The organism is Martinezella sp. CNPSo 3964, assembly GCF_057784375.1.
On record NZ_JBXSOW010000006.1, the window covers coordinates 56,723 to 113,035 of the forward strand.

Below are 56,313 nucleotides of genomic sequence, written 5' to 3' on the forward strand. Positions count from 1 at the left end.
CCAACGGCGTATTTGTCAGCCATCAGGTTCCGGCCCGTAAAATCATCTGTGCAGAGGATTTCATCGCATGCCATCAAAGCCCCCGTCATTCGTTCGCATGATTGCCCTCGGCGGTTCGATCGCCATCGCGCTTGGCGCGCAGATAGCGGCGGCGCAGGAGATGTCTGCTGCCTCTCAGTGGCCAGACACGCCGACCTCGCGTCTGGAAGCGCTGGCAATCCTGCAGACCCTGAATGCCGATCTCCTCAGCAATGCCAGCGCCACGTTGACGCTCGACCGCTGGTGTGCTGCGCATAAGCTTGCGCCCGAAGGTTCGAAAATCGTTGCGCAGCGCGTGCGCGGTCAGGACAAGCCGGCCGACGCTGCAATCCGCAAGCTGCTCGCCGTCGGACCTGACGAGCCCATCGCCTATCGCCGAGTTCGGCTGGCCTGTGGCGATCGCATCCTATCCGAGGCGGATAATTGGTACGTGCCGGCAAAGCTCACAGCCGAGATGAACAAGGCGCTCGATACGAGCGACGTCGCCTTCGGTCGCGCCGTTCAGGCCCTCAATTTCACCCGCACGAACCTGTCAGCAAAGCTGCTTTGGTCGCCTCTTCCGCAAGGATGGGAAACGGGCGCCGATCTGCCGCCATCAGGTGCCGGGTCTCTTGCCCTGCCACCCTTTCTTCTCGAACATCATGCCGTGTTGAAACTGACGGATGGAACACCGTTCAGCGCACTGATCGAAAGCTATACCAGTCGCGTGTTGGACTTTCCCGCCCCACATCTGTCTTCGCAATAGCTGGCTGACCAGCTCACCGACGTATGATCCAGGCGCGAAAGAGCCATACGGCTTTGAGCTCATAAATTCGTCCCGGGAGCCTCGTAGACAGATTGTAGATTTCGGCAGGGAGCAATTTCATGGCACGACGTCATACGGGAGGATGCCGTTGCGGCGCGATTAAGTTCGAGGCCTCGTCCGAGCCCTTCTATACCAGCTACTGCCATTGCAGCGATTGCCGCAGAGCGACGGGCGCGCCGGTTGCAGCGTTCGTGGGCTTCCTGACGAAGGACGTGACTTTTCACGGCAACGAGGGAGCGACCTATGGTCAATATCCCATCAAACGAAGCTTCTGCCCGACTTGCGGAGCGCCCATTGCCTACAGCGACGCACGCATCGACCACCAGATATTTCTGATGCTGGGCGCCATGGATCATCCGGAATTCTACGCTCCGGCCGTCCACAGCTATGTGAGCGAGCAACTCCCCTTCTTTCATCTGGAGGATGGCTTGCCTCGATCACAGAAGCATACAGCGCTACGACCTGATGACGTAACCTAGCTGCCACGGCTTTCTTAGCGTCCTGATCGCCTGAAGTCTGCCATATTTGCGCCGTGATCGCTGAAGAATGCTGGCGCAAAATGGATGAAGCCAATCAATGACAGGCGAGCAATTTTCCTTGTCAGCCAGGATTCCTGCATCTGTTAGGGTCTCGTTCAGCAAAGCAGCGCACAACTATGATTTCTGGATCCGGGCGCATGACAGCCGAGCTTGTGGGGCAGGCAGACTGTCAAAATTGCTGTTACCGGCGGCGGCGCATGCGGACCCAGGATATTTGATAGGAGAACTAATTCCGTGCGGTTGAGATATGCCCTTCGAAGCGTCACCCAGATGCTCAGCCTTTGCTCCCTCGCCCTCGTCATTCCCGCAACATCGCAATCCTTGGCAGCGGCCCGGCAGTCGGACATTCCGGCCTGGCTCGGAGCTTATGTCGGTACCGGTGAAGGGCAGATTGCCCAACCGGTCCTGCAAAGAGCTCGCGCGCTCTACATGCGAAAAGTGAGCGAAGGCACGGTTAGAAATCCCTGCTATTTCGCCATGGATGCAACCCGCCCGAATACTCCGAATGATGGCAAGTCCGCGGGTCGGTTCTATATCGTTTGCGAGGCGACACAGACCTTCCGTGTCGTTTCATCGGGCCACGGCAGCGGGCGCGATCTCAAAGGTGTTGCCGACTTCGGCAATGGACGCATGTGCGCGAAGAACTTCGGCAACGCGATGGACTCGAACCTGACGACGGGCGGCTCTTATGTCACGGAGGAGACGAAGACGACCTTCAAGGGTTACTACAAGCTCTCCCAGACGAAGGAGAGCGCCTATCTCCGCACGTTCCTCCAGTTCGACGGTGAGGGCGAGACCGCCAATGCGCGACAGCGGGCGATCGGCGGACATGCGGCCGCCAAGGTCGCGGGCGTTTGCATGAAGAAGGATCCGCAGAGCCCTTATGCCAATAAGGACGGATATGTTCCCCTCGGGAAGCTGGTGGAATATGCCGGCGGCCGTAGTGACGGCTGCACGAGCTGGGCGGCATCGGATGCCAATCAGATCATCTCCATGGTGAAGGACAATCCGACGACGCTCTACATCTATCCGGAGTCTTCAGACATCAAGGCGATCGCCAAGGCCGTTGCGGCGGGCCGCTCTCCGACCCAATCCGGATTGTATTGGAACGACTCCTGCCTGAAGGATATCGGCACGCCAAAATTCTGGCCCAAGGAAACGCTCGAGCCAATCATCGTCCAGTACAAGAAGGATCATCCGGCACCGCCCGCCAAGCCGATCCCGATCTGCGATCAGCAATGACAATGGCCGAGAGCTAAGTCAGGAAATTTGACAGGCGACGGACGGGATCATTGCCTCGCCTGTTCAAGCTAGCTGGGGATATTTCTGTCACCATCGGCATAGCATCCAATATGCTCACCTGTGGATACCGTAGCGCTAGATCGAGAACCCAGATGCGAAAATATATGGACATTTGCCGGTAAAAACGGCATAAAAACTTGGTATCGGCGGACGATAAGAGCGTCTCCTACGGCTTGTTCGGTCAATTAGGCTGAATTTTACACCGTCTCTAGCCGATTGATTTCATTGGAGTAAATCCTCAATCAGAAGCTATTCTGCTCTTTGCTGCCATTAGCACTGCGCGAGGGTCGCGCACCATCTTTCGCATCAACAAAACTGTCGTTGATGCGTCTCAGCAGACTTGATTAGGTCTGCATTAGATCAGTGCCACGAATTTGGGGCCTAGGCAGAACCGGATATCTATCCTTTCACATTGAAATTGGAACCAACTAGGCCACCTTTCGGGCAGTCATAGTCGTATTTGACCGCAGAAGGCTCATAAGCATGGGGCCGATCGCAAACTCTCCTTTCTCCGTTCGCCGTGTCAGATCGCGAAGATAACCGCCGGCAGAATTGATGTGTGGAGCGCGTTGAAGGATGCAGGCGATCACAGTGGCCGCATTCTCTGTCCCCATGGTTCTGCAGGCCTCCTGATAGGCTCCAGGGCTGATATCGAGTGTCGATTTGACGATGATCGAGGCTGCAAGCAAGTCACGCCAGTTGTTGATAGTGCCTGCTGGTCCGTAAGCTGTGATGTCCGGGCAAGCGCGGAGAATGAGATCGAGCGGGAAAGATTTCAGTTCCGCTAGAACCTCCTTGCGAGTTCCAGTGCCAGAACTGTGTGATGCTGCAGGTGTTAGCCCGATCTTCTCCAAGGAAGCTATGGTTTCCGGGATTATTGAAGTTGTCCGCGGAAATTCTGTATCGTCCAGCGGTATTTCTCGCCGTTTGGCTTTGGTTTCAGATTCAATGAAGGATTCGGAGTCTGAATTCTGTATGTGCCGCTCATTTTGATAGGGATTGCCGCTTAAATTTTTGGCTTTTATGTGCGTTTCCAACTGGTTGATGATTTGGTCGTGCAGGCGGCTGAGCTTATCCAGAAGTGCCTCCAGCTCCATTGTCGTCGGAGAACGCGAAAGCCCATCGATCAACGCACGGAAAGCCACATAGACGGTCTCCCAGGGGCCTTCTGCAGCTTCGGCACGCGCGGTTTCGATCAGCTTGGCAATATCGCGTCTGTGGAGGCTGATGCGCTCGCGCAGGCTCTGGATATGAAGTCGTTCGGCCGCAACCTGGGCGGCGAGATGTTCGATCTCTTCCGCTCGCGCGAGAAGAGGCGCCAATGAGAAGCCATAAGCCTCATTAAGGTCCCCTGCCCTGCTGCGACGAGCATAGCGCTTGCCGTTGGGGCTATCTCTGCGCACAAGAAGCCCGGCAGCGATCAGCACAGCCAGATGGCGGCGAATGGTCTGCTCGGCCATCCCATGGGCGCGCAAGGACAACTGCGCGTTCGAAGGAAACACGACCAGGTTGGCATCATCCGACAGTTCGTTCTTCGGATAAAAGCTCAAGAGCGCATTGAGAACCGCAAGCGCACGATCCGTCACCCCGAGAAGGGGCTTGGCTTCACAGAGTGCGCGATAAATCTTCCATTTGTCGATGGACCTGATGGGCTTCCCATGCTCGGCTCGTCTTTGAGCTATCAACATGACAAGCGTCATCGGCCGCCGCCCAAAGGGCGTCGTCACATATTCGGTTTCCATTTTCTTTCACCTACGTTGTGGCAAAAGAAGACAGCTCACCAAAACGGCGTCAAAGACTCTTGACTGTGATTCGGGGAAATGCGATTCTCGATTTGCTTAAGATCAGAGAAGGGCTTCCACGACGACGTCGTTTGGGGGCCTTTTTCTTTTGCGGGTTACGTTTCCTTTCCTTGCTGAAACTCGTTGAAGAGAGATTGCAATCTCTCCTGCACGAACTGGTCGAAACCGGGCGCAGCCTTGCTATCGAAAACAAAAGTGGCGCGCGCCGGCGTTCGCTTAAAAGTCACCGGAACCCCGGCTACGGATGAAGGAGCAGCAGCGCTCTTGGTAGAAGCAGGCTTTCCCGTTGCTAGAATGAGTGCGCGCTGAAAACGTTCATCGCTCGACATCTTCCGATAGTTGTCCGCGGACAACTCGGCGATGATCGGCTCAGCAGCAACACTCTCAAGGCGCTCTCCCAATTCCAACCATCGCCTGCGACCGATTTCGGGAGCAGGCCCGATAGCGCTGATGAGTGGCAGAGGCACCTGTCTCGTGACGATCAGCATCTTGGAGAGTGCTGCCTTGTCCACGCCGAGTGCGGCCATGATGACATCGCGGCCGAAGTCGCGTTGCTCCAGGCGCAATGCAAACAATGCTCGCTCGACATAGGAGAGATTGGTGCGCGCGCTATTTTCCTGGCCCTGGCTGACCACCAGCTGGTCATCCGTGAGCTGCCGCACGACCGCGCGCACTTTGATGCCGAGTTCCTTTGTGGCCGCCAGGCGGCGATGGCCGTAGGCAACCTGAAAGCGTCCCTTGGACTCTGGATGCGGGCGAACGAGGATCGGCACTTGCTGGCCGTGTTCGCGTATCTGCTCGACAAGCTGGCCGAGTTCAACTGGATCTATCTCGAGACGATCGGTAACGAAGGATCCGTCGATGACATCGGGATCGATGTCGACGACCGTCTGTCCTTCGGACAGTTGCCGCTCGAGATCGCTGGCGCGCTCCATCTTTTCGGTGATGTTTCCGAGCGTCCTCGTAATGCCGCCGACAGGTCCAGAACCCCTCGCCTGCGGCAGGAAACCTGCGATCGGTCGATTATCCTTTGCAGCGGGCGTGTCCGTGCGCGCCGTGTTTGGCGCCGAGATTTCAAGAAGGTTTTTGCGCGCCATCTATTTATTTCCTTCCCCAGGTCAGGCGGAGATGCGTCTCGATCTCGTTGTTGACGAGATTGAGCGAATCCAGAGCGCGGTCGTAGGTGCCCCTGGTGAACTGGGCACGATCGACCTCATAAAGCGTTTGCTTGGTGACGCCGGCGTCGGCAACGGCTGTCGATTTGACCATGGCATTCTGCAGCATGCGATTGCCGAAGATGGCGCGCATAAAGCCGGTCATCTGGCTTTGCGGTCCGTCGTTCGGCTCGAAACGGGTGACGAGATAGCGCATCCAGTCGTAGCTGGTGCGACCTCCTGCATTCTCGACCACGGACATGAGCTCGCTCGTCATGGTGAGAAATTGTGACATCGACATGACGTCGAGCATCTGCGGATGAACGGTGATGAGGATGGATGTCGCAGCGCAGAGCGCTGACATCGTCAGGAAACCCAACTGCGGCGGGCAATCGATGACAACGACATCGTAGAAACTCTCGATCTCGGTCAGAACCTCACCAATGCGAGCAAAGAACATGGTCTCGGCACGACCTGCCGCCATTGCGCGCGGCGTTTCGTGCTCGAACTCCATGAGTTCGAGATTGCCGGGGATCAGATGAAGGTTCGGCGTATAGGTCGAACGGACGATATCGGCGATCGGACGCGGCTCTTCATAGCGTATGGCGCCGTAGAGCGTTTCATTTTCGCCGACATCAAGTTCCGGTTGATGGCCGAAGAGAGCGGACAAGGACGCCTGCGGATCGAGATCGATGGCCAGCACGCGATAGCCCCTCAGCGCCAAATACTGCGCGAGGTGAGCCGCGGTGGTGGTTTTGCCTGAACCGCCCTTGAAATTCATGACCGAGATGATCTGGAGCTTTTCCGACCCTCTGCGCCAGGGAACATATTTGGGTGTGCCGTTGCGCTCATCCAGCACCTTGCGGATGCGGTCCATGTCCTCGGCGGCATAAAGCCGGCGCCCATTGGAAAGCGGGTCAGGCCCATGGCCTTCGGCGGCGATCTGGCGGAGATAGCCCTCACCTATACCAATGAAGGCAGCAGCTTCGGCCGGCGAAAACATCCGCATAGTTTTCTGTGACTGAGGCGGGAAGATCTTTGCCTGATGTTGCTGGAGCTGATAAGACAATTCCTGCGCATCTGTCGCCAGAAGCGTTGGAAGGTGCTCTTGATCTTCTTGGAGCGCGAGACTCGGCTGCATCGTTGTTTTCCCAATTAACTGCGCAATTGTGACGGAATGCTACTGAATTACGCAGTTACAATATGCTCCGATTCGTGTCCGTTTTACAAATGCTTAGATAAAAGGCAGTTTTTGATGCGTTTTTGCGCATCAACAGCGTGTTGCGACATTCGATCTGCTGCCGCTTTACTATGCTGACGTTTTGAGCGAGGCCGTTGGTTGTAGTGATTCGTTTCGCCCTATGTTCCAGCATGAGCGGTGTAGTCCGCGGACCACTCATGCTGAAGGCCGGGCAGGATACTGGAACGAACGCGTCCAAGGGCGCCATTTCGTGGATGGAGCTCAATTGACCGGTAGTCCGCGGACTACCGCGGATGCGACCTGAGTTGCCGCCCACAGTGTCGACGCGCCACCACACCAAAGGCAGCGCTTACACTCGGGCTGTTACAATAAAGGGGAGGAGACTATGAGGCGATGCGCTCAGGCGCGTCAGCGGGCGGAGCGCCGGCCGAGGAGGGAGGCTCGAATGAGTTCTGCTTTGCTCAAGACTGGCGGCGGTGGCGGCTCTTCGCGTTGAGCCGTTGCCTTGGCCTGCGTTTGCCGCAGCGTGATCAGGCGCTGCTGCGCGGCAAGCCTATCCTCGGCCGAAAGCGGCTCGACGGGATTGCCGGCGAGATCGTGCCGCATGGAATCCGGCTGGGCGCAGGCATGGTAATATCGCTTGGAATGCAGAAACGCACTGGTGGAGCGACGCAGAGACATGACCGGTACGTCGGGTTTCAAGAGCGGGCGGATTTCATTCCAGAGGCCAAGCGCAAAAGGACGGATAGGATCGCCAGCTTTGACGGGCAGGATGCCGATGGGGTGAAGCAAGAGCGTATTGATCGCGGTCGCCTTCTTGACATCGAGCTCGGTCGCCACGATCGGCTCGCGATTGGTCGTCCAGGGTTCTTCCATCAAATCGTTCCTCTGCGCGCAATTCCATTACGGATTGATTGTGAAGTGATTTTGACGGGATGGCAAAGAAATCCGTCCCCGCTTGTTCGCCCTCACGCCAAGCCGACGTTCATATATGAGGTGGTGCAGTCTGCAGCAAGTTTTGGTTAACGAGATTTTTATAGTTGGACGGCTAGTTTTCGCAAAGCCGCGATAGGTAGCGCGTACGCGGCGCATCTTCCCTCAATCCCGAATTCGTAACAAGCTGCCTGCGAAAATGTCGCAGGGCTCCGGTTTGTGCGGGCTGCCGTGTCTTAAAGGGGGGGAGGGCGCTTTAACCCCCGGCGGCCGCAAGCTAAATGCTGGCGAAACGAGTTGCGGCCAATCGGTCGCGGTCGATGATTGGCGATGGTCCTCGTTGTGTTTGCGGTTGTTCAAAAGACCTGGTGAAGTCGTATCTTTGAATGGTCCGCGCGCCGGGTAGTGCAGCAGAGCATTACTCGGATTTGGACTTTGCTTCCTTATGCCAGCGACTGGCTTTGCTTGTCCGAGGCGCGTCTCAATCCGGCGTTTCATGGCATCTCTCATCGGCAGAATAGGGAAGGACTATTCTCATTCGAGAGATGCCGCAGACGGAGAAGGGATTTGCAAGAATAAAGCCATGGAGGGTAGGGGCCGGCTGTTGGGCGGGAAGGCGTGATCCATCCTCTTGCTTCGTCAAGCCACGCGCCGTCCTTCAGCGCGCTGAAGAGGGAGATCTTGTGTCGAGGCGTGGCATTGCATGGGTTGAAATACATTCCGTGGCCACTGCCAAGTAATCTGTGAGCCAGATGAAAAATCTGGAGATAGTTGCGTTGGGCGGCTTGGCTGCCGATGGTCGTAGCGATAGATACAGCAGCACGGTCGACTCGATCTAAGTTCGAATGGCTCATCAGTCATTGGGAGAAATATTCTTGAACATAGCAGCATCCCTTTCACTGGGCGCCATTGTTTCGCTCACGCTCGGTTCGAGCGCGCTGGCTTTCGACAAGTCTTCCTTCTTCGATGCGGCCCTTTGCAAGCCGCCCTATTCGACCGCCAGTGCGACAAAGATGTATGACGAGGCTGAGAAGCTTGCGAAGGCGGATACGTCGCTCATGACGGCGGCCGTCTACAAAATGTCCGCGGACTTCGGTCGTCAAGGCTTCAAGACGAAAGAAATCGTCTTCGCTGGAACGAGCTTCGGTATCCTGGTCGATGGCGCGCGAGCGGACGATTTGGCCAAGACCTATCACCTGACATCGGATGGGCTTGGCAATCTCCTAGGCACCGCAACGAAGTCATATGGGCGCGCTTTGCCCAAGGCTGAGCAACCCGCGGCCGAGATGGGAGTGGTGTCCGTAGTCGCCCGCGAATCTGCGGCCTTCCCAGGCAAGACCCTGCTGGCTTGTGAATTCGTCTCGCATGAAGACCTCAAAGCCATGAAGAGCATGCAATCGCTGCCGAAGTAATGCGCGAGCGGGTCTCGCGCCGCCGCTTTCTCCTGAGCTTGGAAGGCAAGGAGTGTGTGGCTTTCCGTGGAAGACGAGCTTGAGAGCTATGATTTACTGCTCCGAAGCGGCTCCTGGTTCAATATCTCCGTATCCGATCTCTCGGCATTGGCTAAATCCGATTGCAAGGGTGAGCGCGTGTGGCGGAAACGAAGCCTTAAATAGCTTCAGCTAAGCGAAGTATTAACCATAATCTCAAGCTATTGCGAAACCTGCCGTTTGATTCCGACGGGCGGTTTCACATAATTCGTGGGACGGAGCCTCCCCGCGCATTTGCGGGCCTCTTCGCGTTTAGCAAGCCTACCTGTTAGGCGAAGCGAACTATCCACACGATGAGGAGCATGTCGATTAGCAACGCAATCACCAGAAGCAGGCTTATGAGCTTTCGTCGCTCCGCCGTCTCCTTGGGTTCAATTTTGAAAGCCGCTTTGTAAGCGTTTTCGGTGTCTCGTTCACTTACTGGTCGAATGGAGTTTCGAGGGCGTGTCATATTGACGAGACCGCGTGTGACGAAGATGAAAAATAATAGCAGGTAAGGGGCCATCTCAAATGCAGCCTTTTGCTGTCCAGCCACTTGCAATTTCTCATCTTGGATAAACAGATTTCGCTGTCCATTGCACTTGAAAGCCGCTTGTGCATGCCAGGAAGCCTTCCGCACGATCGCCATCGCAAGAATCCTGGCATCCACCGAGATGTTCTAATTGAGATTGCAGCCGGAAGGTGGTCTTGTTCCGGCTGCCGAGTCCTCGCCCTCCCATCCATTTAGAGTTCGAGCACCCATGTCAATTTCAGATGCGATCTACCGCCCCTTCGAAAGTCTGATCCAGCCGCTGGACATTCCCTACCGGCCGCTGCCGTCGAAGGGGCCAGTGGCCGTTCTTCTTCACTTCGTTATGATGTTTCGCGGCGTCCTGATCACACTCGCCCTCTGCACCATGGCGATCGAGGCCATGAGCCTGACGATGGTCTGGGGCCTGTCCGTTATCGTCGATGGCGTCACGCAGCAGGGTGCTGCCGCTTTCCTGCATAACGACCGGATGCTGCTGATCTTCCTCGGCCTGATGCTTTTCCCCGTCATCCCGATTGGTTCTTTTCTCGTCAATACGCTCAACTCGCACACGCTCGGCATCGGCATGCCGGCCGCCATTCAATGGCAGGGCCACAGAGCGGTGGAGCGGCAGGACCTCGCCTTCTTCCACGATCTCTATGCCGGCCAGGTCGCTTCGCGCCTGCAACAGGTGGCATCAGCCGTGCAGCAGCAGGTCATCTCGGCCTTCCAGTCCATCCCGCGCTTCATCATGCAGATGGTCGGCTCCGTTGTCCTTCTGAGTGCGCTCTCCTGGCAGCTTGCCCTGCCGACCGTCGTTTGGATCACGCTCAACGTGCTGCTCGCAGTCAGGTTGGCGCCCGTCTTCACCGAGCGCTCACGCCGCTCCGCCAAGCGTCGCAGCCTGATTTCCGGCGCGATCACCGATCTCTACGCCAATATGCAGATGGTCAAGCAATTCGCCGCGGAAGACAGCGAGGCCGGTGCCATCAGAGGCATAATCGGTAAGGCGATCAAGGCGCAGCAGAGCGAGCAGCGCATCTACCGTACTGCTGAGGTCATCGTCGTCGTCCTCAACATGATCCATTGGCTGGCAATCCTGTCGATCGGCTTTACCGGCCTTGTGGATGGCTTTGTCACGATCGGCGAATTCACGGCGGCCGTTTATGTTCTCAACCGCTTCTCCGGTCACACATTTACATTCCTGCAGATGGGCCAGCAGATCTTCCAGGCGATCGGCACGATCAAGGACGCCATGCCGGTCATGACGACGCCGCCCACCATCACCGACCGGTCGGGTGCGCAGGACCTTGCCGTGCCCAGCGGCGAAATCCGTTTCGACAATATCAGCTTTGCGTATAAGACCGGCAAACCCGTCATCGACAATCTCTCGCTGACGATCCACCCCGGTGAGAAGGTCGGCCTGATCGGCCTCTCCGGCGCCGGCAAGACGACGCTCGCCAACCTTCTCCTGCGCTTCTACGACATCAAGGACGGCGCGATCCTGATCGATGGCCAGGATATCCGCGCAGTCACGCAATCCAGCCTGCGCCGCGCCATCGGCGTCATCGCCCAGGATGTCGCGTTGCTGCACCGCTCTGTCGGCGACAATATCCGCTACGGCCGGCCGGACGCGAGCAGTGACGAAATCGAGGCCGTCGCCAAGATGGCGAGTGCGGATACCTTCATTGCAGATCTTGCCGACAGCGAAGATCGCAAGGGTTATGACGCCTTCGTCGGTGACCGCGGCGTTAAGCTGTCCGGCGGCCAGCGCCAGCGCGTCGCCATCGCCCGCGTATTGTTGAAGAATGCGCCAATCCTGGTGCTTGATGAGGCGACCTCCGCCCTCGACAGTGAGTCTGAGGCTGCGATCCAAGACAAGCTAAATCTCGTCATGGAGGGAAAGACGGTAATCGCCATCGCACATCGCCTCTCCACGATTGCCAGGATGGACCGGATAGTTGTGCTCGATCAAGGACGTATCGTGGAGGAAGGCGGACCGGACGAACTGATTGGACAGGACGGTCTGTTTGCTCGTCTGTGGCAACACCAAACCGGTGGCTTTATTCCCGACGAGATTAGCTGACCTAGCCTTTGTCGCAAAATTTCTAATTTATCGCTGGGTGGCCCCGTGAAAGACCACGAAGAGCGAGCCGCACCAAGCCGAGATCCCCGGCCTCACCTGTGCACCCTCAATGGGCCTAGCTATGCACACTTTTATGCTCGTTCGCTGAAATGCTGCCATCGATTTTGCCCCAGGTACCGGATGGAGGGGCAAAAGGGCTGATTTGGAGGCAACGTAACCTCTTTGTGCAGTTCGGTCCTGTCGAGGTTCAGTCCCATTTGGCAGAAAGATGTAAGACCCGGACTTTAGGAAGAGCGTTTTCGACCACTTGCTTCACGCTGCAAGCGATCAGCACCGGCAAATAATTTCTCATCCTTCTTGTCGGGATCACCTTTTGTTGGCCGTCCTTGGGGCATCAACCGCTTCAACCTGGAGGAACATCGTGGAAAACGCTCAATCACTTTGGCAGACTGCCGCCATTCTCATCGCTCGCCTGATTTTCTCCGCCGTCTTCGTGATGGCGGTCTCGTTCAAGTTCATGGATATGGGCGCGACCGCTGGCTATATCGCCGCCGCGGGCTTCCCGTTCCCATTATTCCTGGCTTGGTGTGCCGCCATCCTTGAAGTGCTGCTTGTCGTTGCTTTCCTGACCGGTGCCTTGTTCGTCCCGGCGGCGCTTGCTGCGGCCGTTTACGTCATCTTTCTCGCATTCTCATTCCATGGTCCGGCGCGATGGACCGGCAACCAAGCTGAATGCGGCTTTTTCGTTGATCACTTCACGTTCGTAGCGGGACTGCTCTTCGCCGCTGTACATGGGCCGGGCAGTGTGCTTGCCGCAAAGTGGGCGCCTTGGTCGCACAGGACATGATACAGCCTTGTCATGATCTGGGACTTGCCACACCATTCTCCTTTTAACAGCAGATGGCGAATGTGCCGGCTCGTCGGCGGGCTTGTCGAAGAGCTGCGCGCGTGGAAGGCCGAGGTGCAGAGTTATTGATGCCTCAATTGGACCCACGGCGCTTGCCGTTCGCCCTCCAAATTCAAGTCACGCCATCCAATCTGCCTCACTTACGCAACATCGGATGCGAAGCAGATCGGGGTGGTGTGCGATTCCGCTCGTCCTGAAGCACCTGCGTCATAACAGACGAGATCCATACAGTGTCGGGCATCCATTTGAATGATGCGGTCAGGCCTTCAGGAGCCTTGCGATTGTTCACCCGCAACGGGAGCATGGCTCGTGATGACATAGCGGCCGTTCTTGTCCAGCTCATCGGGATCCACCAGGACGACCGAGGACTCCCCGGTGCTGGAAATCAAAATGAAAGAATAGGGATCCGTTGTCTCGTCATTGGCCACCAGGAGTGATCTCCGCAGTAGCCGTGCTAGTTGGCTGGCCGCTTCAAGAATGGGCGGCGGGTGCAGGTCGCCGGAGTGGTAGATGCTGACGATCTGCGAATAGTCAGCGAAAGATTCCGACGCCACGAGGCATGTTATCGGCATATCCGCAATTTGCATTATGTCGTGGATTACGTCCACGCTGTCAGTATCGATATTGAGTACGGTGGCAATGGAATGCCGCAGAAGATCATCGTCAGCTTGCTTTTCGAGAGAGGCGTCAAACCAGATCATTGCCCGCGGTTCCGGTTTTGAGGATTGTCTCGCGAAGCAACCTCGATAGCTGACGCTCTTCGGTAGATGAGTGCCGCTTTGATGTTCGAAAGCCAATCAGATTGGTGGTCGCCGACAACTAAGAGCTCACCCACTCCATCAACGCATTCTGTGCGTGAAGCAAAAATGCCTTGGCCACCCGACTTTGGCAGGTTGGATGCAGCATGGCATCCGCCGTCAGTTCTCGACTCCTTGTAACCGGTGGGCATGGTAAAAAGATAGTGCCTTGCTTTCCTTTGTTGAGAAGCGAAGCCGACACCCGATACTCAGCCAATTCGCCTTCCTCTGCGTCTGCTGGCCATGAATCGGTAATGATGACGTCCGCATCGAGCAGATGGCGAATGTCCGTGCTGCTTTCAAAATTCGGGTTCAGAAGGTCCGGGTCGGTGACGTGCCAGCGCTCCGGATAGGCCTGAACGACGCGTATCGGCAGCGATCGCGATGCCTCGACCCATGATCTGAGTATATTGGCATCTGGCGCAATTCCGACAACCTTGAGGCCATCAAGGGTTCCCCTTGCGCTCTTGATATAGGCGAGATCACCAAGCGTTTCGCAAGGGTGATTGGTTCTTGTTCGGGCATTGATGACGGGTGTTTCCGCGGCAGAAGCAAGTTCACGCAGCGTATCAAGCTCTTTCGTCCTGACGACAAGAAGATCAAACCAATTATCGAGGTAGCCCGCCAGATCTGCGATGGGTTCGCGAGTGCTGAAGCTAATGGGAGGTTGAGCAGATATGCCGCCCATCGCCTTCGCGCCGAGATCGAAAGCGGTCGTGTTTCGCCATCCCGTGTCGTCGACGATGATGCCGATGCGCTTGCCGAGCAGGGCTTGCGGCATGGTGCGCTCGCGCCAATGCTCTGCAAACTGGCCCGCTCGATCAATAAGCCCAAGGATAACGCCTGGCGGCAAAGCGTGAAACTCGAGAAAATCTCTGGTCGACGTAAAATTCATGACGCTTCCAAGGTTAAGTTCGACAGACCCATTGCAACGATGGCGAGGCCTTCACCCTATGCGGTTTTCGATCCGGGGCAATGGAAACGCGAGCCACAACCTAGCTGCGATGAGGGTAATTCCGACAATTCGACTTCGGGAGGACCCGCCAGAGCGAAGCCGAGCTGCTCTGCGCAGTCTAGCCCACGTGCGCCACCAACACCTAGTAGGGTAGGGTGGCCATCGGCAATGTACTTCTTGTCTACGAGAGTTCTTTCCGCACGGTGTCAGTCGTCACCGTCGCGACCTTAATGCCGGTCCCGGCCTTGGCTGGTTGATTTCGGAGGTGGATCAACGAAGGCTCCGAGCCAATGCGGTGGGCTGCTCTCGGCGAAGACTTATCAGAGATATTGCATTGGCAAGATCTTTAGCAGGCCGGTTGGCAAAATCTTTAGATCGCCCGGAGTATCGAGGCCGCGATGCTTTCTGGTTGCTTTGGTAGTTTTCGATGATGAATGAATTAGATATGCCGACGGTGCTCTTTCTTCAAAAGACGTCCTATATCGCTGGTGCGGTGACTTTGGGTTATTTGAAATACAGCGCGAATGAGAGCCGCGGCGTTGGTCTGCTTGCCTCAAGTTTCGTAATTCTCGCGGCGGCTTCAACATTGGCCGGATATGCCGAAACCTATCCGGCATTCTATGCGCCTCTCAGCCTTATCAATCTCGTTTGCGCCGTGCTTGGATATTCGTTGCTCGGCTCATCTTTCGTGGTGATCAGCGATCCCGACAGAAAGGTGATGTCGGCTCTTGTATTGCTGCCCGGACTGCTAATCTTACTCGTCGGAGCTTTCACCGCATTTCATTTGAACAATACATATCGGGCAGCGACATTCAATTTCCTTGCCTGTGTGATGCTTGCCGGCGCGGCGATCGTCATCTTCAGGGACTCCTTTCGCGAACCGTTGCCGATCAGAAAATTCGTTGCCGCAATATTATCGGCCTGCAGCCTGCTATCGCTGATAATGGCCTTCGAGTTTTCGTTCCATTCTTTCGTCCTTTTTGATGTGGCGAGCGGCTTCCTGCTGATGATCCTTTCCAAGTTTGTGCTGGCGCTGTCGATCGTTATTTTCATAAGCGAGCGCCAACAGGTAAAACTCAGACAAACAGCCGAACGAGATGGCCTGACTGGCCTCTATAATCGTCGCTTCTTCAACGAGAACGTCTCCGGGCGACTTCGGGATGGAGATGCTCTTCTTTATCTCGATATCGACCACTTCAAGCATTTTAACGACCGTTGGGGCCATGCGGCGGGAGATGAAGTTCTCGTTGTCGTCTCGCGAACGATAGAGGCGGTTCTGCCGGCTTCCGCCATTTTCGCGCGGCAGGGAGGAGAAGAGTTCATAGTCTTTCTTCCCTTGAAAGCAGGAAACCCCCTTGTTCAGGCCGAACGCATTCGGGAAGCAGTTCAGCGAACACGATTTCCGGATCTCGGTGCCGATGTGGTGGTGACGACGAGCATTGGCATTTCGAAGGTAAGCCAGAAATCCAGGTCGCTTTCAGAGCTTTGTCGCGAAGCGGATCGGGCTCTCTATCTGGCAAAGGCGGCTGGACGAAACCGGGTCTGTGACGAGAGCAGCAACTTCGTTGCCGAAGGTTACGTTCGCTCGGCGTAATCCCTCGATCAACTCGTTGGAGCATTGCAGCCTGATGGCGTCTTCGAAAGAAGACCTGGAACCGGGGAGGGGCGTTCGAGGGCGGCCGACCTGTCATGTTGCTCGCAGACCGCTACAGAACATGGCGCCCGCATCGAGATTGCCGGATAGGAACGAGGCAAACCTCGATTTTGGCAAAGGCCTGGAATGCCGGGAAGCGGCGTTGATTTAGCTGGCATGGCCCTTTATTTCTCACCTTGAAAGAAGAGGTCAGTTAGCCATGGATAGTGAAGCAAGCCTCCGGAACGAGCGCAAACGCGGGTCCGGCGTGAAGGTGGTCTATGACATCTTGCGGGACGAGATTCTGGATCTGGAGCTGCCGCCGGGCAGCCCTATCGACGAGGTGCAGCTTTCCGAGCGTTTCGGCATGTCGCGCACGCCGATCCGTGAAGCGCTCGTGCGGCTGGCAGGCGAGGGGCTGATTGATACGCTGCCCAACCGCTCGACCATGGTCTCGCAGATCGACTTTCTTAACATGCACAGCTATTTCGATGCGCTGGTCCTGATGTATCGGGTGACAACGCAGCTTGCCGCTAGATATCACCGTCCGGAAGATCTCGAAGGTGTGCGCGCTCTTCAGGCTGATTTCGCCGACGCTGTCGAAGCGCAGGATGCGCTTGCCATGATCTCCACCAACGCGGCTCTGCACCTTGCAATCGCCGAAGCTGGCCGCAATCCATATTTTACCGGCCTTTTCTCGCGGCTGTTGAACGAAGGCAGGCGTCTCCTGCGTCTCTACTATCAATCCTACAACGATCGTCTGCCGCGCCGCTTCGTCGAGGAGCATGATGAAATCATTGCCGCCATCGAGACGCGGGATACGGAACTTGCCGAGCGCCTCGCGCGCGAACATGCCGAGCAGATCGTCGCCCAGATCCAGAAATTGCTGATGCGTGGGGATCGCCTCGACGTCAGCCTGTAGCTTGCATAATTCTTGTCGACAAAATATATACAAGAGTATATCAATGCTGCAAAGACGGTGAGGCGCGGTGGCGGATGTTGCTGGGCTGATTGCCGATCTACCCCGGCCCAAGAGGATAGACAGATGACTGCAAGCATTTTCTCCGGCGTGATCCCCGCCTTGATGACCCCGTGCAAAGCCGACCGGAGCCCCGATTTCGATGCGCTTGTCCGCAAGGGCAAGCAGTTGATCGCCGATGGTATGTCGGCTGTGGTCTATTGCGGCTCGATGGGTGATTGGCCGTTGCTCACCGATGCGCAGCGCATGGAAGGCGTCGAGCGGCTGGCCAAGGCGGGAGTGCCCATCATCGTCGGCACCGGCGCCGTCAACACGGCATCGGCCGTTGCTCATGCGGCCCATGCGCAGAAGGTTGGCGCCAAGGGTCTGATGGTCATCCCCCGTGTGCTTTCGCGCGGCTCGGTGATTGCCGCCCAGAAGGCACATTTCAAGGCGATCCTTGCGGCAGCGCCTGATCTTCCGGCCGTCATCTACAACAGCCCCTATTATGGTTTTGCCACCCGCGCCGACCTCTTCTTCGCGCTGCGTGCCGAACACGCCAATCTCGTTGGTTTCAAGGAATTCGGCGGCCCGGCCGACATGCGCTATGCCGCCGAAAACATCACCAGCCGCGATGATGACGTGACGCTGATGATCGGCGTCGACACGGCCGTGTTCCACGGCTTCGTCAATTGCGGCGCGACCGGCGCCATCACCGGCATCGGCAACGTCCTGCCAAAGGAAGTCATCCATCTCTGCAACCTCGCGCAGGCTGCGGCCAAGGGCGACGTCGATGCACGCCAGCGCGCGCTCGAACTCGAGCAGGCACTCGCCGTCCTCTCCTCTTTCGACGAAGGCCCGGATCTGGTTCTCTTCTTCAAGCATATGATGGTGCTGAAGGGGGATAAGGAATATGAACTGCACTTCAATGAAAGCGACGTCCTGAACGACAGCCAGCGCGGTTATGTCGAAGCTCAGTTCAAGCTGTTCAATAGCTGGTATGCCGAGTGGAGCAAGCTTCCCGGCGCCGTAGAAAAATACAAGGCCTAAGCTCTTACGATCGCTTATGCTCAAGATGCGAGAGGCCCTGCGGGGCCTCTCTTCTATTACATTACGTTAGTATTTACTTACGTTTTGGATCGTTCAGACCACGGCATCGAGGCCAAGTTCCTGCAGGCGGTCGAGCTGGCGGATTTCCTCTGTGGTCAGCGGGATACCATCCTTTTCCGCACGAGCGCGAGCGGCGAAGCGACGCTGCGAGGGCAGGCGCGCGCCTTGGCCGACAATCGCTTCGAACAACACTTCGGCGCGAGCGAGCGGATTTCCGGCTCGACCAGCCGCGAAGGCCTCCGGCGAGAAGGCGACGATGAGTTCACCATGCCGTGGCGCGAAGGCGGTGGAGCCGAGATAATCGAGCGCCTCGCGGCTGGTGAAGTCGCCGATCATGATGCCGGCCAGAAGCTCGATCATTGTGCCGATGGCCGAACCCTTATGTCCCCCGAACGGCAGCATCGCACCGGCCAATGCGGCTTCCGGGTCCGTGGTCGGCTGGCCATCGGCATCGATCGCCCAGCCCTCTGGAAGAGGCTTGCCGGCGCGTCGATGCAGTTCGATCTCGCCGCGCGCAGCAACCGACGTCGCGAAGTCGAAAACATAGGGCGGGCTGTCAAGACGCGGCCAACCGAAAGCAAAGGGGTTCGTTCCCAGGAGAGGCGCCGAGCCGCCGGCCGGCGCTACGGTGGAATAGCTCGGGCACATGGCGAAGGCGGCGAGGCCTCGATCCGTCAAAGCTTCCACTTCCGGCCAGAGTGCAGCGAAATGCGTGCAGTCGTTGATGGCAAGTGCGGCGATGCCGAAGCGGCGAGCCCGTTCGGCAAGCGCGGGCACGCCGAGCTCGAAAGCAGCATTGGAAAAACCGCTCCTGGCATCAACGCGGACGATGGCGGAGCCATCGCTTTGTTCAAGAACCGGCACTGCATCCGGCCGTACCTTGCCGGCCTTGACCGCGCGCAACACGCCTTCGATGCGGTAGATGCCGTGGGATTTGCAGGCGTCACGTTCGCCGGCGACGATGACCCGCGCGATTGCTCCGGCCTGCTGCGCATTGATGCCGGCTTTCGAAAGGATCGCTTCGACGCGGCCTCGCAGCGCATCCGGTGTCAGGGTGGTCACGTCGGTCAATTGTGGTTCTCCCATATTATGCTCGCTTGCATCATAGACTTGAAAATTATAAATACAAAAAGAATACAAAAAATCGACATATGAGCCTGTCGCACAGACGACCATGCCGGTGCTTTAGCTGAGGAGGGCCAGTGGATTTATCATCACCCGCAGATATCCGGCCGCCGCAGGCCGAAGAAATGATGGCAAAACAGATCCATGCCGACCTTGCCGAGATGTTTTCGATCCATCCGACAAGAGTGCTTGCCATGTCGCCGGAACATATGTTGTTTGACGAAGCGATATCTGCGCTTGATCTCATGCCGGGAGGAGGGATGACCATGATCTGCCTAGCGCCTAGAACAGTGTTTGTCCGCGATGTCTCGGATCGCATCGCCTATTTCGATCAGGGCGTCATGAGCGAGATCGGCAAACCGGAGCATCCGGAAACACAGAAATCTCTCTCGAGCGTGCATTGATGGCAAGACCTGACGTTATGGTCATTGGGGCCGGTGTCGTTGGCCTTTCCGCAGCGATTGCGGCGCAGTCGCGCGGCTTGAGCGTGGTGGTCGTGGATCGCGAAGGGCCGGCCGCTGGCGCTTCGGCCGGCAATGCCGGCGCTTTCGCCTTCACGGATATCCTGCCGCTGGCGTCTCCCGGCATTTTGAAGAAGGCGCCGAAATGGCTTCTCGATCCGCTTGGACCGCTGTCGGTGCCGCCTGCCTATGCGCTGCAGATCGCGCCATGGATGTTCCGTTTCTGGCGGGCTTGCCAGCCCTCGCGCGTTGCCCGCTCCACGTCGGCGCAGACAAGCCTGATGGATCTGTCCAAGGCGGAGCTGGAGCCCTTTCTCGCCGCCACGGATACGTTCTCCATGCTACGCAAGGAAGGCAATCTCCAGGTCTATGAAAGCGAGGAGGAATTCCAGGCTTCGCTGCCCGGTTGGGAGGTGCGCCGCAATCACGGCATCGAATTCCAGCATCTGAAAGCCGACGAGATGGCGGCGATCCAGCCTGGGCTGGCGTCGCGCTTCACACTCGGCACGTTCACGCCCGGCTGGTATTCCATCGCCGATCCAAAGCTTTACACGCTCGCATTGGCCAACAATTTTCGCAGCCGTGGCGGCGTCATCGAGACGGCGGAAATTTCGGCGCTTCGTGCGATCCCTACTGGGGTCGAGGTGGTGGCTGCGGATGGAAAGCTGCGTCAGGCCGGCAAGGTCGTCCTGGCCGCCGGCGCCTTTTCGCACCGGATTGCCAAAACGCTCGGCGAGCATATCCCGCTCGAAACCGAGCGCGGCTACAACACGACCCTTCCGGCGGATGCTTTCGATCTGCGCACGCAGATAACCTTCGGCGGCCATGGCTTCGTCGTCAGCAAGCTTTCAACCGGTATCCGCGTCGGCGGGGCGGTGGAACTGGGCGGACTGGCCTTAGCCCCCAATTTTCGCCGCTCCGAAGCGATGCTGCTAAAGGCGCGCACTTTCCTGACCGGCCTGAGGCCGGAGGGCGGTGTGCAGTGGATGGGTTTCCGACCATCGTTGCCCGATAGCCTGCCTGCGATCGGCAGCGCCAAGGCGACGCCGGACGTGATCTATGCCTTCGGCCATGGCCATCTCGGCTTGACCCAATCGGCCGGCACGGCGCGTATCGTTGCCGACCTCCTGACAGGACGGAAGCCAGCGATCGATCTGACGGCATTCTCGCCACAACGCTTCTGAAGGAAGCCGCAGGATCACGCTCGCCGATCTATTGTGGCGGACGGCGAAGCGATCCCTCATCTGCCGCCCGCTGTGCGGGCGTATTGCAAGGGCGGCTAATACTGCCGCGACTCAGCTCGACACGCGAGCGTCATGCCCTTCTCTTGCAAGCAGTCTTAACCACGGCCCGCAGTGAAAGAGGCTCATGAGCAGATACATGGGCACCATCCCGCTGAGCATCGGACTGTCCTGCGCCGAGCAGATGATATCGCCGCCCGCGCCATAGGCCGATAGCGCGGTCATGAGGGCGAAGCTTGGCGCCGCTGCCAATGCCAGCCAACGGCTGGCGATGACGGGCAGCGCAGGGCCGGCGGCATGCCCGCCGGCCCTTTCATTGCTTTCGGCTGAGCGAAACATCAGTTTGCTCCATACCGATCGTGATGCCTCCACCACACCCCGGTCTCATTGCGGCCGAGCGGGGCGCGATCGAGCCATTGGTACATGCCCCAGAGGCCGTCGAGCCCACGGGCATAGGACGAGTAGGTATGATAGATGTCACCATCCTGCATGGCGAACGCGCTGACGCCGGGCCGGTCGCGCGTGTAGGTCGCGACATCCGTCCCCGTCATTGACGCCATCAGGTCGACCGGGCCTGCGCTGTCGAGCAGCTCCCATTGCTGCATCGTCTTGCCGGCTTGAGCGTCGGGCATTGGCGGCTCGCGGCGATAGTTGTATTCGATGCTGCCGTCGCGCTGTTCCTCCGGCGTGAACCAGACATTGAAGTCATGGTTGAAATCGCTGTTGGCCGAGGAAGCCCAGTCGAAGGTCCAGCCCATGCGCCGCCTGAATTCCTGCAGCTTCGCGAGCGGCGCGCGGGAAATGGCCGAGAAGGCAACATCGTGATTTTCAAGATGCACCGCGATGCCGTTGAAGCCGTCCGCGATCGACGAGCAGGATGGGCAGCCGGCCGTGTAATCCGGCCCGAACATGAAGTGATAGATGAGAAGTTGCGAGCGGCCCTTGAAGAGGGCCGAGAGCGGAACGACACCCTTCTCGGTTTCGAGCCGATAGTCCTTCTCCACCTTCACCCAGGGCAACTCCTGACGGTGGGCGGCAATCTCGTCGCTGCGCCGCGTCAGTTCCTTTTCCTGTTCCAGCAGGGAAAGCCGTGCCGAAAGCCACTCCTTGCGCGTTCCTGTCTTATGCATCGTCATGGTTCATCTCCTCTTGTCTGTTAGGTCCATCCTTGTCGGCGCTGCATCTTGCCAGCCGATATGCGATAACTTACCGCTGGAGGATGAAGGGGTGGGAGTTACAAGTGTGACGGGATTTCGATGGACTCGCTGATCGTCGCCGCAGCTCAGGCGCTTGCATCAGGCGATGTGCTGGGTGCGCTGAAGCGCGTGGCGCTACGCGACGATGGACCGGCGCTGGCACTGCGCGGCATAGCCATGGCGCAGCTCGGTGATCTCGTTCGCGCCAAGGCGTTATTGAAGAGTGCCGCGCGCGCCTTTAGTCCGCGCGAAGCCGTTGCCCGTGCCCGTTGCATCGTCGCCGAGGCGGAGATTGCTCTCGTCTCGCGAGATCTCGGCTGGCCGGAAAAGGCACTGGAGACGGCGCGGGCCGCTCTTGAAAAACACGGCGACCGCATCAACGCCGCCCACGCCCGCAATCTGCAGATACGCCGCCTGCTGCTCATCGGTCATCTGGACGAAGCCGAGCGGTTGCTCGCGAAACTCGATCCGTCGCCCTTGCCGCCTGCGGCAAGAGCAAGCCATGAACTGGCCGTTGCCGGCATCGCCGTTCGCCGCCTGCGTATCGAGCCGGCGCGTGCTGCCCTGACACGTGCCGCGGAAGCGGCTCGCAAGGCAGCGATCCCCGCTCTTGTCGTCGAGGTGGAGGATGCGGCGCGCATTCTCGATGAGCCGGCCGCTCGCCTGATCGCCAAAGGGAACGAAAGGCTGCTGTCGCTCGATGAGGTCGAGGCGCTTTTGGCATCCGATACCTTGGTCGTCGATGCCTGCCGCAACGTCGTCCGCAGCGGCGCAGACATTATATCGCTTGCGAGCCGGCCCGTGCTTTTCGCGCTCGCGCGCGTGTTGGCCGAGGCGGCCCCGGCCGGTGCGCCGCGGGCGCTGCTACTTTCCCGTGCGTTCCGCGCCCGCCACGCCGACGAATCCCATAGAGCCCGGCTCCGGGTGGAAGTCGGCAGGCTTCGCGCCGCTTTGGAACCGCTCGCCGAGATCAGCGCGACGATGGAAGGTTTCGTGCTGACGCCGCGGCAAGCGCAAGATGTCGTGGTGCTGGCACCGTCGGTCGAAGTCGAGAATGCCCCGTTACTTGCACTGCTCTCGGATGGCGAATCCTGGTCGAGTTCGGCATTGTCGATTGCGCTGTCGGCGAGTCCACGTACGGTGCAGCGTGCGCTCGACGCGCTTGCGGCTATTGGGATGGTACAACGCGTGGGCAACGGACGGGCCTGCCGCTGGATGATGCCCCCGGTCGTCGGCTTCCCGACAACATTGTTACTCCCCGGGCCACTGCCGAGCGACTAAGCTTTCACATTATCGACACTCAACCGATCCCGACCGGAGGATGGAAGCATGAAAAAGTCGCAAGCGGAAATCACTCGCGAATACGGCCCCTTCGACAACGCGCCACGCGTCAACGGCGTCACCTTCGACGGCCAGCACGTCTGGTTCGCCTCCGGCGAAAAGCTGCATGCTCTGAATCCGGAAAGCGGCGCACAGGTCCGCACGATCGACATTGCTTCGCACGCCGGCACCGCTTTCGATGGTCGTTACCTCTATCAGATCGCCGAGGACAAGATTCATAAGGTTGATCCTCAGACGGGCACGATCGTCGCGACGATTCCGGCGCCGGGCAATGGCGGTGATTCCGGCCTTGCCTGGAGCGACGGCAGCCTGTGGGTAGGGCAGCATCGCGGCCGCAAGATCTATGAAATCGACCCCGAGACCGGCGCCATCCGGCGTGCCATCGAATCCAACCGTATCGTCACCGGTGTGACATGGGTTGATGGCGAGCTTTGGCACGGCACCTGGGAGGGCGAGGAGAGCGACGTCCGTCGTATCGATCCGGCGACTGGCGAAGTTTTGGAGCGGCTCGAAATGCCGGAGGGGACCGGCGTTTCCGGTCTGGAATCCGATGGCAAGGACCGCTTCTTCGCCGGTGGTGGCGGCAGCGGAAAGGTGCGGGCCATCCGCCGTCCGCGCTGAACAGCTCGCTGCAGGATGTTCGGCGTGTTGGATGGCCGATCCGTCTCCGCGCGAAGTTTTTCGCCTATTGGTAAAAGGGGACCGTTTTGCCGAAGCGGGCAACCGATTATAGGAAAACGGTGTTACACGATAGGCGATAGGTTCCATGAAATCCCTTCCCGAAAAAGCCTGGAATGCCTGGCATCCGGCCGATCTGATGAAGCGACTTGGCACGGACATTCATTGGTATGTCGTCGGCGGATGGGCGCTGGACCTCTGGCATGGCCGGCAGACCCGTGAACATGAAGATCTTGAATTTGCCGTGCTGCGTGAGGATATCGCCAATGCCCGTTCGTTGTTGGCGGAGCTGGCGTTCTTCTCGGTTGTCGATGGTCAAATCGACTATCTTCCTTCATCGGTGCCGCCCGCAGTGCATGTAGCCCAACTTTGGGGAGCCGATCCGAAGCAAGGTTGCTGGCGCGTTGATATGATGCCGGAACGCGGCACGCCCGCGACGTGGATCTACAAGCGCGACCCGTCGCTCGCCATGCCTCGCGGCGATATGATCCGTAAGACCGCTTATGGTCTTCCCTTCCTCGCGCCTGCCGCAATCTTGCTTTTCAAGGCAAAACACCAGCGTAACAAGGATGAGAAGGATTTCGATCTCGCTTTGCCCAGGCTTGCCGCTTCGGAAAGAGCTGACTTACGTCTCTGGCTCGAAAGACTGCATCCGGATCACGACTGGATAGCGCGACTTTGAAATTCGCCAAGCATGGACGCGACTTCGAGCTGGATCCTGCAAGCGCCGACATCGCTATATCGAGCATTGAGAACCAGCCGCAATGCCATGCGTTTCCAGCATGGAAGCCATGCCTTGCCGGTCCCGGCTTTCATTGCCATATTTCACTTACCAACCGCATTTCAATCATTTCCAAGTTGCGAGCCGCGCCGATCCCGACGGATGTCGTGATCGGCCGGGCACGCTAGGGAGAAGTCATGAATGAGATCACGAAAAGTCTTGGTGAAATGAATTTGCAGGAGCGCGCCGATCTTATGTCGGCCGTCGCGGACGTACTGCAAGCCACGGCAGAAGAAGCCGAGGAGGATGGCGATGCGCTTGCCGTCACCAATTCGCTGTTCCTGGCATGTAATCTTCGCGGCTGTTCGTCCGATCTCGGCCCGAATGATCTGAAGGCGGCAGAACTCCTGCTGGAGCAGGGGATCACCTTCATTCATCTGCTGAACGAGCGCAAGAAAAGCCGTACGCTCGTGCATTGACGGCTGACCACCGATAAGGCCCCCCTTTTGGAAACTGGCAATATCGAGGTCTGCAGCAAGACCGGAGCGGGGACATCATCGATGCCCCCGCCATGGGTGTTCAGCCGAGTGAAATAACCTTTCCGCCTGGCCGGCTATCTCAATCTTCCTGGATGGCGCTGTTCCTGGCCGTATCGCGCATGAAGAGATAGACGACGAGCGAGATGCCGATCATTGCCGTCACATACCAGTAGAAGCCCTGTTCCCAGCCGCTGCTCTTGAACTTCAGCGCTACGAATTCGGCCGTGCCGCCGAATAGTGTATTGGCGAGGGCATAGGGCAAAGCAACGCCGAGAGCACGGATATGAGCGGGAAACAGCTCGGCCTTCACCACTGCATTGATCGATGTATAGCCGGTGACGATGATCAGCGCGCCCATGACTAGCAGTCCCGCGATGAATGGATCTTTCGTGGTCTCGAGCGCAGAGAAGATCGGATAGGTAAACAGCACGCCGCAGAGACCGAAGCCGATCATCAGGGGCTTGCGGCCGATCTTGTCGGAAAGTCCGCCTGCAATCGGTTGCAGCAGCATGAAGATGAACAGCGTGATCGCGTTTATCTCGCTCGACGTTTCCCGGCTGAACCCAGAGGTGTTGACCAGGAATTTCTGCATGTAGATCGAATAGGCGTAAAAGGCGAGCGTGCCGCCAGCCGTCAGCAGCATGACCAGCGCGGTTTCCCTGGGATGCCGAGTGATCAGCATCCAGAAGCCGGATTTCTGCGTATCGCTTGCGCGCACATTCTTGAAGCTTTCGGTTTCAGCAAGGCCGCGCCGCAGCCAGAAGACCACGACCGCAAGTGCTGCTCCCATGAAGAAGGGAATGCGCCATCCCCAGGCGTTCAGAGCTTCGGTCGTCATGACCGCCTGTAAGAAGATTAGCAGCGCTATGGCAAGCAGCTGGCCCGAGATCAGCGTGACATATTGAAAGGACGAGAAGAAGCCACGACGTTCGCGGCCCGCCATTTCAGAGAGGTAGGTCGCCGAGGCGCCGTATTCGCCGCCGACGGACAGACCTTGCATCAGACGGGCGAGAACCAGAAGCGCCGGTGCCACCACGCCGATGGTTTCATATCCCGGCGTCAGCGCGATAATCAGCGAGCCGGCGCACATCAGCGTCACCGAAAGAGCGAGACCGGCCTTGCGGCCCTTGCGGTCGGCATAGAGCCCCATGATCCAGGCGCCGATCGGCCGCATGACGAAACCGACGGCAAAGACCGCCGCGGAATTCAACAGCTGTGCCGTCTGGTCGCCGGCCGGGAAGAAATGCGGTGCGAAATAGAGCGCGAATGCAGCATAGACATACCAGTCAAACCATTCGACCAGATTGCCGGTGGAACCACCGATGATCGATTTCAGACGTTTGCGGCGTTCGGTTGCTTCCGCCCTTGCTGTCGTTACGATGGGATCTTCTAATGTCTTCAGCATTGTGCCTCTCCTCCCGTACTTGCTTCGGATCGTCGTAGGTAAGCGGTGAACCGCTGCGAACGACGGGTTCGCCGGGAGGGGTCATATTGCCTGCGGGTGGCCGCCCGCCAGTCTCGTCGAGACGGCACCGGCAACGCCAATTGCCCGGCCACAGCCGGCTTTTCTACGTATTGAGGACCACTCTCCCAGTGTCCGCATTGATACGTGTGGAAGAGACGAGGCACGAGGCTTCAAGGATATATAAAAATATCTTATTGATATAACTTGTTTTTCTCCTGATCGTTTATCGACGTTTAGGGTATCGCGCGCAAGATTCTGCATAGATATTTTGGAATTTGTGCAATATTCTGCACGGATGAGTGGATCGGGCCTCAGGCGAATTGTGTTTCTGGCGGTGGCCGGCTTGGCCGTCGCCGTCGCTATCTGGTGCGCGGCGCTCTCGCTTTCGCGTCAGGATGCGCTTGGGCGGCTGGCCGCGGAGGCGGGCGGGCTTGCGGCACAGCATAGTCGCTTGCTCGACAGCGAGCTGGCGCGTTTCCGGCTTCTTCCGATCGTGCTTGGCGAATATCGCGATCTTGGCGAGGCGCTTGCAAGCCCTACGGCGGATGCGGCCCGCCGGCTTGACGAAAAACTCGGCTTCCTGGCCCGCGAAACCGGCGCCTACATCATTTATCTTGTTGACCACAAAGGACTTGTGATTTCCGCGTCGAATGCAGGGACCGAAGACAGTTTCGTTGGCAAGAACTTCAGCTTCCGGCCCTATTTTTCCGAGGCGCTCAAAGATGGCACGGCGGAATATTATGGCGCCGGAGCGATCAGCGGCCGGCCGGGCCTGTTTCTGGCCCGCAGGGTTGGTGATGCCGCCGCTCCGGCGGGAGTCGTGGTCGTCAAATTCGAGTTCGATGCGGTGTCGCGGATCTGGGCGAATGATCCGGGCGTAACGCTTGTGGTCGACGAACACCAGATCATCCTTGCTGCGTCCGATCCGACACAGGTACTGACCGCGCTTGCATCCCTGTCGCCGGAAGATCGGGCCGGCATCGTTGCAAGCGGGCAATATCGCGACGCCGCATTGGGGTCGGGCAACTATCGCGCCGAGGAAACCGGTCGCATACGCGGTCCGCGGCATCAGATCATGATCGCGGCGGAGCAACCGGTTGTCGGTACGCGGCTGCGCCTCCTGCATCTTCTTGACACCCGTATGGCGTTGCAGGAAGCGCAGGCGCAGGCTTGGCTTTTGGCGCTGCCCGCCATCCTGGGACTAGCGGTCATCGCGGTTGCGATCTGGTGGCGCATGACGCGTGCAGCAAGAGCGGCAGCCGATCGGCGGGCGCTTGAAGAGGCCGTCGCCGCACGTACGGTCGAGCTGCGCGACGAGATGGCTGAACGCACGCGTGCCGAGGATCGCTATCGCGATGCCCGCGAGGAACTTGCGCAGGCCAATCGGCTCGCTTCCGTCGGTTCGATCACGGCGGGATTGATGCATGAAATCAATCAGCCGGTTGCCACCATCCGCACTCTCGCCGAGAATGCCCGCCATCATCTTGCGGCCAATCGGCTCGATCGCGTTGGTGCCAATCTCGATGCCGCAGTCGAGGTGACGGCGCGCATTGGGACGATCACGCAGGAGATGCGACGGTTTTCGCGCAGGGGACGGCATGCGGCCGGAGCGGAGCCGCTCGATGCCATCATTGCCGGCGCCTTGCTGCTGGTCGGGAACCGGTTTCGCAAAGCGAATGTGCGACTGGACCTGCCGGCAGAGGGTCAGCCGCATGTGCTTGCCGAACGCGTGCGGCTGGAGCAGGTCATCGTCAATCTGCTGCAGAACGCAATCGACGCCGTTGCCGGGATCGCCGATCCGCATGTTGCCCTGCTCGTCGACGCTGCGGGAAAGGATGTGGTGAGGCTGACCGTCGCGGATAATGGTCCAGGCATCGATCCTGCACTGGACAAGGAAATATTCCGTCCATTCATTACCGGTAAGCCCGATGGGCTCGGTCTTGGGCTCGGGATCGCACAGGACATCATGAACGATCTCGGCGGATCGTTGACAACAGGCCTATCGCTGCTCGGTGGCGCGGCTTTCATAGTCACGATGAGGCGGGCATGACCCTACAAGCGTCGCAGAAGGTTCTCCTGGTCGAGGACGACGGCCCTTTCAATGCCGCGCTCACCGATTCCTTCGCCATAGCCGGCTTCGAGGTGGAGAGCCACGGCGACGGGCAGTCGGCGCTGGCAAGCCTTGCAACCGCATTGCCCGGCGTGATCGTCAGCGACATTCGCCTGCCACGTATCGATGGACACGATCTGCTGGAAGCAGTGCTGGCGCGCGATCCGGACTTGCCCGTTATCCTGATGACCGGCCATGGCGATATCGCCATGGCGGTCGGCGCCTTGAAGCAGGGCGCCTATGATTTCATAGCCAAGCCCTTTGCCACCGATCACCTGATCGCATCGGTGCGCCGGGCGCTGGAAACGCGACGCCTGGTGCTGGAAAACCGGCGTTTGCGCCAGGCCGCCGCCGAGGCGGAGGATGCGTCGCCGCTCATCGGCCAGACGACTGTCATGGCGCGATTGCGCGAAACGATCCGCCAGATCGCAAACGCCGACGTGGATGTTCTGGTTGAAGGCGAAACAGGCACCGGCAAGGAACTCGTGGCCCGCCTCATCCACCGCTGGAGCAGGCGGCGCACCCGCAGTTTCGTCGCGGTCGATTGTGCCGCCCTGCCGGACGCGATCGCCGACGAGACCCTGTTCGGAAGCCGCGCCCGGCGCGGCCGTATTGCCGAGGCGGATCGCGGCACGCTGTTTCTCGACGAGATCGACAGCATGTCACCCATGTTGCAGGGCCGGCTTCTGCGCGTTGTCGAGGAACGCGAGCTGCCCTCGGCGAGCGGCGAGCCGGCCCCTGTCGATCTCCGCATCGTCGCTGCGACGAAAAGCGATCTGCATGGTTCGGTTACCGATGATCGCTTTCGTGCCGATCTGCTCTATCGGCTGGAAACCGTGCGGATCCGCATCCCGCCCTTGCGGGAGCGCCGCGCTGATATCGGCCTGTTGTTCAGCGCCTTCCTCGATGAGGCCGCACGCCTGCACGGTGTGGCGCGTCCGCCTATCGATGCGGCGATGGAGGCACGATTTCTAACCGACGACTGGCCGGGCAATGTCCGGGAGCTGCGCAACTATGCGACCCAAGCCGCGCTTGGCCTCGCCTCCGCTCGCAGCCAGCCTTCCATGGAGTTCGGTCTCTCCGATCAGATGGATCACTTCGAGGCGAACATTCTGCGAGCCACGCTGGAGCGATATGAAGGGGATATTGCTGAGGTCGCACAGGCGCTCAAGCTGCCGCGCCGCAGTCTTTATGCCCGCCTGCAACGCCACGGCATCAATCCGTCGGCCTACCGCAAGTGAGACGGGGCGCATGTCGAGAGTGAAAGGAACAGGACGAGTATAGTCTTACATGCTCAACTTAGCGTCGCGATGTGTATTTAGTGTAATTTCTTCATATCTTTATAGATATTCGATGTATAAATTATATTAACTATGTATTAATCATAATTATTCTGCGTGAAAAATAGAAAATAATTAATACATGTTAGGATATTGTGGCTCGTCTGCATGATGCAGCAATTAAATTAGAGAGCTATGATATGCTTGATTTACCTAAATTGATGCAGCTATTGCTATTTGCGGCCGTTATACTGTTATTTTTCCGCTGGGTCGTCGAGGATATGAACAGATAGCCGCCTTGGGCGCCTGAATATCCCAGCACCGCACGATTTGCTTCTCAGTTCAGCGTATCCATCCTCCGGCCAAGACCGCACAAGCTGATCCTGTAGCGATTTGCTTTTGTTTTCGTGTCTCTGTTCGGCAGCGCGAATTGAACAATGACGCCCGGGAGTTTCCGGGCGCCATCGAGACATATCGTATGATCGTCATGGTACAGGCGCAGATCGCGCTTATGGCTTCAAGCCAAACGGCATCGCGTGCATGAGCCCGTGTGTTCAGTGGGCGCCTGCGCCACCGCCGGCTTGAGGGCGTTTGGCAAACAGCATGGTGATCGCCGCGATGGCAAGCACGACGCCGATGACGGCGAACGTGTCGCTGAAGCCCATGATCAGCGCCTGTCTCTTGATGATCTGGCTGAGGGCGATGATCGCCTTCTGCTGGGCTGCTTGATGGTCCGAGACGCCATGCGACAGGAAGTAGCCGGTCATCTGGTCGATCCGCTCGCGAACCTCGTCGCGGGCGAGGGTCACGGATTGGCCGATGATGTTGGAGTGGAACTGCTCGCGTTTGCTCAGGATGGTCCCAAGCGAAGCCGTGCCCACTGCGCCGCCGAGGTTGCGCAGCATGTTCGTCAGGCCGGAGGCCGCGGCAGCGTCCGCCGGAGCGATGCCGGCTGTCGTGATGGCGGTGACGGGCGTGATGACGAAAGCCTGGCCAATCGCGCGAACGATGTTCGGAACGAAGAACTGGTCTCCGGCATTGTCGGCCGAAAGCGTGACGTTCATGAAGCAGCTGAGTGCAAAGACGGCGATGCCGAAGAAGGCAAGCCAGCGCACATCCACCCGCTTCATCATCAGCGGAACCAGGGGGATCAGCAGCAGCTGCGGCAGGCCCGTCCAGGCAAGGACGTTGCCGATCTGCTCGGCATTGTATTTCTGTACCTGACCCAGATATTGCGGCAGGATATAGACTGTCCCGAACAGCGCGACGCCGACCAGAATATTGGCGAGCACACCAAGCCCGAAATTCCGTTGTTTCAGCAGCCGCAGCTTGACCAGCGGCTTCGACACCTTCAGTTCGATGATGATGAAGAGCGTCAGGAACACGGCCGCGACGAGGCTCAGGCGGACAATGAAGGGCGAGGAGAACCAGTCGTCCTTGTTGCCCTCTTCAAGCACGGTTTGCAGGGCCGAGAGGCCGATTGCCATCGTCACGATGCCGGCCCAGTCGCCTTCTCGCAGCAGCTTCAGCTGCATGGGCTGTTTCTCCAGCGTCAGCGCAAGCGCCACCACCATGATGGCGCTCGGGCCGGCATTGATGAAGAAGATGGTCTGCCAGCCGTAATTCTCGGTCAGGTAACCGCCGATGGTCGGGCCGATGGCCGGCGCAAAGGTGACGGACAATGCGAAGATTGCCAGTCCCAAAGGCTGCTGCGGCTTCGGAAGCTTCGTCAGCACCATGGTGAAGGCCATCGGGATCAGCACGCCGCCGGCAAATCCCTGCAGACCGCGCAGGACGATCATTGTTCCGAGATCGTGGGCGAAGGCACAGGAAAGGGACAGCAGCGGAAACAGCACAGAGTTCACCAGAATGTAGCGGCGAAACGAGAAGACGCTGCTGAGATAGGCGGTGAGTGGAATGACGACGATCTCGCCGATCAGATAGGAGGTCGAGATCCAGGCGCCATTGTCCACCCCGGTGCCAATGCCTCCCTCGATATCGAGGAGGGAGGCATTGGTGATCTGGATGTTCAGGATCGCCATGAACGCGCCGATCATGCCGGCCAGAACTGCGACCCACTCTCTTGTCGATGCGCGCGGCTCTGCCGCTGCGGCCGGCATCGCACGGCCATCCATTGTAGTCGTTGACATGGTGAGGGCTCCGGCCGGCAGCTTTACTGCGCGGCGCCTGCTTTCGTGTTGATGCTCGGCTCGACCGACATTCCCGGGCGCAGTTCACCGCTGTTCATGGTCTGTGGGTCCAGCGCGATCCTGACCGGAATTCGCTGAACGACCTTGGTGAAGTTGCCTGTCGCATTATCGGGCGGCAGCAGCGCGAATTCCTGTCCGCTCGCCGGTGCAAGACTGTCGACATGGCCGTGGAAGACCTTGCCGGGGAACATGTCGACTTCGATATCGACAGGCTGGCCGGCATGGACATCCGTCAGCTGCGTCTCCTTGTAGTTGGCGACGACATAGGCCTGGTCGGTCGGCACCAGCGACATCAGCTGCGTGCCCGCCTGGACATATTGGCCGATGCGCAGCGTGCGGTTGCCGACAGTGCCGTCGACGGGGGCCATGATGGTCGTATAGGAGAGATTGAGTTCAGCCTGATGCTGGATCGCCGCGCTCTTCTGCAGGGTAGCCGTCGCCTGGGCGATCTGGGCCTTCAGAAGTTCGACCTGCTTGATCGCACCTTCCAAGGTTGCGGTGTCCCTGACGATGGAAGCCTGGGCCGCGGCGATCTGCGATGCGGCCTGCTGTGCTGTCTGCACGGCCGCATAGCCGTTGGAGGCGAGGCTGGCGTAGCGCTTGTTGTTCTGTTCGGCGAAGGTTTCGTTCGCCTTGTCCACATCCAGTGTCGCCCGCGCTGCGGCAATGGTCGATTGCTGGATATCGAGCGAGGCCTGCTCGGCCTGTATGGTTGCCTGTGCGGCAGCGACATCGGCCTTGGCCTGGTCGAGTGCCGCACGGAAGTCGCGGTCGTCGATACGGGCGAGCGGTTGGCCGGCCTTTACCGTCTCGTTGTCCTTGACCAGGACTTCCGCCAGATAGCCCGAGATCTTCGGGGCGATCGAGCTATTGTCGGCCTGGACGTAGGCGTCGTCGGTCGACACCTCGAAACGACCGTTTTGCCAGTAGTCGTGTCCATAGTAGCCCGCCGCGGCGATGATGGCGATCAGACCCGCGCCATACATCAAGCGGCGCGGCGTCTTGCTGCGCGTTGGAGCGGCGTTGCCGGCCGGTGCCTGTGGCGCCTCCGGACGGGGTTCAGTTGTCACCCCTTCCTTGGCTTTCGCCTCGACGGTTCCCTGCGCTTCGCCGGAAGCACCCTCGGACGTGACGATATGCAGATTATTAGCCATGTACTTGCTCCTGACAGGGGTCGCTGCCGGACAGGGGTAGCGGCCAAGTTCAATTTGGAAACTTGATGTTTTCCAAAATAAGCGCTATAAAATCCAAGTCAACAGTATTTTGGAAAATATCGATGGTCCTAAATCCAAAAGCCACGAAACGACCACGAGGACGACCGCAGGTCCGTTGTGACGACGATACCCGGGTAATCGTTCTGTCGTCGGCCAGAAAGCGCTTCATGGAAGCGGGCTATGCCTCGGCATGCATCAACGACATCGCGCAGGACGCAGGTGTCTCGACGAAGACCGTCTATCGGTTGTTCGAGAGCAAGGGCGAGATTTTCAACGCCGTGATTACGGATCGTATTGCCCGTTTCAACGTCGAAGTGGACCAGGGGCTTCTCAGGCATCCGGACCTGCATCACCAACTCGAGCAAATCCTGATCGCCTACGGCCGTCTGGCGCTGGATCCGGAAACGATCGCGATCAATCGTCTTGCGGTGGCCGAGGCGGATCGCTTTCCCGAAATCGCGGCGTCCTTCTACGAGCGGGCGATCAAGGCCTCGACGGTGGTCTTCGAGGTCTGGCTGCGGAGCCAGCGCGACAAGGAGGCAATCAGGATCGCGGATATTGCGCGTGCCGCCGGCTTCCTGCGGGGAATGATGGCCATGGAGCCGCAACGAGCCGTCATGCTGGGCCAGCGATCGGCGCCAGATGACGAAGAGATCCAGGCCCGCGCGACGGAATGCGCGGCAATCTTCCTGCAGGGCTGTATTTCCAGCACCGCTTGAGCCGGAAACGAAGGGCGAAGCTGCCCGCGCAGTTGCGGGCAGCTTCCGGACTGGTCAGGGCGCGATGGTGAAGCCGTAGCTCCCGTTGGTCTTGTGGCCGTCCGTCGAAAGGGCATGCCATTCGACCGTGTACTTGCCGGGAGGCAGCTTGTCGGTCACAGGCACCATCAATGTGGTGCCGCTGTTCGTCAGCATGCCTTCGCCCGTTTTGACCGTGGCCTTGTCGGGGCCGGTCACCTTGATGCCGCTGAATTTCAGGTTGAAACCTTCCGAGAAGGTCAGGTCAAGTTCTGACGGCGCGGTCTTGACCGTGCCGTCGGCCATCGGGACGGCCGATTTCAGATGCGCATGTGCCATCGCCTGGCCGGCGAAGGCGATGCTGATGGCGGCAGCAGCGAAGATCATTCTCGTCATCGGGGGCATGTCTGATTTCCTCATCATGTTGATGACCCGCATTAAGCCTGCGGGTCGCGCGATGGCGATCGTCCGATCGCCGGATATCCGCCGGCAAACACACCGGACGGGTTTCCATCTTCCGTTGACATCGAAGGTCACGGATCTATTCCTGCTGCAGCAGATTTCGGATCTTCTGCAGCGCGACATCGGTGTTTTCCTGATAGGCGATCGTGCCCCTGAGATTGCCCTCGGCATCGACCAGAAGCACGGAGGCGGTGTGATCCATGGTGTATCCGCCGTCCGGTGTCGGTACCTTCTTGGCATAGATGCGCCAGCCCTTGATGGCCTTCTGCATCTCGCCCGGATCGCCCGTGATACCGGTGATGCGGTCGGTAAAATTGCCCGTGTAGCTGTGCATGATCTCGGGCGTGTCGCGCTCCGGATCGACGGTGAAGAAATAGGCTTTCAGTCCGTCGGCCTGCGGCCCGAGCGTCTTGAACCAGCCTGCCATGTCGTAGAGCGTGGTCGGGCAAACGTCGGGGCAGTGCGTATAGCCGAAATAGAGGAGCGAGGGATGGCCCGATAGGGCCTTTTCGGTGATGGGCTCGCCGCGATCGTCCGTGAGCGTAAAGGCCGTGCCGAAACTGCCGGCTGCCCTGACCTGCGGTGTCATGAAGAATGTTGCGTAACCGATAAGGCCTGAGCCGATGACAAACATGAGGGCGATGGTCATTGCAGCAAAGCGTTGCCTATTTGACATGGGACGTCTCCCTGTCTGCAGCTATCGATCCGACCGGGAAATCGATGTCGACCGAGCCGGCTTTTTCGAACTTGAGCGTTGCCCTTACCGTCTGGCCCTGAAGGAAGGGCTCGGCGACCTTCATGAACATCACATGATAGCCGCCCGGCTTAAGTTTGACGGTTTTGCCGGCTGGAATGAGCAGACCATCGGCAAGCTCGCGCATGATCATGACGTCATTGTCCATCTTCATCTCGTGAATCTGGACTGTCGCGGCGCGCGGTGAGCTCGCAGCCACCAGCCGATTGTCGGCGTTGCCCGTATTCGTGATGGTCATATAGCCACCGCCGACGGGAGCTCCCGGAACCATGGCTCGAACATAGGGCGCGGCGATGGTGAGGTTGCCGATTTTGATATCCTCGGCAAAAGCGAGGGAGGAAGACAGGAATGCCAGCCCGAAGGCGGCAAGAGCAAAAATGTGTTTCAGCATGATCGATATCCTTGATCCGGAAGAGGAGCGGGCAGGCGAAGACTTTGGCTCCGCTCGATCTCGTCAGGAAAAGAAACGCCGGAGTGGCGGCACGAAACGAACCACGAATTGGTCGAGGATCAGCATTGCGACGATGGCGGCTCCCGTCAGTGGGAAGGCCACGCCGAAGACGAGGGCAATGAGCCAGAGGCCGACATAAACTGATTTCTGCGGTGGCATCGGCGGCACGCCGAGACGGCCTGATGGCCGGCGCTTCCACCACATGGTTGCGGCCGTGACGCAGCACAGGATGATGGCGAGACAAGCGGCCAGCATCAGAAGCTGGTTGAAGAGGCCCCATTCCTGTCCCTGATGGACATTGATGCTCCATTCGATCGCCTTGCCGAGCGCCGGATACTGGTCGTAAGAGATGTCAACGAGCGGCTTGCCGGAATATTGATCGATGTGGACGGTTCGCTCCTCCCCGAGGTCGCCGAAATAGTGACTCGCGGTATAGACGCCGGTTTCATCCGCCGGGATGGCAAGGTCGGACCCGGCGACCATGCCCAGGCCGTGCATGATGTGGACGGCCTTGTTCAGGCCGATCGGCTTTGCCGATTGCGCCGCCGCGACATCGGAGAGCGGAACGGGTGCATTCTCGACCACCCAGCCGGCGCGGCTGACGATATCCTGTGTGACCTTCGTGGACTTAGGCACGTCGTCCCAGACAGCTGCTGGTGTGCCAAGATTATTGGCAGTCAGCCAGGCATTGACATTAGCGCCCCAGTAGCCGGACCAGGGCATGCCGCTGAAGGCCAGGAAGAAGATCAGAATGCCGGCAAGAGCGCCCGTCACGGCATGAAGGTCGCGCCAGAAGACGCGCCGCGATGGGTCGCCGCGAACCGTGAGCACGCCGCCGGTCTGCTGGCGCGGCCACCACAGATAGATGCCGGTGACTACGAGCACGAGGGCAAAACCTGCAACGATCTCGATGATGCGGTTGGTCCATTTCCCGAAATATTCGAGGCTGTGGATGCGCTTGACGACCCAGCCGAACTCCTGCTTCGAGCCCACCGACCCCAGGATGCTGCCGTCATAGGGGTTGACGTAGACGATGGTTGATTGGCTGTCCTTGGATAGCGTTACCCAGGCTGAGCGGTTCGGCGCCGAGGCTTCGTGATAGGAGGTTGCGCGGGCGCCTGGAAAGGCTGAGAGCGCTGCATCGGCGATCTGCTGCGGTTGCAGCATCGTGCCGGTCTCGGCGACGAGGTAGCGATGCGAATAGAAGGTGTCGGCAATCTGATCCTTGAACAGATAGAGCGAACCGGTGATCGCCAGATTGAGCATGAAGGGAATGACGAGAAGGCCGGCGAAAAAGTGCCAGCGCCAGATCGCCCGATAGAGTGAGATATTATGGGTTGCTGCGACTGCAGGCTCTGCAGCGGTAAGGGCAGACATGAAATCCTCCGAAGATCGGCAGGCTGCCGCTAGCGATCGATCCGAGGAGGCAGAGGCGATAATTCGCCGTTTGGAGTGAGCTCGCTTTACATGGCCGACCGGACCAATCGGTCCCGTCTTGTTCGGCAAGGTACAGTTGAGAACACCAATCCTCAGATTTTACGACCGAGGGGTCGCGATGCGGCAGCGTTGATTGCAGGCATCACGGCAAGGCCGCAACGCCGGTTCAGCCAACGATGTCGAGGAGGGGTGGCGCTCTCGGGCCTGTGTTCGGCGGATAAAGCTGGCGGTGGAAAGCCTCCGATCTTGCGACGACAGTCTCTCCGCGTGGGGAGGCAAGGCGCTCGCAAATTTCGGTCGGAGGCGTGGGCAGCATCGTGGCCGATGCGATCCGGCATGCCTCGCATCCGGGCGCATAGGCCTTCCCATGTACCTTGCCGTCGGCATCCTTGTAGGTGACGCAGAGGATGGGCAAGGATCCGTCCGGGAGCCTGTATTGCGCAAGTTCTGTCGGGGATATCTCGTCCGCGGTTGCGACAACAGGCTGATGAGCGAAGCCGACAAGCAGCAGCGCAACGGCGCAGATAATGCGCGCGCTCCACTGAAATATACGCGAAATTGTCTTCCGCATTCTTGTCCCCACCACCGCATTCGCGGATAAGGTTGCAGTCATAGGGCAGGCCTATTGCAAGCGCAATGCGTCAATTGGTGCCGCACTGAAGTTTACAAAAGCTGGTATCAGTCAGGGCTCGCCGCCGTCGCCGGGTCTCAGGGAATACCAAATTGGTGGAGAGCTCTTGATCGTTTCGCGCAGGGCGCCAGATAGGGCTGATCATTCGGATCCGTCGGCTTTCATAGTTCATTTCCGTTGATGGTCTATGATCTCCTGAGGACGCATGACTGCATCTGGCCTGAATTACAGATTCCGGACGCAGCGATATTGAGACATATTGCTTCAGAAATTCGATTGCGACGATGACCATCACTTCCAGTTCCTGCCCGAACTTTATTGCCACGCCGCCGATCGGCGAGAGGCTTGGTAAACCATTTTGCGGAGATCGCATGGTATCCCACACCGACTTCGACTATGCCGGTATAGGTCATTCGTTGCGGCTCGTTGCGAGGACTGGGAATAGCAATGGAAACTGAAACACATTTGGTTTCGCTGATACGCGTCCTCGGCCAGGTGGCGATCATCGTCTATGCCTATTCCTGGGTCATCCGGATCGTTGAACGCGGTGCGTTGAAATCCGTGGCCGTCGGACTGCTGTTCGGGCTTGTCGGCATCCTGTCGATGGGCGATCCGATACAATGGATGCCGGGTGTCATTCAGGATGGCCGTTCGATCCTCCTTGTCCTTACGCCGATCTATGGTGGCCTTCTGGGAACCATTGTCGCTGCGGCGATGATGGGTCTGTTTCGGCTTATGGTCGGCGGCATGGGTGCGGTTGGCGGCGTTGCCGGCATCGTGATCGTCGCGATCGCGGGCTATGCGCTGAGCCTCCTGCCGCGGCAATGGACCGGTATAGGGTGGAGGCGGTCGGCTCTGTTCGGTCTGGCGACCTGCTCATCCATGGTGGTTCTCTTCTTTCTGCCGTGGGCGGTTGCGCGCGCGCTTCTCATCTCGGCGACCCTTCCGGTGACGATCGTCAATATCCTCGGCGTCATGCTGCTGTCGGACCTGCTGCAGCGGGAGCAATATCGCATCGGCATCCAGCGTGCGCTGGAGAATGAAGCGAGCCTCGATCCGCTCACAAGGCTTCCCAACCGCCGTGTGCTGCAGCGCGAAGGCGATCGATGCAGCAAGGAAGCGGGCACGCGGCGCATCCCTTTCTCGATCATCATGCTCGATATCGATCACTTCAAGAAGATCAACGACAGCTGGGGCCATGCCTTTGGCGACACTGTTTTGGCGCGGTTGGCCGATGTCATCCGGCAAACCGTGCGCAAGACCGACATTGCTGCCCGCTATGGCGGTGAGGAGATCGTCGTGTTGCTGCCGAACACCGATACGCGGGCTGCGGCTGCCGTTGCGGAGAAAATTCGCAAGGATATCGAGGGTACAACCCTGATGTTCGAGCAGGAAGCCGTCCACGTCACCGTCAGCATCGGTATTGCCTGCTCGCTTGAGCCGACCACGGATTTCAAACATGTGCTTGAGGCCGCCGATAAGGCACTCTACCGCGCAAAGGCCGGCGGAAGAAATCGCGTGGAACTGGCAGAGGCTGCATAGGCCGGGCGCCACTCCTTCGGCGACGAGCATGATGTGCTCTTTCTTCTTTGTTATCCAAGCGTTCTTGACGGGAAGGGGCAGTCCGGAATAACTGGACGCGACGGTTCCCCAAGGAAGACTCCGCGGGGATTAATAGGGAACACGGTGAGGACGACCCAAGAGGGACCTAGACCGTGGCTGCCCCCGCAACTGTAAGCGGATTGCCGATCATCCAGGAGCGACCTTGCCGGTTCGCTTCTGAGGCTTCAAGCCATGCCACTGCAGCCAAGCTTGCGGGAAGGCAGATGATCGTCAGAGATCCGCAAGCCAGGAGACCTGCCGTCGATCACGATCCAATCAGCCGGGCGGGGATGCTCGGAAGGGACAGAGAATGATTGACCTGAGCCTTCGACATTATCCGACCTCTATCGGCCTTGATTGGGATCCTCGCAACCGGCGGCGGTCTTCCTCAGCGTAATCGTGCTGACACCGCCCAGTTTCCTCATCCTGCCGAGATCTTTCATGCGCCATCTTTTGACGACCATCACATTTGCACTTGGGCTGACCGGGTTTGCCGCCTCCGGCTTCGCCGCCACCCAATATCCCCTGACAATCAATAATTGCGGGCAGAAGGTGACCTTCCAGAAGGCGCCGGCCAAGATCGTTTCGATCGGCCAGGGCATGACCGAGATCCTGCTCTCGCTTGGCCTGGCCGACAAGATCGCCGGCACGGCCGTCTGGGTCGGCCCGGTGTTGCCGCAATATGTCGAAGCCAATGCCAAGATCCCGCGGCTTGCCGACAATGATCCGAGCTTCGAATCCGTCGTCGGCAAGGAACCGGATCTCGTCGCCGCCGAATTCGAGTGGCATGTCGGCGCACAGGGCTCCGTCGGCAAGCGCGAACAGTTTTCAGAACTGGGCATCAACACCTACATCGCGCCGACCGATTGCGTCGCCAAGGTCAATACCGATGGCGGCGATGGTGTGCGCAAGGAACTGTTCAGGATGGACCTGGTCTACAAGGAGATCGGCGAACTCGCCGAGATCTTCGACGCGAAGGATCGCGGTGATGCCTTGATTGCGGACCTGAAGAAGCGCGAAGCGGACGCGGTCGCCTCGATTTCAGGCGCAAAGTCCAAGGACCTGCCGATCGTCTTCTGGTTCTCCAGCAAGGAAGTCAGCGGCGATGCCTTCATCGCCGGCAAGAACAGCGCGCCGGCCTATATTCTGAAGACAATCGGCGCCAGGAACGTCGTGACCACCGAAGAAGAATGGCCGCTCGTCGGATGGGAAACCATCGCGCAGGCGAATCCGGCTGTGATCGTCATCGCCACCATGGACCGCCGCCGCTATGCGGCCGACGATCCGAAGGTCAAGGTCGATTTCCTCGAGAAGGACCCGGTCACCAGCCAGCTCGACGCCGTCAAGAACAAGCATTTCGTCATGATGGATGCGCAGTCGATGAACCCGACTATCCGCACCATCGATGGCATCGAAATCCTCGCCAAGGGTATCAAGTCCTTCGGTCTGGCGCAGTAAGATATGAGCCTCGTTGCGCAACGTCGGTCATGGTGGACGCATTTGGTGCTTGCCGTGGCTGCCATCATGATCCTGGCATTCATGATCAGCCTTGCGGTGTCGATCGGCGAGATTTCCATCCCGCTGTCGACCACCGCCAAGGCGGTCTCGAACCGGATGTTCGGAACGAGTTTCGAGCTCAGCCGTATCCATCAGGGCATCGTCTGGGATTATCGGCTGAGCCGGGCGCTGGTTGCCGCAAGCACGGGTGCTGCGCTGGCGCTCAGCGGTGTGATCCTGCAGGCGCTGCTGCGTAATCCGCTTGCCGAGCCCTATGTGCTTGGCATTTCGGCGGGGGCTTCGACCGGCGCGGTCTGCATCATGATCCTCGGGCTCGGCTACGGCATTCTGGGGCTTTCCGGCGGAGCCTTCATCGGTGCGGTCGTCGCCTTCCTTTTCGTCGGTCTCCTGGCCGCGGGTGTCGGCGGCACGAGCGAGCGCATCATCCTGTGCGGTGTCGCCGGATCCCAGCTTTTCAACGCGCTCACCTCCTATATCGTCACCACCTCGGCCAATGCCGAGCAGGCGAGGGGCGTCATGTTCTGGCTGCTCGGTTCCCTCAGCGGCGTGCGCTGGCCGGATGTCTATCTTTCCGGGCCGGTCGCCATCATCGGCTTTATCGTCTGCATGGCGCATGTCCGCGTGCTCGATGCCTTCATCTTCGGCACGGATGCGGCCGCCTCGCTCGGCATCGCGGTCAGACGTGCGCAAATCGTGCTGCTTGGCGTGACGGCCTTCATGACGGCAGCGGTCGTCAGCATTGTCGGCTCGATCGGCTTCGTCGGATTGGTCATCCCGCATGCCGCCCGTTTCGTCGTCGGTCCAAGCCACGATCGGCTGCTGCCGGCGGCGGCTCTGGCCGGCGCCATCTTCATGGTTGGCGCTGATATCATTTCGCGAGTCATCATCCCCCAGCAGATCCTGCCGATCGGTGTGGTCACGGCGCTGTTCGGGGCTCCGGCTTTCGCCATTATTCTCTATCGCGCCCGGAGGACGGCATGAGCATTGCTGTTGATACGGTGACCTTTGCCGCCGGCAATACGCTGATCGTCAACGGCGTCAGCCTGTCGGTGGAAAGGGGCAAGGTGCTCGGTCTTCTCGGGCCGAACGGCTCGGGGAAATCCAGCCTGCTGCGGCTGATCTGCCGGCTGCGCAAGGTCAAGAGCGGCGTCATCCGGCTCGGTGGCAGCGACATAGCCTCGATCTCGCGCGGGGATATCGCCCGCCGCATCGCACTCGTTGAACAGCAGGCGACGACCGATACGCAGGTCACCGTGATGGATGTCGTGCGCCTCGGCCGCACGCCGCATCGCGGCCCCCTGTCCGCCTGGAGCGCTCACGACGATGCGGCGGTTGCGGACGCGCTCGCCCGCGTCGGCATGCAGGGCCGTGCCGGGCAGCTGTGGCAAACCCTTTCCGGTGGCGAGCGGCAGCGCGTCCATATCGCGAGAGCGCTTGCCCAGACCCCGAGCGAGCTGCTGCTTGACGAGCCGACGAACCATCTCGATATCCAGCATCAGCTCGATATTCTCGGTCTGGTCTCCAAGCTTGACGTTACCTCGATCGTCGCGCTGCACGATCTCAATCTGGCGGCCATGTTCTGCGACAGCCTTGCGGTGCTGCAGAAGGGCGCGGTCGTTGCGGCCGGTCCGCCGGAAGAGGTGCTGACGCAGGAACTGATCGAGCGGGTATTCGGCGTGCGCGCACATGTCCAGAAGTCCTCGGTTCACGGCCGGTGCAACATACAGTACATCGCGGGCTGAGTTCGTGGACGGCGCCAATTTCGATCTCAAGGAGGAGATCACGGACTGGTCGTCGAAACGGTCCGAGACGTTCGATCCTGCCGGATGAGGTCAATGCCGCGCATCCCCGAGGGCTCGGCTTCTTTCTTCCTCATGGCCTCTACCGAAGCGGGATCCAGAGCGGCGATTTCCAGGCCTTCAGCGCATCGAGGAAAACCTGCAGCTTCAGGGGAATGAAGCGCCGCGTCTGGTAGACTGCGTGCAGGAAGATTTCAGGCGAGGTCCACTCCGGCAGAAGGCGAACGAGTTCGCCGCGCTCGATGCGCTCATCGCAGTAGTTCGAAGATAGCAGGCCTATGCCGTGCCCCTTGTAGGTGAATGCGCTCACGGACTGGAAGTCGCGGCTCGAGATCGGCCCCGAAACCTGGACTTTCGCCGATTTGCGGCCGCTGACCAGATGCCATTCGGCTTCGTTGTTGCGGCTGTTCATCAAGATGCATTGGTGCTCGCTGAGATCCTCGGGTTTAGCGGGGATGGGCCGGCCGCGCAAATAGTCCGGTGTCGCCACCACATAGCGGACGCTCTTGCCGATGCGTTGCGCGATGATGGTCGAGTCCCGCAGTTCCCCGAAGCGGATGGCGAGATCGACATTCTCGGCGATCAGGTCGAGAAACGTATTGGTGATGAAGAGATCGATCCGGATGAGCGGATAGCTTTTCAGGAAATCGGATATGAAATCGTAGAACGGCTCCTGGCTCAGGACCACGGGAGCCGATATACGGAGAAGCCCTTCCGGCTTTCTCTGTGTGTCGACGAGCACTCGCTCGGCATCATGGAGATGACTGAGCGGCTCGCTGCACTGGTTGAAATAGGCGCGTCCTTGTGCCGTAAGATTCAATTTGCGCGTCGTGCGCTGCAGCAGCGTGACGCCCAATTGCTCTTCCAGCGCCGTTACCCTTCGGCTCACGGTGGAAACGGGCATGCCGAGAGCGTGAGCCGCGCGGCTGAAGCTTTCGAACTGCGCCACCTTCACAAATATCGCAATGTCGTTCAGGTCGATCATGTCGTGATTTTTGCATGAATGGAAAATTGATTCCATATATTTCCATCTAATCGCATAAAGCCCAAATGGGCATATTCCTCTCACGAGAGCAAGCCAACCACCTCATCCTCTCTCGATCACGCCGGCTTTTGAAGCCAGGCGCGCGGCGGTGGGGTCGCTTCGTGCAAAGGAGAATGACAATGCAAACAGGAAAGACGGTGCTCATTACCGGGGCCTCGCAGGGCATCGGTGCGGCAATTGCCAATACCTTCCTCGACCGCGGTTACAATGTGGTCGCAACCTCGCGCCGGGTCAGCCAGACGAACGAGATCAAGGCCTCAGAAAGATTGGTCCGTGTCGATGGCGATATTGCCGATCCAGCCACGGCTGAGCGCGTTGTAGACGCCGCGCTCGCCCGCTTCGGAACGATCGACGCGCTCGTCAACAATGCCGGTATCTTCTTCACCAAGTCGTTCGTGGACTACACGACCGAGGATTACCACCGGCTTGCCACCACGAATCTGGAGGGCTTTATCCATCTGACACAGCTTGCTGTACGACAGATGCTGAAGCAGAAGACCGGCGGCAGCATCGTCAGCATCACGACACCCCTGGTCGATCATCCGATCGCCGGCATCAATGCTTCCGTCGCCATGGCCACCAAGGGCGGGATTGAGGCGATGTCGAAAAATATTGCCCTCGAATACGCGAAAGAGGGCATCCGTGTGAATACGGTTGCGCCCGGCGTGGTCGATACACCGCTGCACAAGGATAATCCCAAGGATTTCCTCAAGACCTTATCACCGATGGAAGGCATCTCCTCCGCTCAGGAAATCGCCGATGCCGTCCTCTTCCTGACCGAGGCTCGGCGCATAACCGGGGAGGTGCTGAACGTCGACGGCGGCGCACATCTGGGCAAATGGTAAGCGCGGTCGCAGCGTCGGCTGCTGGCGCGGAACAGCGGCTTAAGGATCTTGGTTACCTGCTTCCGCCACCTCCGACACCATTTGGAGCCTATGTGGAAGGGATACGGATCGGAAAGCTCCTGTTCCTGAGCGGCATGCTGCCGGTCATCGACCGCAAGCCGCAATTTGTCGGCCGCCTTGGTGCGGAACTATCCGTAGAGGATGGATACAAGGCTGCCGAGCTTGCGACTCTCAGCGCATTGTCGGCGATCAAAGAATATCTCGGTTCGCTCGACAAGGTCACAGCGGTTGCCAAGCTCGGCGTCTACATTGCAACGCAAGGCGATTTCCGTGATCACCCGAAAGTCGCCGATGGAGCCTCCGAATTGCTCCTCAAGATCTTCGGTCCTGAATTGTTGTCGGGCCGCGTGGTCCTTGGCGTTGCCAGCCTGCCACTTGGTCTGCCGGTTGAAATCGAGCTCGTGCTCGAGGTCGCGGATTGAGATGCTTTACCCCGGTCGGACAAGTTCCGATCGGGGTGGGCTAATGAATACGACTAGTTCAACCGGTGACGGAACATCCAGGCGGCGACTGGCATGGTCGCGGCGGCGATGGCGACGAGCGCCAGCATGTCGGGAAGCAGTGTATCAAAGCCCGCACCTTCGAGATAGACGCCGCGGGTGATGCTGATTGCGTATTTCAGCGGATTGATCATCGTCGCATATTGCAGGACTTCCGGCATGTTGTCGGTCGGCGACATCAGCCCGGAGAGCAGCATGAACGGCATCAGGAAGACGAAGCAGAGGATCATCGCCTGCTGCATGTTGGCGGCGATCGACGACAGGAACAGTCCGAAGCCGATCGCCGCGGCAAGGAAGAGGCTCAGCCCGAGATAGAGCGTCAGGAACGAGCCGGCAAACGGGATGCGGAACCAGAACAAGGCCACCAGCAGGATCGTCGATGCCTGGGTGATGCCGACGATCATCGAGGGCACCGCCTTGCCGATCATGATCTCGGTCGGCGTGAAGGGTGCGACAAGCAGCTGATCGAAGGTTCCTTCCTCGCGTTCGCGGGCGACGGACATGGCCGTCAGCATCATCGTCATCAGCATGGTGATCGTGCCGATCAGCGAGGGGACCATGCTCCATCGCGTTTCCAGCTGCGGATTGTACCAGGCGCGGGTCGTGACCTGCACGGTATTGCCGGCGCCGCCCTTCTGAGCAAGCCAGTCCGCGGTGAAATCGCTGACGATCGTATTGGCATAGCCCTGCGCGATACCGCTGGTATTGGAGTTTCTGCCATCGCCGATGACCTGTACCGTGCCGGAGGTTCCGGATTCCAGCTGCCTTTCGAAATCGTGCTCGATGACGATGATCAGCACCGCCTGCTTGGTATCGAGGAGTTTTACCGCCTGGCCCGTCTGCGTCAGCGTTGCCACCCTTTCGAATATGCCCGATCCCTCGAGCTTGGCGACAAGGTTACGCGACGTCGTCGTCCTGTCCTGGTCGACGAGCGCGTAGGGGACTGTGTTGAGGTCATAGGTGGCGGCGTAGCCGAAGATCAGGCACTGGAGGATGGGCGGAACGACGAGACTTGCCCGGCTTCTCGGGTCCTTCAGGATGACGAGGAGTTCCTTGCGGATCAGCGTTGCGATGCGCAAAAGTGAGGCGATCAACATGGCTATGCGATCCTCTTTCGGGTCATTCGCACGGCAAGCGCCAAAAGGGCCGTGGCCATGCCGGCAAGCACCGCCGCATTCGGCAGAATGACGCTCCAGATATTGCCGGCGAGAAACAAGGTTTGCAGCAGGGTGACGAAATACCGGCCGGGGAAGATGTAGGTGATGATCTGCACGGCCCAGGGCATGCTCCGCGGATCGAACATGAAGCCCGAGAGCATCATGGCCGGCAGGAAGGTCACGAGAACGGTCACCTGGCTTGCGATGAACTGGCTCTTGGTGATCGAGGATATGGCAAGGCCAAGGCCCAGCGCCACCAGAAGATAGAGCATGGAGACGACGGTGAGGATCAGCAGCGACCCTCGAAGCGGCACGCCGAAGAGCAGCCGGCTGCCGACGACGCACAGTGCAAGGCCAGCAAGTCCGAGAAGAAAATAGGGAACGGTCTTGCCGAGCAGGATCTCGGTCGAGCGCACCGGCGTTACGAACAGCGCCTCGAAGGTGCCGCGTTCCCATTCTCGGGCCATGACGAGGGCGGTCAGAAGCGCGCCGATCAGCGTCATGACGAGGACGACGAGGCCGGGGACAAGGAAGTAGCTGCTATCATTGGCTTCGTTGAACCACAGCCGGGATTCGATCGTGACGCTGCTGCCGCCGACCGTCCCCTTTCGCGACGCTTCCTTGGCGGCCCAGACGCCGACCGCCGCTTCGGCATAGCTCAGCGATATGCGCGCCGTATTGGCATCGCTGCCGTTGACGACCACCTGAACCTCGCCGTTTCCCTGGGCGACCTTGCGCGCGAAATCCGAGGGTATGCGCAGGATGGCCCTTGCCTCGGATGAGAGGAGCATCCTTTCTGCCTCGGCCATCGTCTTGACCGGCTTCGGCGAGAAGTAACTGGAGAGCTCGAAGGCTGCGGCCACGCTGCGCGCTTCGGCCGAATTCTCTTCCATGACGATCGCAACGGGAATGTTCTTGACGTCGAGATTGATGCCGTATCCAAACAGGATCAGCAGCGCCACCGGCATGACGATGCCGATCGCGATGCTGCTCGGGTCGCGCAGGAGCTGCCAGGTTTCCTTGCGGATGAGCGCACGGATGCGGCGCAGGGCTGCGCGAAATCCCTGGACTGGTCTGTCGATGGACTGGGTCATGCCGCCTTCTCCATTTGTCTGTGCCGCTCTTTCTCGACGATGGCGATGAAGGCCTCCTCCATCGTCGCAGCCACCTCGCCATGGGCGCCGGCGTGGGCGCGGATTTCGACCGGCGTTCCCTCGGCCAGGTTCTTGCCGGCATCGAGGATGATGATCCGGTCGCAATATTCGGCCTCTTCCATGAAATGCGTCGTAACGATGATGGTGACACCCTGCTCCGAGAGAGCGGTAATCCGCCCCCAGAATTGCCGTCGCGCCAGCGGGTCGGCACCGCTCGTGGCTTCGTCGAGGAAGAGAATGTCCGGCTCGTGCAGGAGAGCGGCGGCCAATGCCAGCCGCTGCTTGAAACCGCCCGGAAGCTGGCCGCTCGGCAGTCTTGAAAACTGGTCGAGCTCGAACTGGCTCTTTAGTGTGGCGATCCTGTCCTTTCGGTGTTTGCCGCGCAGTCCGTAGGCGCTTGCGAAGAATTCCAGATTCTCGTCGACGCTGAGCTGGCCATAGAGCGAAAATTTCTGTGCGACATAGCCCAGTCGTTCCCGCGCCTTCGCGCCTGCCTTCAGCAGGTCGGAGCCAGCGACCATCAAGGTACCGCCGCTTGCCGGAAGCAGGCCGCAGAGCATTCGGAAGGTCGTGCTCTTTCCCGCACCGTTCGGGCCAAGCAGACCATAGACCTCACCCTTGCGGACGCTGAAGCTGACATGATCGACGGCGGTGAAATCCCCGAACTTGCGGACGAGGTCGCGAACCTGCACGACCGTTTCATCGCCATTGCGATTGCTCGACGAAGCGCCGTCATGGCCTTTGCGCTCGATATCTCCGGCAACAGCATCGAACAGCATCATGAAAGCATCTTCAAAGCGCGGTGCTACGCTTTCTGTCTCAAGCTTCGTGCCGCCCAGCTCCAGTGGCTCGTCCTTCTGGTCCGGCTTGCGTACGATCCGCACGCGGCCGGCCTCCGGCACGGCATCGACAATGCCGGGAAGAGCAAAGAGACGCGCCTGCAGCGACCTTGCCGGCATATCGTTCATGCCCCGGACCATGAAGCAGCAACCATCGGCCTTTGCCGTAATCTTGGATGGTGGCCCCTGGTCGAGGATCTTGCCCGCATGCATAAGCACGGCATGTTCGCAGCGTTCGGCCTCATCAAGGTACGAGGTCGCCATGATCACCGAAAGCCCATCTTCCTTGACGAGCTTGATGACGATTTCCCAGAGCTCGCGCCGCGACAGCGGGTCGACGCCAACCGTGGGCTCGTCGAGCAGCAGCAGTTCCGGCGCCCGCACCAGCGTGCAGGCGAGGCCGAGCTTCTGCTTCATGCCCCCCGACAATTTGCCCGCCGGCCGTTCCTTGAATCGGCCGAGCTGCGTCATCTCGAAAAGCCGGGGATAGGTTTCGTCGCGCTGCAACTGCGTCACGCCATGCAGATCGGCGTAGAGATCGAGGTTCTCCTGAACGCTCAAATCTTCATAGAGGCCGAATTTTTGGGGCATATAGCCGATCCGCTCCTGGACATGTTGCGGCTCTTTGGCGATGTCGATGCCGATCACCTGCAGGCTGCCGCCATCCGGCGCGATGAGGCCGCATGCCAGGCGCAGCAGTGTCGTCTTGCCGGCGCCGTCTGGACCGACGAGCGCCGTCAATGCCCCCTTGCGGACGTCGAGCGAGACATCGGCAAGCGCCTCCACCGTTTCGCCGGTATCCCGCCGAAACGTCTTGCGAACATTCCTTGCTATGACCGAGAGATCGCCGGAGCTCATGGCACCCTCGTTCTATTGCTGTTCGGTAGTGGCAACATTGGCCTGCTCGCCCGGAAGCGGCCTGACGGTTGCCGGCATGCCCAGTCGCAGCACGTTGTCGGGATCGTCAACGAAGATTCTGACTTCATAGACGAGGCTTGTGCGCAGTTCTTCCGTCTGCACCGACTTCGGCGTGAACTCGGCAACGGAGGAAATGAAGCCGATCCATCCCTGGATTGTGCGCCCGGGCAGCGAATCCATGGTGACATTCGCCTTCATGCCGGGGCGGAGCATTCCAAGCTGGGTTTCCGAGACATAGGCGCGCACCCATTTCGGGCTGATGGTCGCAAGCGAAAAGGCTGCACGTGTGGGGGAGGCCATTTCGCCGGGTTCGATCAGTCTTGACTGCACGATCGCGTCGACAGGCGCCTTCAGCTCGGCATCGGCAAGCTGTTGGTGCAGGAGCGCGACATTGGCTTCTGCCGCATGTAGCTGCGCCTCCGCCTCCTGAATGTCCTCGATGCGGGAGCCGACGATGAGCAGATCCAGCGCCTTCTGGTTCGCGACCACTTTGGCGTCGGCAACGGCGGACGCCGAGCGCGCTTCGTCCAGAGCCTGCTGGCTGACGGCGGCTTTGGGAGCAAGGGCGGTCTGACGCTCGAGCTGGGCGCGCGCGTTCACTGCTTCCGCCTTGGCGGATTCGAGATTGGCGCGGGATTGCGCAATCTCCTCCGGGCGACTGCCGTTCTTGAGGCGGTCGAGATTGGCGCGTTGGCTCGCGGCCTGCGCCTCGGCCTGGGCGACCTGCGGCATCAACCGGCTTGTATCCAGCTTGGCAACGATCTGGCCTTTCTTGACTTGTGCGCCCTCTTCGACAAGGACTTCGGCCACACGTTCGCTGCCGTTGAAGGCGAGGCTGAGCTGTCTGAAATCGATATTTCCATAGAGAACGAGTTCGTTCGAGCCGCTGTCCCGATGAAAATACCACCAGGCACCGCCCGCGACGGCGATCAGGAGAACCAGGATGACGATGACGCGCTGCATGCTTAGTTTGAACTCCAAAGAAATGCCGGCCTTGGGGAAACGAACGATGACTGAGACCGATCAGCGGGTGATTATAACACTTGTAAAATTCAAATTTCAAATTAATATTTGAATTAATGGAAGGCAGAACCAATGGCCAAGGGCAATAGACGAACGGCGCGATCTCGGGATCGGCAGGACGGTGCGGCCACGCGGACGAGCTTGCTCGAAGCAGGCGGCGCCGTCTTTGCCGAGTTCGGCTTCGATCGCGCGACTGCAAAGGAAATCGCCTTGCGTGCAGGGACGAACGCGGCGGCGGTGAACTATCACTTCGGCGGCATAGAGGCGCTGTACGAAGATGTTCTTGCTGAGGCGCATCACCGCCTGATGAGTTACGATGTGCTTGCCCGAACGGTTGCCGCAGACATCGAGCCGAAAGAGAAGCTGCGGGGGTTTATCGGGCTGCTGGTCAAGGTCGTGCGAACGGGCAATGAGCATTCATGGCCGGCGAAGGTGATTGTCCGCGAACTGATCGCGCCAACGCCGCATATCGACAAGCTTCGCCGCGAGGAAATTGAACCTAAAAAGGCTTTGCTGTTCGGCGTCATCGCACAGATCATCGGCGTGGCGCCAGATCACCCATTCGTCGCTCAGGCGGCACTTTCGACGATGGCGCCGTGTTTCATGCTGCTCGTTGCCGAGAAACGCGTCTCCGAGATCATTCCGGCGCTCGGGCGGGACGTGACGACGGATGCGGAGCTGGCGGAGCGGTTGGTTCGCTTTGCCCTTGGTGGTCTCGCCCAGCTTTCGCTGTTGGCGCAGGCGGAGAGATCACCGGATCAATCGATCTGACCCTTCACAAATAACGCAGTATGAGGCTACCTCAGCCTTCGAAACCGAACCGTTCGACGTCGAAGTCGTCGCCGTCATAGGCTGCGGCACCGGCCTGGGCCTCCGCCATGTCGTCGTGCATCGGAATGGGCGCACTGACGAGGCTCGGGAGCGTCATGCTGACCGCCATGCCCGGCGGCTGCAGAGCCCAGGCGACGATGGCGCCGGTCGACATGGCCCCGACGCCGCCGGATACTTCCTGCGCGGCGGAGCTCGGCAGCTGTGCCATTGGCTGCATCTTCGCCATGGCGCTGTCGGCCGTATTCTTTGCGTTGTCCGAAACCACAAGCTTTCCGGCGTCGTTGCGGCCCACGACCAGGCTTGCAAGGACGGCAGGCGGAATGGGTCTTTCAGGCGCGGCCGTCGGGATGACGACGATGCTGCTGGTTGGACGCCAGGCCGGCAGCGGAACGGCATAGGCCGCAAGATCGGCAAAGGGCTGGCTCTTGTTTTCTTCAGCCACCCGCTTGCCGAGCTGAAGCTCTAGTCCGTTGATGGCTCGGCTCCTGGGCGTCGGCAGCATGCTGGTGAGAAGGCTGCGGTCGGGCGTCTCGTTGCGAGACGGTAGCGATGATCCGGCGTCGTCATCGTCGTCCGAGACAGCTGCGATCCTGCTGCTCATTTGAGAGGGCCGCTTTTTGGATTGTGCGATCGCCACATCATAACCTGGTAGCGGTCTGCCATCCGCCGGCACATGGAGTGTCTGGCCATTCGGGAAAAGCCGCGCAAGCTCCTGGCGCGACATTCGCGGCCAGGCGCGAACCCTGCCGACATCGAGATGCACGAAGGGCGAGCCGGAATTGGGATAGAAGCCCACACCACCGATCTGCATCTGCATGGCGATCGCGCGCAGGCTGGCAAGCTTCACGCCGGGAATGTAAAAATCCATCGCCTTGCCGAGCGTGTGCTGGCTGTGCTTCGCCACGCCGGAGCTGCGGGACCGGCCTCTCAGCATGTTGTTGGTTGACGGAGAGCGGTAGGCTGAGACGACGTGAATGGATTCTCCCGCACCACTGCGGCGATAGACCTCCCAAACAAGATCGAGCAGCTCCGGATCGATCCTGGTCGGCTCGTTCTTGCGCCAGTCACGCAGGAAACGGTTGATCTGGGCAAGGCCCCGCGGGTCATACTTGCCGCCGCGCTTGAAGGTGATGGTCGCCCTTTCCCCCGTGTGCGTGAAAAAGAGCTTGAGCGCACGATCCTCGGCCGCAGCGGAGCCGGCAAAGGCGCCAAGTATCAGCATCGCGATCAGCGCCACGCGGCAAGCGACGAACGAGAAAGTCGTGGCAAAAACTGTCGTCGGAATGGAAAAGATCACGTGATGCACGGATACGACTTTCGCCCTTGCTAATAGACACAGAAATCAGAGGCGCCGCGTCTGCGGCATCGCTATACCGTCCAATTATGGTCAACAAATCCCTAACGGACCGTTTATAGCCGGAAACGGCAAAATTTTGTCCGTTCGAGCGCATTCATGGGCCGCTGACGTCACCTCTTCGACTGGGCGAGCCTGATTTCAGAAAGCTTCAGCTATGCCGGTGCAATTTTGTGAGCCATCAACCATGGCCTGTAAGGTGTCGCCTTGCGAAAGATGGGGAAAAACCGGCTTTGCAAACGTTTTCGCGTGGGTTGCAAACTGCCTGCCAAGACATCATCATCCCGCCCCATGAGTGGACAGAATCGATTTGCTCCCCCGTCTAGTGGGCAGCAAACAATCAGACGTAGCGACCTGTTGCGGCAGCTCCGGCGGGCCGGGCTGCGCCGTTTGACGACCATTGTCGCACCTGCCGGTTACGGCAAGACCTCCCTTGCCGTCCAATGGTACGAGCTGTTGAAGGAGGATGGCGTCAAGCTCTGCTGGGTGTCGCTCGATGCTGAACACACCAACCAGGAAGCCTTCCTGCTTGCACTGATCGATGCCCTGCAGACGCTGCTTCACGAAGATGGTGCCGACGCCGGCAATCTGCCTGCGGCAGCACTGCTTTCCGTGCTGGCGACGCGGCTGCGCAAGATCGAAGGACCGCTCGTCGTCTTTCTCGACGACTATCATTTCGCCCAGACGGATGCGACCGAGGCGTTGATGGCGAAGATTCTCGCGGACCTCTCGCTCGAACACGTCAAGCTGGTGCTGGTCAGCCGCAGTCCGCCGCGCTTTCCGCTCTCGGCACTGCGGTTGCGTGGTGAGTTCAAGCAGTTCGGCGTTGCCGAGCTTGGCTTTACCGATGCCGAAGCAGGGGAGCTTTTCGCCGGTAAGGGCACTCATCTGACGGAGGAGCAGGTCGGTTCTTTCAATCGCCGGACCGAAGGCTGGGCGGTTGCGCTGCAGATGGTGAGTTTGCTCGTATCGGAATCGGAGGAGAGCGACAGCATTCTGGCCTCTTTCGACGGCGGCGGTGCCGACATGGGCTCCTACCTGTCGGAGCAGGTGTTCGAACATCTGCCTGAAGACATACGCCAGTTTCTCATCGGCACGGCCGCCCTTCCAGCCTTCAATCATTCGTTGCTCGAAGCCGTTCTGGAAAGCAGAGAGCAGGCGGATCTTAGTGAAAGGCTGGCTGACTACGCCCTTCCGGTCACATTGCTTGCAGGCCCCGGCAACTGGATGCGGTTTCATCCGGTCTTCAACGAGTTCCTCAAGAAGACCGCCAGTCGCAGGGGGATCGATGCCAATCTTGCGCTCAATCGCGCGGCCCACTGGTTTGAAGCCCATGGCGACATAGATCGGGCCGTGCATCACGCGCTTTCGGCAGGCGATGCCAATCTTGCCGCACGTATCGTCGAGACCGCCGGCGGCTGGCGACGCGTCTATGCCACCACCCGCGGCGGCGCAACGCTCTTTCAGGCCTTGAGCGGACGTGCCTCGGAAATCGATCTCGTCCGCTTTCCGCTTTCAACACTTGGGCTCTCGATCTTCAACGCCAAGGCGGCGCATCTGGCTGCGGCCAATCACTATCTTGTCATCGCCGAGCGGGCCGCAGTTGCAGACCCGACCTTGGCAAAGGACCTGCGTGTCGTGCGCATTCTGCTGGCGCTTTATACGGATCACTGGGCGACGGCGGCCGATCTTTCTGCGCTTGAAGACGATTTGCGGCAGCCGGATGGAATGGAGCTCATCCATCGGGCGCTGGCGCTCAACATGCTCTCCTACAATTTCCTGATCCGCAGCGAGCTTGATCGGGCACTGCATTACGGGCATCTGGCCATTCGCGCCTTTCGCGACGGTGGAGCCGATTTCGGCGCCATGCACCTCTATACCCATATCGGCCAGGCCTTCTTTCTCTCCGGCGATTGTGCGAGCGCACTCTCGGCCTATGACGAGCTGATCTGCGAAGCGCAGACGAATATCGGTCCGGGTAGCGATCTCGATGCCGTCGGCCAGGTGTTGAAGGCCGAGGTTCTGTCGATGCGCGGCGACGCGGAGACAGCGGCGGAGATGCTCGGATGGGCGCTGCCGCATCTTGAGCTTCACGATACCTGGTTCGATCTTCTGGCTGCTGGTTTCATGGCCGAGCAACGGGTCCTGCGGATGCGCGAGGATTTGCTTGCCGCCCATGCGGCGATGGATCGCATTCGTGCCGTGGCGCGGCGGCGCGGTTTCGATCGGCTCACACGTCTGATCGATGGCGAGCGTGCCATGTTGCTCATGGCATCGGGCGATCTCGATCAGGCAATCCGCCATGCCGAGGCCAATGGCTTCGGCATGCAGGCAATCGTTTCAGATCGCGCCAATACCCTGGCCATCCATCTGCGCGGAGCCACGCCGGCGATCTTCTGGACACGTGCATACCTGGCCCTTGGCGAGAAGGCCAAGGCGCGCGAGGTCTTTGATCAGTTCAGGATGCGTCAGGCGCAACGTCCGCATGTTCCGCGCGCGATCGAGCTTACTCTCATCGAAATAGGAATTCTTCTGGCGGAAGGCCGCGCGGATCTCGCCGCCGCCAGCCTTTCCGATCTCGTCTTGACGATGCCTCTCGACGACTACCGGGCGCTGCTTCATCTCGACCACTCCGCGGGGCTCGGGGAGCTTCGCGCACTCGCCAATCATCCAACGGTCGCAAACGTTCCTCGAAAGCGTCTTCAGTCGCTGCTCATGAGTGAGGAGACGGCGCAAGAGCCCGCCATCGATGAGGGCGGCTACGCCTTTACCGGCCGAGAGCGCATGGTGCTGGAATTGCTGAGTTCGGGGCTTTCCAACAAGGAAATCGGCCGGATGCTGGCCCTGTCCGACAATACGATCAAGTTTCACCTGCGCAATATCTTTGCGAAGCTCAACGTCTCGACGCGGACTGCGGCGGTGACGGCAGCACGCCAAAAGGGCATGCTTGATCGCTAACCCACCCGTTCGGGTGGGTTTTGGTATTGCCGCCCACCCATCGGGAAGGCTATCGATGGACGAAAAAACACCTAATCTGCACTCGTGCGAATATAATAACGAGGGGTAGATTCGTGATCGTCGTCGATCCGGTGACGCAGGAGATTATCGAGGGCAAGCTGGCAGCCACCGTCGATGAGATGGGTGTGGTCATGGCCAGGACCTCGATGAGTCCTGTTATCTATGAGGTGCTTGATTTCGCCTGTGGTCTCCTCACCCGTGAAGGTGAGCTCGTGGCGCAGATGAACGGCATCACCCTGTTCACCGGCACTTTCGGCACCCAGGTCAAGTCATTGATCGCACTCTACGGCGACGACTTGGAAGATGGTGACATCCTGCTCACCAACGACCCCTATTCCGGCGGCACGCATGCCTGCGATTTTGCCATCGTCAAGCCGA

At 59.3% G+C, this 56,313-nt stretch carries 51 protein-coding genes and 1 riboswitch (1 of these 52 running past the window's edge); of the genes, 27 read left to right on the plus strand and 24 right to left on the minus strand.

Annotated features, from left to right (window positions below; all coding sequences use genetic code 11):
• Window positions 1-67: 67 nt before the first annotated feature.
• The 3 genes from AC13Q5_RS19325 (at window position 68) to AC13Q5_RS19335 (ending at window position 2,625) form a co-directional block, all read left to right on the plus strand.
• Complete coding sequence (locus AC13Q5_RS19325; protein ID WP_488502803.1) at window positions 68-784, plus strand: hypothetical protein; 717 nt, start codon at window positions 68-70, stop codon at window positions 782-784.
• A 119-nt stretch (window positions 785-903) separates the two neighbouring features.
• Window positions 904-1,323, plus strand: a complete 420-nt coding sequence (locus AC13Q5_RS19330) for a GFA family protein (protein ID WP_488502804.1) — start codon at window positions 904-906, stop codon at window positions 1,321-1,323.
• A gap of 294 nt (window positions 1,324-1,617) precedes the next feature.
• Window positions 1,618-2,625 carry a hypothetical protein gene (locus AC13Q5_RS19335; RefSeq protein ID WP_488502805.1) on the plus strand — a complete coding sequence of 336 codons (1,008 nt, stop codon included), beginning with the start codon at window positions 1,618-1,620 and terminating at the stop codon, window positions 2,623-2,625.
• A gap of 488 nt (window positions 2,626-3,113) precedes the next feature.
• On the opposite strand, the gene repC is transcribed toward AC13Q5_RS19335, so the two are convergent.
• The 4 genes from repC to AC13Q5_RS19355 all read right to left on the minus strand — a co-directional run bounded on the left by repC (window position 3,114) and on the right by AC13Q5_RS19355 (window position 7,718).
• Window positions 3,114-4,427 carry a plasmid replication protein RepC gene (gene repC / locus AC13Q5_RS19340; RefSeq protein WP_488502806.1) on the minus strand — a complete coding sequence of 438 codons (1,314 nt, stop codon included), beginning with the start codon at window positions 4,425-4,427 and terminating at the stop codon, window positions 3,114-3,116.
• A gap of 155 nt (window positions 4,428-4,582) precedes the next feature.
• Window positions 4,583-5,584 carry a plasmid partitioning protein RepB gene (gene repB, locus AC13Q5_RS19345; RefSeq protein WP_488502807.1) on the minus strand — a complete coding sequence of 334 codons (1,002 nt, stop codon included), beginning with the start codon at window positions 5,582-5,584 and terminating at the stop codon, window positions 4,583-4,585.
• Window positions 5,585-5,588: 4 nt separating this feature from the next.
• Window positions 5,589-6,782 carry a plasmid partitioning protein RepA gene (gene repA / locus AC13Q5_RS19350; protein WP_488502808.1) on the minus strand — a complete coding sequence of 398 codons (1,194 nt, stop codon included), beginning with the start codon at window positions 6,780-6,782 and terminating at the stop codon, window positions 5,589-5,591.
• A gap of 468 nt (window positions 6,783-7,250) precedes the next feature.
• Window positions 7,251-7,718, minus strand: coding sequence for a ProQ/FINO family protein (locus AC13Q5_RS19355; RefSeq protein WP_488502809.1), 468 nt, complete (start codon window positions 7,716-7,718; stop codon window positions 7,251-7,253).
• Window positions 7,719-8,650: 932 nt separating this feature from the next.
• Between AC13Q5_RS19355 and AC13Q5_RS19360 the strand changes: the two genes are divergently transcribed.
• Window positions 8,651-9,187 (plus strand): hypothetical protein, encoded by a 537-nt coding sequence (locus AC13Q5_RS19360; protein ID WP_488502810.1) that lies wholly within the window; start codon window positions 8,651-8,653, stop codon window positions 9,185-9,187.
• Between the two features lie 346 nt (window positions 9,188-9,533).
• Here AC13Q5_RS19360 and AC13Q5_RS19365 read toward each other — a convergent pair whose 3' ends face one another.
• Entirely contained in the window at window positions 9,534-9,893 is a 360-nt protein-coding gene (locus tag AC13Q5_RS19365; protein ID WP_488502811.1) for a hypothetical protein, read from the minus strand.
• A gap of 112 nt (window positions 9,894-10,005) precedes the next feature.
• Here AC13Q5_RS19365 and AC13Q5_RS19370 point away from each other — a divergent pair, with 112 nt between their 5' ends.
• A complete protein-coding gene (locus AC13Q5_RS19370; RefSeq protein WP_488502812.1) occupies window positions 10,006-11,859 on the plus strand; it encodes an ABC transporter ATP-binding protein in 1,854 nt (617 codons plus the stop codon).
• A 421-nt stretch (window positions 11,860-12,280) separates the two neighbouring features.
• Window positions 12,281-12,706 (plus strand): DoxX family protein, encoded by a 426-nt coding sequence (locus AC13Q5_RS19375; protein WP_488503030.1) that lies wholly within the window; start codon window positions 12,281-12,283, stop codon window positions 12,704-12,706.
• A gap of 326 nt (window positions 12,707-13,032) precedes the next feature.
• Here AC13Q5_RS19375 and AC13Q5_RS19380 read toward each other — a convergent pair whose 3' ends face one another.
• Complete coding sequence (locus AC13Q5_RS19380) at window positions 13,033-13,467, minus strand: hypothetical protein (RefSeq protein WP_488502813.1); 435 nt, start codon at window positions 13,465-13,467, stop codon at window positions 13,033-13,035.
• A 118-nt stretch (window positions 13,468-13,585) separates the two neighbouring features.
• Window positions 13,586-14,458 carry an ornithine carbamoyltransferase gene (locus AC13Q5_RS19385; RefSeq protein ID WP_488502814.1) on the minus strand — a complete coding sequence of 291 codons (873 nt, stop codon included), beginning with the start codon at window positions 14,456-14,458 and terminating at the stop codon, window positions 13,586-13,588.
• A 487-nt stretch (window positions 14,459-14,945) separates the two neighbouring features.
• Between AC13Q5_RS19385 and AC13Q5_RS19390 the strand changes: the two genes are divergently transcribed.
• The 3 genes from AC13Q5_RS19390 to AC13Q5_RS19400 all read left to right on the plus strand — a co-directional run bounded on the left by AC13Q5_RS19390 (window position 14,946) and on the right by AC13Q5_RS19400 (window position 18,159).
• Window positions 14,946-16,112, plus strand: a complete 1,167-nt coding sequence (locus AC13Q5_RS19390; protein ID WP_488502815.1) for a GGDEF domain-containing protein — start codon at window positions 14,946-14,948, stop codon at window positions 16,110-16,112.
• A gap of 259 nt (window positions 16,113-16,371) precedes the next feature.
• Complete coding sequence (locus tag AC13Q5_RS19395) at window positions 16,372-17,073, plus strand: GntR family transcriptional regulator (protein WP_075852837.1); 702 nt, start codon at window positions 16,372-16,374, stop codon at window positions 17,071-17,073.
• A gap of 123 nt (window positions 17,074-17,196) precedes the next feature.
• Window positions 17,197-18,159 carry a dihydrodipicolinate synthase family protein gene (locus tag AC13Q5_RS19400; protein ID WP_488502816.1) on the plus strand — a complete coding sequence of 321 codons (963 nt, stop codon included), beginning with the start codon at window positions 17,197-17,199 and terminating at the stop codon, window positions 18,157-18,159.
• 93 nt (window positions 18,160-18,252) lie between these two features.
• Here AC13Q5_RS19400 and AC13Q5_RS19405 read toward each other — a convergent pair whose 3' ends face one another.
• On the minus strand, window positions 18,253-19,290 hold the full coding sequence (locus AC13Q5_RS19405; RefSeq protein ID WP_488502817.1) for an Ldh family oxidoreductase: 1,038 nt from the start codon (window positions 19,288-19,290) through the stop codon (window positions 18,253-18,255).
• 131 nt (window positions 19,291-19,421) lie between these two features.
• Between AC13Q5_RS19405 and AC13Q5_RS19410 the strand changes: the two genes are divergently transcribed.
• Both AC13Q5_RS19410 and AC13Q5_RS19415 read left to right on the plus strand, forming a co-directional pair.
• Window positions 19,422-19,748: a hypothetical protein gene (locus AC13Q5_RS19410; protein ID WP_488502818.1), complete on the plus strand. Its 327-nt coding sequence runs from the start codon at window positions 19,422-19,424 to the stop codon at window positions 19,746-19,748.
• Window positions 19,748-20,989 carry an NAD(P)/FAD-dependent oxidoreductase gene (locus AC13Q5_RS19415; protein ID WP_488502819.1) on the plus strand — a complete coding sequence of 414 codons (1,242 nt, stop codon included), beginning with the start codon at window positions 19,748-19,750 and terminating at the stop codon, window positions 20,987-20,989. The genes AC13Q5_RS19410 and AC13Q5_RS19415 overlap by 1 nt, the downstream gene beginning before the upstream one ends.
• Window positions 20,990-21,100: 111 nt before the next feature.
• On the opposite strand, the gene AC13Q5_RS19420 is transcribed toward AC13Q5_RS19415, so the two are convergent.
• Both AC13Q5_RS19420 and AC13Q5_RS19425 read right to left on the minus strand, forming a co-directional pair.
• Window positions 21,101-21,385 carry a hypothetical protein gene (locus AC13Q5_RS19420; RefSeq protein WP_488502820.1) on the minus strand — a complete coding sequence of 95 codons (285 nt, stop codon included), beginning with the start codon at window positions 21,383-21,385 and terminating at the stop codon, window positions 21,101-21,103.
• The gene (locus tag AC13Q5_RS19425) at window positions 21,385-22,182 is read right to left on the minus strand and encodes a DUF899 domain-containing protein (RefSeq protein ID WP_488502821.1); all 798 of its coding nucleotides are present in this window, start codon (window positions 22,180-22,182) and stop codon (window positions 21,385-21,387) included. The genes AC13Q5_RS19420 and AC13Q5_RS19425 overlap by 1 nt, the downstream gene beginning before the upstream one ends.
• Before the next feature lie 120 nt (window positions 22,183-22,302).
• Here AC13Q5_RS19425 and AC13Q5_RS19430 point away from each other — a divergent pair, with 120 nt between their 5' ends.
• From AC13Q5_RS19430 to AC13Q5_RS19445, 4 genes are all read left to right on the plus strand, one after another.
• Window positions 22,303-23,523: a helix-turn-helix domain-containing protein gene (locus tag AC13Q5_RS19430; protein ID WP_488502822.1), complete on the plus strand. Its 1,221-nt coding sequence runs from the start codon at window positions 22,303-22,305 to the stop codon at window positions 23,521-23,523.
• A gap of 48 nt (window positions 23,524-23,571) precedes the next feature.
• Complete coding sequence (locus AC13Q5_RS19435) at window positions 23,572-24,204, plus strand: Vgb family protein (protein ID WP_488502823.1); 633 nt, start codon at window positions 23,572-23,574, stop codon at window positions 24,202-24,204.
• A gap of 145 nt (window positions 24,205-24,349) precedes the next feature.
• Window positions 24,350-24,943 (plus strand): nucleotidyltransferase domain-containing protein, encoded by a 594-nt coding sequence (locus tag AC13Q5_RS19440; RefSeq protein ID WP_488502824.1) that lies wholly within the window; start codon window positions 24,350-24,352, stop codon window positions 24,941-24,943.
• Between the two features lie 236 nt (window positions 24,944-25,179).
• A complete protein-coding gene (locus tag AC13Q5_RS19445) occupies window positions 25,180-25,461 on the plus strand; it encodes a hypothetical protein (protein WP_488502825.1) in 282 nt (93 codons plus the stop codon).
• Between the two features lie 139 nt (window positions 25,462-25,600).
• Here AC13Q5_RS19445 and AC13Q5_RS19450 read toward each other — a convergent pair whose 3' ends face one another.
• A complete protein-coding gene (locus AC13Q5_RS19450; RefSeq protein ID WP_488502826.1) occupies window positions 25,601-26,926 on the minus strand; it encodes an MFS transporter in 1,326 nt (441 codons plus the stop codon).
• A gap of 394 nt (window positions 26,927-27,320) precedes the next feature.
• Here AC13Q5_RS19450 and AC13Q5_RS19455 point away from each other — a divergent pair, with 394 nt between their 5' ends.
• Both AC13Q5_RS19455 and AC13Q5_RS19460 read left to right on the plus strand, forming a co-directional pair.
• The gene (locus AC13Q5_RS19455) at window positions 27,321-29,036 is read left to right on the plus strand and encodes an ATP-binding protein (protein WP_488503031.1); all 1,716 of its coding nucleotides are present in this window, start codon (window positions 27,321-27,323) and stop codon (window positions 29,034-29,036) included.
• Window positions 29,033-30,337, plus strand: coding sequence for a sigma-54-dependent transcriptional regulator (locus AC13Q5_RS19460; protein ID WP_457881339.1), 1,305 nt, complete (start codon window positions 29,033-29,035; stop codon window positions 30,335-30,337). The genes AC13Q5_RS19455 and AC13Q5_RS19460 overlap by 4 nt, the downstream gene beginning before the upstream one ends.
• A 593-nt stretch (window positions 30,338-30,930) precedes the next feature.
• On the opposite strand, the gene AC13Q5_RS19465 is transcribed toward AC13Q5_RS19460, so the two are convergent.
• Both AC13Q5_RS19465 and AC13Q5_RS19470 read right to left on the minus strand, forming a co-directional pair.
• Entirely contained in the window at window positions 30,931-32,511 is a 1,581-nt protein-coding gene (locus AC13Q5_RS19465; protein ID WP_457881448.1) for a DHA2 family efflux MFS transporter permease subunit, read from the minus strand.
• 38 nt (window positions 32,512-32,549) lie between these two features.
• On the minus strand, window positions 32,550-33,740 hold the full coding sequence (locus tag AC13Q5_RS19470) for an HlyD family secretion protein (protein WP_488502827.1): 1,191 nt from the start codon (window positions 33,738-33,740) through the stop codon (window positions 32,550-32,552).
• Between the two features lie 122 nt (window positions 33,741-33,862).
• Between AC13Q5_RS19470 and AC13Q5_RS19475 the strand changes: the two genes are divergently transcribed.
• Entirely contained in the window at window positions 33,863-34,519 is a 657-nt protein-coding gene (locus AC13Q5_RS19475; RefSeq protein ID WP_488502828.1) for a TetR/AcrR family transcriptional regulator C-terminal domain-containing protein, read from the plus strand.
• A gap of 54 nt (window positions 34,520-34,573) precedes the next feature.
• On the opposite strand, the gene copC is transcribed toward AC13Q5_RS19475, so the two are convergent.
• From copC to AC13Q5_RS19500, 5 genes are all read right to left on the minus strand, one after another.
• On the minus strand, window positions 34,574-34,942 hold the full coding sequence (gene copC, locus AC13Q5_RS19480) for a copper homeostasis periplasmic binding protein CopC (RefSeq protein WP_488502829.1): 369 nt from the start codon (window positions 34,940-34,942) through the stop codon (window positions 34,574-34,576).
• A 136-nt stretch (window positions 34,943-35,078) separates the two neighbouring features.
• On the minus strand, window positions 35,079-35,675 hold the full coding sequence (locus AC13Q5_RS19485) for an SCO family protein (protein WP_075852854.1): 597 nt from the start codon (window positions 35,673-35,675) through the stop codon (window positions 35,079-35,081).
• The gene (locus tag AC13Q5_RS19490; RefSeq protein ID WP_488502830.1) at window positions 35,665-36,144 is read right to left on the minus strand and encodes a copper chaperone PCu(A)C; all 480 of its coding nucleotides are present in this window, start codon (window positions 36,142-36,144) and stop codon (window positions 35,665-35,667) included. The genes AC13Q5_RS19485 and AC13Q5_RS19490 overlap by 11 nt, the downstream gene beginning before the upstream one ends.
• 63 nt (window positions 36,145-36,207) lie before the next feature.
• Window positions 36,208-37,581 (minus strand): PepSY-associated TM helix domain-containing protein, encoded by a 1,374-nt coding sequence (locus tag AC13Q5_RS19495; protein ID WP_488502831.1) that lies wholly within the window; start codon window positions 37,579-37,581, stop codon window positions 36,208-36,210.
• A gap of 226 nt (window positions 37,582-37,807) precedes the next feature.
• Window positions 37,808-38,212, minus strand: coding sequence for a hypothetical protein (locus AC13Q5_RS19500; protein ID WP_488502832.1), 405 nt, complete (start codon window positions 38,210-38,212; stop codon window positions 37,808-37,810).
• 507 nt (window positions 38,213-38,719) lie between these two features.
• Between AC13Q5_RS19500 and AC13Q5_RS19505 the strand changes: the two genes are divergently transcribed.
• From AC13Q5_RS19505 to AC13Q5_RS19520, 4 genes are all read left to right on the plus strand, one after another.
• Window positions 38,720-39,814 carry a GGDEF domain-containing protein gene (locus AC13Q5_RS19505; RefSeq protein WP_488502833.1) on the plus strand — a complete coding sequence of 365 codons (1,095 nt, stop codon included), beginning with the start codon at window positions 38,720-38,722 and terminating at the stop codon, window positions 39,812-39,814.
• A gap of 84 nt (window positions 39,815-39,898) precedes the next feature.
• Window positions 39,899-40,151, plus strand: a riboswitch (cobalamin riboswitch).
• A gap of 164 nt (window positions 40,152-40,315) precedes the next feature.
• The gene (locus tag AC13Q5_RS19510) at window positions 40,316-41,332 is read left to right on the plus strand and encodes an ABC transporter substrate-binding protein (RefSeq protein WP_488502834.1); all 1,017 of its coding nucleotides are present in this window, start codon (window positions 40,316-40,318) and stop codon (window positions 41,330-41,332) included.
• Window positions 41,333-41,335: 3 nt separating this feature from the next.
• Window positions 41,336-42,373 (plus strand): FecCD family ABC transporter permease, encoded by a 1,038-nt coding sequence (locus AC13Q5_RS19515; protein ID WP_075852860.1) that lies wholly within the window; start codon window positions 41,336-41,338, stop codon window positions 42,371-42,373.
• Complete coding sequence (locus tag AC13Q5_RS19520; protein ID WP_457879356.1) at window positions 42,370-43,134, plus strand: ABC transporter ATP-binding protein; 765 nt, start codon at window positions 42,370-42,372, stop codon at window positions 43,132-43,134. Before AC13Q5_RS19515 ends, AC13Q5_RS19520 begins: the two co-directional genes overlap by 4 nt.
• A gap of 139 nt (window positions 43,135-43,273) precedes the next feature.
• Here the strand turns inward: AC13Q5_RS19520 and AC13Q5_RS19525 are convergent, their stop codons facing one another.
• Window positions 43,274-44,176 carry a LysR family transcriptional regulator gene (locus tag AC13Q5_RS19525; RefSeq protein WP_488502835.1) on the minus strand — a complete coding sequence of 301 codons (903 nt, stop codon included), beginning with the start codon at window positions 44,174-44,176 and terminating at the stop codon, window positions 43,274-43,276.
• Window positions 44,177-44,355: 179 nt separating this feature from the next.
• Between AC13Q5_RS19525 and AC13Q5_RS19530 the strand changes: the two genes are divergently transcribed.
• Window positions 44,356-45,081, plus strand: coding sequence for an SDR family NAD(P)-dependent oxidoreductase (locus AC13Q5_RS19530; protein ID WP_488502836.1), 726 nt, complete (start codon window positions 44,356-44,358; stop codon window positions 45,079-45,081).
• On the plus strand, window positions 45,075-45,563 hold the full coding sequence (locus tag AC13Q5_RS19535; RefSeq protein WP_075852863.1) for a RidA family protein: 489 nt from the start codon (window positions 45,075-45,077) through the stop codon (window positions 45,561-45,563). Before AC13Q5_RS19530 ends, AC13Q5_RS19535 begins: the two co-directional genes overlap by 7 nt.
• 53 nt (window positions 45,564-45,616) lie before the next feature.
• Here the strand turns inward: AC13Q5_RS19535 and AC13Q5_RS19540 are convergent, their stop codons facing one another.
• Genes AC13Q5_RS19540 through AC13Q5_RS19555 form a run of 4 tightly spaced genes read right to left on the minus strand, consistent with a single transcriptional unit; the run spans window position 45,617 to window position 50,672 of the window.
• A complete protein-coding gene (locus tag AC13Q5_RS19540) occupies window positions 45,617-46,738 on the minus strand; it encodes an ABC transporter permease (RefSeq protein WP_488502837.1) in 1,122 nt (373 codons plus the stop codon).
• Between the two features lie 2 nt (window positions 46,739-46,740).
• The gene (locus tag AC13Q5_RS19545; protein ID WP_488502838.1) at window positions 46,741-47,892 is read right to left on the minus strand and encodes an ABC transporter permease; all 1,152 of its coding nucleotides are present in this window, start codon (window positions 47,890-47,892) and stop codon (window positions 46,741-46,743) included.
• A complete protein-coding gene (locus tag AC13Q5_RS19550; RefSeq protein ID WP_488502839.1) occupies window positions 47,889-49,649 on the minus strand; it encodes an ATP-binding cassette domain-containing protein in 1,761 nt (586 codons plus the stop codon). Before AC13Q5_RS19550 ends, AC13Q5_RS19545 begins: the two co-directional genes overlap by 4 nt.
• 12 nt (window positions 49,650-49,661) lie before the next feature.
• Window positions 49,662-50,672, minus strand: coding sequence for an HlyD family secretion protein (locus AC13Q5_RS19555; RefSeq protein ID WP_488502840.1), 1,011 nt, complete (start codon window positions 50,670-50,672; stop codon window positions 49,662-49,664).
• Between the two features lie 132 nt (window positions 50,673-50,804).
• Here AC13Q5_RS19555 and AC13Q5_RS19560 point away from each other — a divergent pair, with 132 nt between their 5' ends.
• Window positions 50,805-51,503 (plus strand): TetR/AcrR family transcriptional regulator, encoded by a 699-nt coding sequence (locus AC13Q5_RS19560; protein WP_457879350.1) that lies wholly within the window; start codon window positions 50,805-50,807, stop codon window positions 51,501-51,503.
• Between the two features lie 31 nt (window positions 51,504-51,534).
• Here AC13Q5_RS19560 and AC13Q5_RS19565 read toward each other — a convergent pair whose 3' ends face one another.
• On the minus strand, window positions 51,535-52,869 hold the full coding sequence (locus tag AC13Q5_RS19565; protein ID WP_488502841.1) for a peptidoglycan L,D-endopeptidase MepK: 1,335 nt from the start codon (window positions 52,867-52,869) through the stop codon (window positions 51,535-51,537).
• Between the two features lie 438 nt (window positions 52,870-53,307).
• On the opposite strand from AC13Q5_RS19565, the gene AC13Q5_RS19570 reads away from it, so the two are divergent.
• Entirely contained in the window at window positions 53,308-55,875 is a 2,568-nt protein-coding gene (locus tag AC13Q5_RS19570; protein WP_488502842.1) for a winged helix-turn-helix domain-containing protein, read from the plus strand.
• Window positions 55,876-55,988: 113 nt separating this feature from the next.
• Window positions 55,989-56,313 carry the 5' end (the start) of a hydantoinase B/oxoprolinase family protein gene (locus tag AC13Q5_RS19575; protein WP_488502843.1) on the plus strand. Its footprint extends 1,355 nt past the window's final position, so only the first 325 of its 1,680 coding nucleotides appear in the window; its start codon is at window positions 55,989-55,991; its stop codon lies beyond the right edge, outside the window.

What these genes read in the sequence shown, in the direction of transcription:
- AC13Q5_RS19475 (WP_488502828.1), top strand. Translation starts at nt 33,863, where the DNA reads ATGGTCCTAAATCCAAAAGCCACGAAACGACCACGAGGACGACCGCAG.
- AC13Q5_RS19425 (WP_488502821.1), bottom strand. Translation starts at nt 22,182, where the DNA reads ATGACGATGCATAAGACAGGAACGCGCAAGGAGTGGCTTTCGGCACGG.
- AC13Q5_RS19505 (WP_488502833.1), top strand. Translation starts at nt 38,720, where the DNA reads ATGGAAACTGAAACACATTTGGTTTCGCTGATACGCGTCCTCGGCCAG.
- AC13Q5_RS19330 (WP_488502804.1), top strand. Translation starts at nt 904, where the DNA reads ATGGCACGACGTCATACGGGAGGATGCCGTTGCGGCGCGATTAAGTTC.
- AC13Q5_RS19540 (WP_488502837.1), bottom strand. Translation starts at nt 46,738, where the DNA reads ATGTTGATCGCCTCACTTTTGCGCATCGCAACGCTGATCCGCAAGGAA.
- AC13Q5_RS19355 (WP_488502809.1), bottom strand. Translation starts at nt 7,718, where the DNA reads ATGGAAGAACCCTGGACGACCAATCGCGAGCCGATCGTGGCGACCGAG.
- AC13Q5_RS19390 (WP_488502815.1), top strand. Translation starts at nt 14,946, where the DNA reads ATGATGAATGAATTAGATATGCCGACGGTGCTCTTTCTTCAAAAGACG.
- AC13Q5_RS19500 (WP_488502832.1), bottom strand. Translation starts at nt 38,212, where the DNA reads ATGCGGAAGACAATTTCGCGTATATTTCAGTGGAGCGCGCGCATTATC.
- AC13Q5_RS19325 (WP_488502803.1), top strand. Translation starts at nt 68, where the DNA reads ATGCCATCAAAGCCCCCGTCATTCGTTCGCATGATTGCCCTCGGCGGT.
- AC13Q5_RS19385 (WP_488502814.1), bottom strand. Translation starts at nt 14,458, where the DNA reads ATGAATTTTACGTCGACCAGAGATTTTCTCGAGTTTCACGCTTTGCCG.
- AC13Q5_RS19465 (WP_457881448.1), bottom strand. Translation starts at nt 32,511, where the DNA reads ATGGATGGCCGTGCGATGCCGGCCGCAGCGGCAGAGCCGCGCGCATCG.
- AC13Q5_RS19400 (WP_488502816.1), top strand. Translation starts at nt 17,197, where the DNA reads ATGACTGCAAGCATTTTCTCCGGCGTGATCCCCGCCTTGATGACCCCG.
- AC13Q5_RS19535 (WP_075852863.1), top strand. Translation starts at nt 45,075, where the DNA reads ATGGTAAGCGCGGTCGCAGCGTCGGCTGCTGGCGCGGAACAGCGGCTT.
- AC13Q5_RS19530 (WP_488502836.1), top strand. Translation starts at nt 44,356, where the DNA reads ATGCAAACAGGAAAGACGGTGCTCATTACCGGGGCCTCGCAGGGCATC.
- AC13Q5_RS19430 (WP_488502822.1), top strand. Translation starts at nt 22,303, where the DNA reads ATGGACTCGCTGATCGTCGCCGCAGCTCAGGCGCTTGCATCAGGCGAT.
- AC13Q5_RS19370 (WP_488502812.1), top strand. Translation starts at nt 10,006, where the DNA reads ATGTCAATTTCAGATGCGATCTACCGCCCCTTCGAAAGTCTGATCCAG.
- repA (WP_488502808.1), bottom strand. Translation starts at nt 6,782, where the DNA reads ATGCAGCCGAGTCTCGCGCTCCAAGAAGATCAAGAGCACCTTCCAACG.
- AC13Q5_RS19525 (WP_488502835.1), bottom strand. Translation starts at nt 44,176, where the DNA reads ATGATCGACCTGAACGACATTGCGATATTTGTGAAGGTGGCGCAGTTC.
- repC (WP_488502806.1), bottom strand. Translation starts at nt 4,427, where the DNA reads ATGGAAACCGAATATGTGACGACGCCCTTTGGGCGGCGGCCGATGACG.
- AC13Q5_RS19445 (WP_488502825.1), top strand. Translation starts at nt 25,180, where the DNA reads ATGAATGAGATCACGAAAAGTCTTGGTGAAATGAATTTGCAGGAGCGC.
- AC13Q5_RS19495 (WP_488502831.1), bottom strand. Translation starts at nt 37,581, where the DNA reads ATGTCTGCCCTTACCGCTGCAGAGCCTGCAGTCGCAGCAACCCATAAT.
- repB (WP_488502807.1), bottom strand. Translation starts at nt 5,584, where the DNA reads ATGGCGCGCAAAAACCTTCTTGAAATCTCGGCGCCAAACACGGCGCGC.
- AC13Q5_RS19510 (WP_488502834.1), top strand. Translation starts at nt 40,316, where the DNA reads ATGCGCCATCTTTTGACGACCATCACATTTGCACTTGGGCTGACCGGG.
- copC (WP_488502829.1), bottom strand. Translation starts at nt 34,942, where the DNA reads ATGCCCCCGATGACGAGAATGATCTTCGCTGCTGCCGCCATCAGCATC.
- AC13Q5_RS19420 (WP_488502820.1), bottom strand. Translation starts at nt 21,385, where the DNA reads ATGTTTCGCTCAGCCGAAAGCAATGAAAGGGCCGGCGGGCATGCCGCC.
- AC13Q5_RS19460 (WP_457881339.1), top strand. Translation starts at nt 29,033, where the DNA reads ATGACCCTACAAGCGTCGCAGAAGGTTCTCCTGGTCGAGGACGACGGC.
- AC13Q5_RS19365 (WP_488502811.1), bottom strand. Translation starts at nt 9,893, where the DNA reads ATGGCGATCGTGCGGAAGGCTTCCTGGCATGCACAAGCGGCTTTCAAG.
- AC13Q5_RS19415 (WP_488502819.1), top strand. Translation starts at nt 19,748, where the DNA reads ATGGCAAGACCTGACGTTATGGTCATTGGGGCCGGTGTCGTTGGCCTT.
- AC13Q5_RS19490 (WP_488502830.1), bottom strand. Translation starts at nt 36,144, where the DNA reads ATGCTGAAACACATTTTTGCTCTTGCCGCCTTCGGGCTGGCATTCCTG.
- AC13Q5_RS19450 (WP_488502826.1), bottom strand. Translation starts at nt 26,926, where the DNA reads ATGCTGAAGACATTAGAAGATCCCATCGTAACGACAGCAAGGGCGGAA.
- AC13Q5_RS19520 (WP_457879356.1), top strand. Translation starts at nt 42,370, where the DNA reads ATGAGCATTGCTGTTGATACGGTGACCTTTGCCGCCGGCAATACGCTG.
- AC13Q5_RS19555 (WP_488502840.1), bottom strand. Translation starts at nt 50,672, where the DNA reads ATGCAGCGCGTCATCGTCATCCTGGTTCTCCTGATCGCCGTCGCGGGC.
- AC13Q5_RS19395 (WP_075852837.1), top strand. Translation starts at nt 16,372, where the DNA reads ATGGATAGTGAAGCAAGCCTCCGGAACGAGCGCAAACGCGGGTCCGGC.
- AC13Q5_RS19440 (WP_488502824.1), top strand. Translation starts at nt 24,350, where the DNA reads ATGAAATCCCTTCCCGAAAAAGCCTGGAATGCCTGGCATCCGGCCGAT.
- AC13Q5_RS19380 (WP_488502813.1), bottom strand. Translation starts at nt 13,467, where the DNA reads ATGATCTGGTTTGACGCCTCTCTCGAAAAGCAAGCTGACGATGATCTT.
- AC13Q5_RS19550 (WP_488502839.1), bottom strand. Translation starts at nt 49,649, where the DNA reads ATGAGCTCCGGCGATCTCTCGGTCATAGCAAGGAATGTTCGCAAGACG.
- AC13Q5_RS19435 (WP_488502823.1), top strand. Translation starts at nt 23,572, where the DNA reads ATGAAAAAGTCGCAAGCGGAAATCACTCGCGAATACGGCCCCTTCGAC.
- AC13Q5_RS19470 (WP_488502827.1), bottom strand. Translation starts at nt 33,740, where the DNA reads ATGGCTAATAATCTGCATATCGTCACGTCCGAGGGTGCTTCCGGCGAA.
- AC13Q5_RS19485 (WP_075852854.1), bottom strand. Translation starts at nt 35,675, where the DNA reads ATGTCAAATAGGCAACGCTTTGCTGCAATGACCATCGCCCTCATGTTT.
- AC13Q5_RS19515 (WP_075852860.1), top strand. Translation starts at nt 41,336, where the DNA reads ATGAGCCTCGTTGCGCAACGTCGGTCATGGTGGACGCATTTGGTGCTT.
- AC13Q5_RS19560 (WP_457879350.1), top strand. Translation starts at nt 50,805, where the DNA reads ATGGCCAAGGGCAATAGACGAACGGCGCGATCTCGGGATCGGCAGGAC.
- AC13Q5_RS19545 (WP_488502838.1), bottom strand. Translation starts at nt 47,892, where the DNA reads ATGACCCAGTCCATCGACAGACCAGTCCAGGGATTTCGCGCAGCCCTG.